This window comes from Pseudomonas sp. AU12215, assembly GCF_001675465.2.
Classification (GTDB): Bacteria; Pseudomonadota; Gammaproteobacteria; order Pseudomonadales; family Pseudomonadaceae; genus Pseudomonas; species Pseudomonas nitroreducens.
The window spans coordinates 111,073-162,321 of sequence record NZ_MACM02000164.1 but is presented as its reverse complement, the minus strand read 5'-3'; the positions used below and the strand labels follow the sequence as shown (position 1 = coordinate 162,321).

Sequence of the window (51,249 nt, the reverse complement as noted above, 5' to 3'; positions counted from 1 at the left end):
CGAGATCTCGCTGATCTCGTTGGCTCTGTTCTCTTGGCCGGGGCTGCGCATGAGCTGCAGGTAGTCGGCCATGATCAATGACGGTTTTCCGTAGCGACGAGCAGCTCGGCGCGCCTTGGCTCGAAGCTGCATCGGCGTGAGGTTGCCGGTATCGTCCATGACCAGCCGTGTTCCATACCCGTCCATGCGTGCCACGGCGCCGGTCAGTTTTTGCCAGTCCTCTTCCTCGAGTCTGCCCTTCAGCAGCCTTGAGAGATCAATACGTCCAAGAATGGCTAGCAGCCGATACACTAGGGCCTGGGCTGGCATCTCCATGCTGTACACCTGGACCGTCTGATCCGGGCGCGACTTCAGCGCAGCGTCGACGATGCTCAAGCAGAACGAGGTTTTGCCCATCGAGGGACGGGCGCCGACTATGACCAGGTCGGCAGGCTGGAGTCCCGAGGTCAGCTCATCGAGATCGTCCAGGCCAGTTGAAACCCCGGTCACCGTGACGTTGCCGTTGAAGTTCTGATCGATCTGGTCGACGACCTTGATCATTGTGTCGCGGACGTTCACGAACTCGGAGGTCGACCGGCCTTCACCCAGTGCGAACAGCTGCTGCTCGATCGACTCCTGGACCTCGTTGGCATCAGCCTGTTGGTCAGTAGCGGCGCGCGAGCACTGGTAGCCCAGGGTCATCAGCTGACGAAGGTGCGACCGGTTGCCCACGATCGCAGCGTAGTGCTGGATATTCGCAACCGACGGAGTGTTCATGGCCAGCTCAGCCAAATAGGCCAGGCCGCCTACTTCCTCATGAGCCTCCAGCGCTTCACCGATAGTGACGATGTCGAAGGGGCTGTTCTTCGAAGCAAGGTCACTGATCGCTTTGAAAATCAGTTTGTGCTCACGACGGTAGAAGTCCTCCTCCTGCAACTGATCGCCGACCAGGTCCCATGCCTCGTTGTCGAGCATCAGCCCGCCAAGGACACCCTGCTCAGCTTCAATCGAATGAGGAGGGGAGAGGTCCAGGTGGTTCATCTGGCACCCCCGTGCGCAAGCGCTGCCAGGGGATCCCGGCCGACACCACGACGCAACTGGGCCTTCTTGCCTGCCTCCCATCCAGCGTGCAACGAGCTGCGATCATGGCCCTTGGCAGGCGTCGAGCTTATGTTGGTGTGCTGGAGGTTCGGGTGGTGCAGGCTGAGATAGGCGCTGATTTCAGAGCGAGTGTCGGAGCTCATGCCCGTGGCGAATTGGTCGACCTTCTGCGCAACGGCACGTATCCAGCCTTCCGCGAACAGCTGTCCGCGGCGCCGCTTGGTCTTCAGCTGGCAACGCGATAGCTGGGCGACGTGCTCGCGGCGAGCTTTCTGCAGCTGGTTGAGCAGGCTGCTGTAGGTATACGCAGCCAGGTCAGGGCCCACACCCTTGCCCAGAAACTTGAAGCAATAGCCGTGACCGTGGCGGTAGTAAGAGAGGTAACTGCAGTCGAAGGCCTCAGCGCAGGCAAGGGCAAGCGAGTGATGCCAGTCTGCAGGAGAACGGCGGGTATGGGTCGGGACGCTGGCTTCGTCAACCAGGCTTGCGCGGATATCCTCATGCTCCAAGTTGTACTGGGACATGAGCGCGCGTGCCTGACGGAGCGCAGTTTCGACTTCATTCGGCGTGGCACCGTTGGAATTGGCCAGAGCCATCAGCTTGGCCACCTTGTCCAGGACTTTCTGCTTATCCATCAGGCCTGGCCCTCGCTCAAGGTGCTGAGAGGCTTGCGAGGCTCGTATTGCAGCTCCCACGTCGGATGGAACGGCATGGTGTGCTTGAGGCCATCCAACTGCACGTTCAGTCGGCAATCCTTGGCGCTGCGGATGGTGCCGAACTCCTTCTTCCCGCACCCGGTGTAGAGCACTCGCATCCCGCGCTTGGCCGGAACGCCGTACCACTTACGAGTTCTTTCCATTTGCCCGGCCATCACACACCTCCCGAAGCCAGCACTGCGGCGTTGGTCAGCGCGCGGAAGCTCTCAATTACGCCTTCACGCAACTCCTGCTCGGCGTGAATTGCGTTACTGCGGTTTTCGCTCCCGCCCTTCTCCGCAAACTCCTGCATTGCGTAGCGGAATTTGGTTATCAGGCTTCCGATATGTTCCAAGCCCCTCGAATAAGCCTGTCCCTGACGGCCCTCACACGCGATCAGGTCCGCTTCGCACTGAGCTGCAGGGCGGTCTGCCTGAGAGGGAACGTTGCTGCGCTCCACCCGGGTGTTCCAGGTGCGACGAGCTTCTGCAGCGTCGACCTCTACCTCGGTAGCCAGACCGCACCAGGTGCATTCCACGCGGTGGCCACATTCACTGTCAGTTTGCTCCGCCAAGCATCCGCAGCACGGGCAGCTGAGCAGTGGGCCGAACTGGAGGGAGTGCTCGGCGCGAGCATGGTCCATGGTCTTGAGGACCGCGCCCAGGGCGCTCTGGCTGCCAGCCAGCGCCGGCGAGTGCACTTCTTTGGTGGAAAGAGAAAGCTCCAGGCACCCCTTCTCGGAGACCTGGAAGTTGCTGCTGTGAAGTGAAAAGCCGACTCCGTTGATGGAGACGTTCAGGGGGAGATCGGCTGCAGTCGCATCTTGGCGCTGGATAGTCGCTAGGCGTCCCTGCAGCATTGCCAGCGTGACTGGCTTCTTGGCATCACCGTTCATGCCTGCCCCTCCTGCGAACCCGTCGAGGAAGGCGGCGGAGTGAAGCTGTTCAGCGCTTTGCGCCAAAGCTCGATTACTTCCTTCTCCTGGTTGGTCAAAGCAGCTTGGCTGACCTGGTCAGCCACCCGCTGTTTCATCGCAGCCAGGCGCTCTTCGACTTCGGAACCGTCGTCGTAGCTGAGCTCCTCCTGAATTGCGGTGATCAGTTCGGACCGTAGATAGGTGATCTGGAAGAAAAGGTCGGAGTAATTTCGTTCGCGCTTGGTGCCGAAGTGCACCCCAGAAGTGCCCAGGTCTGGCCCGTGTTTTTGGCAGAACTGAATGGGGGAGTAGAAGGTATGGAGAACGCGCGCCCGGTTGTAAATCAGCGCGGTTTTCACGATTTCCAGCAGGTCCTCATTGGCATTCGGAGCTGCTGGAAGGGGATATTGAGCAGCAACCAGTTGCTTGGCGCGCTTATCGCGAGCCTCTCGGCGCCGTTGCGCTTCCTTCTCGGTACGTTGGCGCTTTTCTTTGGCATGCACGACGTTGTTGCCGACCGAGTCGATCAGATGCGCGGCATCGAGCAGGAGCTGCCGTTGGTCTGCTGTCAGGTGCTCCCCGAGTCGCCCCAATAGGCCGGATCTCGTAGTCCAGCGTTGGCCGATCTTGCGAAGCTCACCAGAAACAGAGGTCAGCTTTGTCTGGACGCTGCGAAGGTCCTTGGCGCTGTACAGCTCGCCTAGCTTCAGCACCACTTCAGGGGTGATCCCGCTGGCATGGGTGATATCGACAGGTTTCTTGGCCATTTCAGCGGCCTCCCTTGACGATCTGGGCGACCTTCTCCTCGGTCATCGCCTCGAAGCGGTCGCGCCACTCGGGGAAAACCTCGATGGCGAGGCTGCGGATGATGCTCAGTGCTGACGGCGCCTGGCGATTGGAGGGCTGGCTGTATTCCAGTCGGTGGGCAGGAACGCCCTGGGAGGCGGCCTTTCTGAAGACGACCGCCTGGGGGACGATGGTATCCAGCACGGAGACGTCTGGGTTGCCATCGAATACTTCGCGGACAGTCTCGTGGATCTGGCGGGCGTCTGCCGTTTGGTCGAGCCCGTTGATGATGATGTTTATGTGGGGGATGTTCAGCCCCAGGCGGCTGTAGGTATGAAGCCCCGCCATCATGTGCATGGTGCCGCGATTGAATTCTCGGGCCGCCAGCATGTTCGGTGGCAGGGGGGAGAGGGCGACGTCGGAGGCAAGCACGACCATTTCCAGCATGGCCGAGCGTGCGCCCTGGGTGTCAAAGAGCACTAGGTCGTACTGGTCAGCGAAAGCTGGCATCAGATTGGCGAGTCGCAACCGTCCGTCGGGAGCCTGGAGTAGGAGGTTGTTCAGCTGGTTGTTGATGTCGTTGGAGACAATCACATCCAGATTGGGGATGTTGGTGCGAGAAACAATCCGTTCCGGATCGGTGTTATTGAAGGCTAGGAGGTCGTAAAGACCGCCAGGAGCTTCATGGGCGAGAGGGTAGTAGGAAGATCCGGAAGGTTGGACCGGATCGAGATCGATCAGGAGGGTACGCAGTCCAGCATCTGCGACAAAAGCGCCCAGGTTGGTCGAACTGGTGGTTTTGCCGGTACCGCCTTTGGTGGAAATAATACCTGCTTTTTTCATTACAAATGCCTCTAATGTGGGTTGCATTAGAGGCTGCGTGCCTAGAGCTCTGGGCATTCACGGGGCCGGAGAACCCCTTCCTAGACGCTCCTAGTCCAATTGTCTTTTAACCAATTGGTCGTAGGTTCGAATCCTACACGACCCACCATCAAATCTTGTGAAAGCCCCGTGATCGAAAGGTCACGGGGCTTTTGCCATGTGCCGGAAAAAGTCCGCCGCGCGGCACTTCTCGGCCCGCCGCGACGAGGGATGGTGGTGATAAAATCGCCGGCATAATCAGACCGTGCCTGTTGAGGTTTCCACACGATGTCCCAGATTTCCGAACGCCTTCTGGTCCAGGCCCATCTGGCGGCGAAACAGCCGCGGGTGCTGAGCGCAGAGGAAGAGGCCGACTACCGTGCGGCCATCGCTGCCGAATTGAAGGCGCAGAACGCTGTGCTTGTCGCGCACTATTACTGCGATCCGGTGATCCAGGCGCTGGCTGAAGAGACCGGCGGTTGCGTTTCCGATTCGCTGGAAATGGCCCGCTTCGGCAACCAGCACTCCGCGCAGACCGTGGTGGTGGCTGGTGTCCGCTTCATGGGCGAGACCGCGAAGATCCTCAACCCGGAAAAGCGTGTGTTGATGCCCACGCTGGAGGCGACCTGCTCGCTGGACCTGGGGTGCCCGGTGGAAGAGTTCTCGGCGTTCTGCGACAAGCATCCGGAGCGCACCGTGGTTGTCTACGCGAACACCTCGGCGGCGGTGAAGGCTCGTGCGGACTGGGTGGTGACCTCCAGCTGCGCCGTGGAGATCGTCGAGCACCTGATGGACAACGGCGAGCCGATCCTCTGGGCGCCGGACCAGCACCTGGGGCGCTACATCCAGCGCGAAACCGGTGCGGACATGCTGCTCTGGGACGGTGCCTGCATCGTTCACGAGGAGTTCAAGGCCAAGCAGCTGGAAGACCTCAAAGCGGTCTATCCGGACGCTGCGATCCTGGTGCACCCGGAGTCGCCGGAAGCGGTGGTTGAGTTGGCCGATGCGGTGGGCTCCACCAGCCAATTGATCAAGGCCGCGCAGACGATGCCGAACAAGCGCTTCATCGTCGCCACCGACCGCGGCATCTTCTACAAGATGCAGCAGCTGTGCCCGGATAAGGAGTTCATCGAGGCGCCCACCGCCGGCAACGGCGCGGCTTGCCGCAGCTGTGCGCACTGCCCGTGGATGGCCATGAACACCCTGGAGCGCACCCTGGCATGCCTGAAGGAAGGCTCGGGCGAAATTTTCGTCGACCCGGCGCTGATTCCCAAGGCGATCAAGCCGCTCAAGCGCATGCTCGACTTCACCCAGGCGGCGAAGCTGAAACTGGCGGGCAACGCCTGACTCTCTCGGCACCATGAAAAAGCCCGGCAGATGCCGGGCTTTTTCTTTGAGGCTTTTGTGGGAGCGAGCTTGCTCGCGAACCCACCACGGGAATCAGTGGCATCAAGCTGTTCGCGAGCACAGGTAAGGGCTGCGTGGTTGCTCAGCGCCCCATCATCTCTTTCAGGATGCGTTCCTGGTCGCGGAACTCCTGCTGGCGTGCATCCAGGCGCGCAGCCAGGGTGAAGTTGCCGCCGGCGCGACGCTTGGCGAAGTCCAGTTGCTCGATCGCCTGCTTGTAGTCGCCGGTGAGCGCGTAGTACTCCGCGCGGGCCTGGTATACGCCGATGGCGTTTCCGCTCAGGGTGCAGGCATCGGCCAGGCGGTTCCACACGTCCGGGTCCAGCGGGCGGCGCTGGGACAGCTTGAACAGCGTCTTCTCGGCGTCGGCGGCGCGGTTGGTCTTCATCATCAGGTCGGCGTTGGCCTGGATCAGCGGATAGCTGTCCGGGTACTGGGTTAGCATTTTCTGCACGCGCGCCTGGGCATCGGGCAACTTGTTGGCGGTGATGTCCAGGTCGGACATCGCCAGGTTGTAGCTGATGTCGTTGGGTGCCTTGGCCAGCAGTTGCTGGAGGTTGTTGCGGGCGTCGTTGAGCTGGCCGATCTTGGTCTGCGACAGCGCCAGGCCATAGCGGGCGGCATCGTTCTTCGGGTCTTCATCGAGCTGCGCGCGGAACTGTTTGCTGGCCATGCCCGGGGTGTCCTCGAACATCTGCTGGACGCGGGCGCGCATCAGCTCGTAGCGCAGCGAGTCTTCCTTGCCGCCCTTGGGGTATTGCTCGGCGCGGTTGCGGGTGTCGGCGATACGCGATTCGGTCACCGGGTGAGTCAGTAGGAATTCCGGCGGCTTGCCCTCGTAGCGGTACTGGCGCGCCAGGCGCTCGAACATGTTGGGCATGGAGCGCGGGTCGTAGCCGGCGCGGACCATGGTGGCGACGCCGACGCGGTCAGCTTCCTGCTCGTTCTGCCGGGAGAAGCGCAACTGGTTCTGGATCGCTGCGGCCTGGGTGCCGGCGATGGCAGCGATACCGGCGTCGCCGGCACCCGCTGCGGCGGCAATAATGCCGGCCAGCATGGCGGCCATCACCGGTACCTGCATGCGCTGTTGCGCCTCGATGCCACGGGCGAAGTGGCGTTGGCTCAAGTGGCCGAGTTCGTGTGCCAGTACTGCGATGTATTCGCCTTCGGTCTGGGCATAGATGAACAGGCCGCCATTGACGCCGACCACGCCGCCAGGGGCGGCAAAGGCGTTGATCTGTTTGTCGCGGATCAGGATGAAGGCCAGGCGGTGGTCCTGCAGTTCACTGGACTCCGCCAGGCGGTAAACGCTGGACTCGACGTAATCCTTGAGTTGCGGGTCGTTGAGCGTATCGACCTGGTTGCGCAGCATGCTCAGCCAGGCGCGGCCGAGCTGGAATTCCTGCTCCGGAGAGACGATGGACGAGCTGGCATCGCCCAGAGACGGCAAGTCGTCCGCCAGGGCCGGCGTGGCGAGGGCGACAGCGAGCGACAGCAGGGCAGGGCGGAGTACTTTCATGTACACGAGGCTCGTTCCGAGAAAGGCTCTACTTTAGCCGCACGCTAACGCCTATGCCTAGTTTGCAGGGCGGAAGTGCGGCGCAATTCGAAATGGGTATTTTCACTTGGTCCTCCTTTTAGGCCTTGATGCTGACGGCTTGATTAATGAACACCGTCTTGCCTGGGCCTGGTTACTTTTCCAAGGCTTTCGGTATTCTTGGGCGCCCTGACCGGAGTTCGTTTCGATGTCCGATTCCACGCCGTCCGTCCCCGCCTATGACGCGGAGCTGGACGCCAGCGGTCTCAATTGTCCGTTGCCGCTGCTCAAGGCCAAGCTCGAGCTGAACAAGCTGCCCAGCGGGGCGGTGCTCAAGGTGATAGCCACCGACGCTGGCTCCCAGCGCGACTTCCGCGTTTTTGCCGATCTTGCCGGGCACTCGCTGCTGCATGAAGAGGTCGAAGGCGGCGTCTATCGCTACTGGCTTCGCAAGAAGTAGCTCTGAAGTTTCCGGGTCACCGGGACGTTACCCTTTGTCGTTTCGTAGGCCCTTACATGCTCAAGGTTTTGCAGGACTGGATGCAGCGCTATTTCTCCGACGAGGAGGCGATAGTGCTGGCGGTCATTCTCGGGCTCGGGTTCACCGTCATCCTGGCTTTCGGCGGGATGCTCGCTCCGGTGCTGGCGGCGATGGTCATCGCCTTCCTGATCCAGGGCATGGTCGGTGTACTGGAGCGCCTGCGCGTGCCGCACCTGTTCGCGGTGTGGCTGGTGTATTCGCTGTTCCTCGGCCTGCTCGCGGTGTTCCTGCTGGTGCTGGTGCCGCTGCTGTGGAAGCAGCTCTTCACCCTGTTCAACGAGCTGCCCGGCATGCTCGGCGAGTGGCAGGCGACGCTGCTGATGCTGCCTGAGCGCTACCCGGACATGGTGACCGAGGAACAGGTGCTGCGTACCGTCGAGGCGGCGCGCAACGAGCTGGGGCAGCTTGGCCAGTGGGCGCTGACCTTCTCCCTGTCGGGCCTGCCGGTGGTGGTCAACATCATGATCTACCTGGTGCTGGTACCGATCCTGGTGTTCTTCTTCCTCAAGGATCGCCGGCGCTTCTACCACTGGTTCCGCCGCTACCTGCCGCGCGAGCGCGGGCTGATGAAGCAGGTGTGGAACGAGATGAACCAGCAGATTGCGAACTACATTCGCGGCAAGGTCATCGAGATCTTCATCACCGGCGTGGTGACCTACATCGCCTTCGCCGTGCTCGGCCTGAACTACGCGGCGCTCCTCGCTCTGCTGGTTGGTCTGTCGGTGGTAGTGCCCTACATCGGCGCAGTCGTGGTCACGGTCCCGGTCGCGATGATCGCGCTGTTCCAGTGGGGCTGGAGCGACCAGTTCATCTACCTGATGGCAGCCCACGCGATCATCCAGGCGCTGGATGGCAACGTGCTGGTGCCGCTGCTGTTCTCCGAGGCAGTGAACCTGCATCCGGTGGCGATCATCTGTGCGGTGCTGTTGTTCGGCGGGCTGTGGGGCTTCTGGGGAGTGTTCTTCGCCATTCCGCTGGCGACCCTGGTGAAGGCTGTCCTGGATGCCTGGCCGCGCCAATCGGCGGTGCAGCCGCAGGTCAGCCCGATGATGTGACGTCGGGAACGGAAAAAGGCCGCTGATCAGCGGCCTTTTTCATGGAGCTGGCTGAGTGGCTTACTGGTTCAGCGCCTGGGCGGCGGCGAGCACGGCATCCACGTGGCCGGGCACTTTCACACCGCGCCACTCCTGGCGCAGCACGCCCTTGGCGTCGATCAGGAAGGTGCTGCGGTCAACACCCATGTATTCCTTGCCGTAGAGCTTCTTCAGCTTGATCACGTCGAACAGCTGGCAGACGGCTTCGTCCTTGTCGCTGATCAGTTCGAAGGGGAAGCACTGCTTGGCCTTGAAGTTCTCGTGGGACTTGATGCCATCGCGGGAAACGCCGAACACGAGGGTGTTGGCCTTGGCGAAGTCCTCGATCTTGTCGCGGAAGCCCTGGCCTTCGGTAGTGCAGCCAGGCGTGCTGTCCTTGGGGTAGAAGTACAGGACGATCTGCTTGCCCTTGAGTTCGGACAGGCGGAATTCGACGCCGCTGGTGGCGGGGGCCTGGAAATCGGCGACGGGTTTGTTCAGTTCGACTGCCATGGGGCTCTCTCCTTACGGATGCTGCGGACGCCAGGGCTCGATCAGCGCGTCCAGGTTCAGCGCATCGGCGAAGTCGAGGAACTGATCGCGCAGCCAGCTGATCTGGGTGCCGGCTGGCAGCGTCACGGTGAGGGTGGCGTTGAGCATGCTGGTGTTGGTATGCGGCGCCTGGTAGGTGTCGCAGGTGAGGTTCTCCAGTTCGATGTTGTGATCGATGAAGAACTGGCACAGCTCGTTGAGGATGTCCGGGCGATAGACGGCGCTGACATAGGCCACGTAGGGCAGGGCCTGGGCGCGGGTAACGTGGACATTGCTGCGGGTGACGCTGAGGGTGAAACCATGGCGCTTGGCCAGGGGCGGCAGGCCGCCTTCCAGGCGGGCCAGGGCATCCCAGCTGCCGGAGATCTGCAGGATCAGCGCGCTGAACTCGCCATGGCGGGTCAGGCGGCTGCTGACCACCGAGCAACGGTTGTCGACGCAGGTGCGGCACAGCACGCTGGTCAACTCCATCGGGTTCGGGCCCAGAGCGCTGATCAGGAGGAATTGTTCACGAGGGTGAGAGGCGGACATGCAGCTTTCCTGGAGTGGCGGCCAAGCGGGCCGCATCGACAAAGAAGGAAGGGTAGCGAAAAGCGCCGATGAGGGGAATGTCTGGTCGTTCGCGGGTCGCTGCGTCACCTTGTGCGTGGCCGGTGGCGACAGTACCATTACGGCTTTCTTTTTCCGGCAGGAGCGGTTGCATGATTGCGGGCAGTATGGTGGCGCTGGTCACCCCCTTCGATGCTCAGGGTCGACTGGATTGGGACAGCCTCGCTAAGCTGGTGGACTTCCACCTGCAGGAAGGCACCAACGCCATCGTAGCGGTCGGCACCACTGGTGAATCGGCCACCCTGGACGTGAACGAACACCTGGAAGTCATCCGTCGCGTAGTCGACCAGGTCAACGGCCGCATCCCGGTCATCGCCGGCACCGGCGCCAACTCCACCCGCGAAGCCGTCGAGCTGACCGAGGCCGCCAAGTCCGGTGGCGCCGACGCTTGCCTGCTGGTGACTCCGTATTACAACAAGCCGACCCAGGAAGGCCTGTACCAGCACTTCCGCCACATCGCCGAAGCCGTGGCCATCCCGCAGATCCTCTACAACGTGCCGGGCCGCACCGCCTGCGACATGCTGCCCGAGACCGTGGAGCGCCTGTCCAAGGTGCCGAACATCATCGGCATCAAGGAAGCCACCGGCGACCTGCAGCGCGGCAAGGAAGTACTGGATCGCGTTGGCAAGGACTTCCTCGTCTACTCCGGTGACGACGCTACCGCCGTCGAGCTGATGCTGATGGGCGGCAAGGGCAACATCTCGGTGACCGCCAACGTCGCCCCGCGCGCCATGAGCGACCTCTGCGCCGCCGCCATGCGTGGCGATGCCGCCGCTGCCCGCGCCATCAACGATCGTCTGATGCCGCTGCACAAGACCCTGTTCATCGAATCCAACCCCATCCCGGTCAAGTTTGCCCTGCACGAAATGGGGCTGATTCCAGAGGGCATCCGCCTGCCTCTGACCTGGCTCAGCCCGCGTTGCCACGAACCGCTGCGTCAGGCCATGCGCCAGACCGGCGTCCTGGCTTAAGGAGCTCCCTCGCATGAAGCGACTGGCAGGACTGACTGCGCTCGCCCTGGTTATCGGCAACACCTCCGGCTGCGGCTGGTTGTGGGGCCCGGAAGGCTACTTCCGTGACCGTGGCGACGATTACTTGAACGCCCGCGAAACGGCACCGATGAAGGTGCCCGACGGCATGCAGAGCAAGCCGCTCGACCCGCTGTTGCCGATCCCGATGAACGTCGCCACCAGCACCGAGAAGGAAGGCGAGTTCGAAGTGCCACGTCCGCAACCGCTGTCCGGCGCTGGTGAAGTCAGCGATTTCAGCTTGCAGAAGAGCGGTGATTCGCGCTGGCTGGTCGCCCAGCGCCCGCCGGCGGAAGTCTGGCCGGTCGCCCACCAGTTCTTCCAGGACAATGGCTTCTCCATCGCCAACGAGCGTCCGCAGACTGGCGAGTTCAGCACCAACTGGCAACCGCTGTCGCAGCTTTCCGCGCCCCTGGCGCGTCGACTGAGCAGCCGCGTGTCGGGCGTTGAACCCGACAGCGAAGCGCGCGTTCGCGTACGCATCGAGCCGGGCGTGCAGACCAACACCAGTGAAGTCTACGTGCTGAGCGAAACCCGCCCGGCCGGCAGCACCGCCAGTGGTGACTGGCCGACCAAGCCGGCGGTGCCGAGCCTGGATGCTGCGCTGCTCGACGAGATGATCGCCAGCATGGCCACCAGTGCCGAGAAGGGCGGCTCCGTCTCCCTGCTCGCCGCCCACTCGGATTACGACACCCCCGGCGCCGTCCAGCTGAACAAGGACGGTAGCGGCAACCCGGTACTGACCGTCGACTCCGACTTCGACCGTGCCTGGGTCAGCGTAGGCCGCGCTCTGGATCGTGCCGACATCCGTGTCGACGACCTCAACCGCAGCCTGGGCGTGTACTACGTCAACATCGCCGAAGGCGCGAAGAAGAAGGACGAAGACAAGCCTGGCTTCTTCAGCCGTCTGTTCGGCGGTGGCGAGAAGACCAAGGAAGAGGAAGACGCCAAGGCCCAGCGCTACCAGGTTCGCCTGACCAGCGTGAGCAATACCGTCCAGATCACCGTCGACAAAGACATCAACACTTCCGCACCGGCTGACGTGGCGCAGGGCGTGTTGGAGAAACTCCAGGAGAGTATGCGGAATGCACTTCGCGGTCCTGGGGAGCGGAAGCCGGGGCAATTCGGCCTTGGTGAGCAGTTCTGACACCCGGATACTGATCGATTGCGGTTTCCCGCTGCGTGAAACCATCCGCCGTCTGGCGCGCCTGGGCGTAGAGCCCGGGCAGCTGGACGCGGTGCTGGTCACGCACGAGCATTCCGATCACATCAACGGCGTCGAACTGCTGGCCCGGCACCATCGAATACCCGTGTACCTCAGCGCCGGCACCTTGCAGGGAATGCGCAAGCCGGTGACGCCGGCGGGGCTGCTCAGATGCGGCGACCGCCTGCTACTGAAAGACCTGGAAGTCACTGCAGTCAGCGTCTCCCACGATGCGCGGGAGCCCCTGCAGTACGTGTTTTCCGATGGCCGGAAGCGCTTTGGCCAGCTCACCGATCTGGGGGCCGCCACGGCGCAGGTGCTGGAATGCTATCGTGGCCTCGATGCGTTGATCATCGAGGCAAATCACGATACCGACATGCTGGCCCGCGGTCCGTATCCCTACCCACTCAAAGCCCGTGTTGGCGGCCAGTGGGGACATTTGAACAACCGGCAGGCCGCCGAACTGGTGGCCCAGCTGGGCTGGGAAAGCTTGCAGCACCTCGTGCTGGCGCATCTCAGCGAAAAGAACAACTCGCCGCAGCTGGCCCGGCAATGTTTCGTCGACACCCTAGGGTGCGACCCGGACTGGCTGCAGGTAGCCGATCAGCATTCTGGACTCGACTGGCGCACCATCGCCTGAGCCCAACCCTTAAGCAAGCGGAGCCCATCATGGAAAAACGCGAAGAACTCTATCGCGGCAAGGCCAAGTCGGTTTACACCACCGATGACGCCGACCGCCTCGTCCTGCTGTTCCGCAACGACACCTCGGCGTTCGACGGCAAGCGCATCGAGCAGCTCGATCGCAAAGGCATGGTGAACAACAAGTTCAACGCCTTCATCATGCAGAAGCTTGAAGCCGCCGGCATCCCGACCCAGTTCGACGCCCTGCTGTCGGACAACGAAGTACTGGTCAAGAAGCTCGCCATGATCCCGGTCGAGTGCGTGGTGCGCAACTACGCCGCCGGCAGCCTGGTGCGCCGCCTGGGCGTGGAAGAGGGCCTGCAGCTCACCCCGCCGACCTTTGAACTGTTCCTGAAGAACGACGCCCTGGGCGACCCGTTCATCAACGAATCCCACGTCCAGGCCTTCGGCTGGGCGACCCTGGAGCAACTGGCCGAAATGAAGGCCTACTCCTTCAAGGTCAACGAAGTACTGAGCAAGCTGTTCGACGACGCCGGCCTGCTGCTGGTGGACTTCAAGCTCGAGTTCGGCCTGTTCCACGGCAAGATCGTCCTGGGCGACGAATTCAGCCCGGATGGCTGCCGCCTGTGGGACAAGGAAACCCGCAAGAAGATGGACAAGGACCGCTTCCGCCAGGGGCTGGGCGACGTCATCGAAGCCTACGAAGAAGTGGCCCACCGCCTGGGCGTGCCGCTGTAAACCGGCGAAATCACGCAAGCGCCTGATACCACGCAAAAAAATCCGAAAACAAAGCTTCGCGTTCGGACTTCAAGCTGGTATCATGCGCGCCGCACGGAGAGATGCCGGAGTGGTCGAACGGGACGGATTCGAAATCCGTTGAACCAGCAATGGTTCCTAGGGTTCAAATCCCTATCTCTCCGCCATTATTGCAATGGCTGAAGCCCCTGAAATTCCTAGAGTTTCAGGGGCTTCGTCTTTTCCGGGTCTGCCATTTAGGACAGATTTAGGACAGATTCCAGCACTTACAGGCTCCGCTGCGCCCTCCTAGGCCTGTTCTCTGAATCCCATCATCTGCGACACGATCGACGCCATGCTCTTGGTGTCCGCCGGAATCCATCGACCATAGTGCTTGCGCACCATCGTCGTGTCCGTGTGCCCGAGCTGGCGCGCTACCCATTCCACCGGAACGTAGCTCGACAGCGCCTGGCTGGCGAAGGTATGCCGGCATTGGTTCGCGCCGCGGTGCCGCACGCCCGAGCGCTTCAGGTGCTGGGTAAACCACTTGCTGACGGTCTTTGCGGTCCAAGGCAACCCACTGATGCAGTTCCGGAACAGGAGGCGCACTTCCTCCTGCTTTTCCGTCACGTTGTCCCGCTGAGTGACGGTGATCTGCATCGGCGCGGCGGCCTCGGCATCCTTGAGGATGTCGTCCAGTAGGGTCAGGGCTGGGTCGATAAGCTCGACGAAGCGGAGGCGGGCGCGCTCCTTCGGCACCTTGAACTCAGTGATCACCCGGGCGCGCCGCACCCAAACCCCGCCAGCCTCTCGGTCCACGTCGTCGACGCCCAGGGCAATGATTTCGCTCAGGCTTAGTCCGGCCCAGCAGTTGAACAACACCATGCGCACGTTGGCCATGCGCGCCGGGTCACCGGCGGTCAGCTTCTCGATCTCCTCCCGGGTGAAAGGGTCGGCCGTTTCCTGTTCGTCGTCTGCTTCGATGTTGGTGATCCGCTCGAGCGCATTGCTTTTGATGATCCCGTCTCCGAATGCATCCGCCCACACGCCCCTGACCACGGTGAAGATGTCGTTCACCGTCTTGGGCGCCAGTCCCTTTTTCAGCAGCCCTGCCTGGAACAGCTCCAGGTCGCTCTTGCTGATGTCCACGATCTTCCGCGAACCCGCCCAGCGCTCAACGTGACCAGCCTTGCTGACGTAGTTGACCACGGTGCTGCTCGCCTTCTTCGCTCGCTGGACGTCCAGCCAGCGATCAATGCCCTGTTTCACCGTTCGTCCGGCGTTGGCGCCACTGACGCCGGCCAGAGCCAGCGCCCGCTTCGATTCCGGGAAGTGGGCTGCGTAATCGAATCGGCCCTCGGCGATCTCGGTGACGATCAGCAGCCGTTTGTTACCGGCGTAACGGATGAGCGCCTTGGTCACCTTGGCGCCCGGGATCTTCTCCCGGCAGCGCTCGCCGCGGTACATGAAGTGGATTCGAACACTGCTGCCGTTGAGCTCTACCCCCTCCGGCAGCTTGTCCACGCCAGCGGGGAGCTTTGCCTTTGCCGCTGTCACAGCTTGCCCTCCAGCCACTCGTCGATTGCTTTGCAGCAGTAGACCACGCGGTTTGCCGGGTCCTTCCGCCAGTGCTTGCCCTCCAGCCATACGCCGGCCAGGCGGTATTTCTTCGCGGCATCGGTGCTGATTCCCCAGATGGGCTTCAGCAATTCCTGTCGCACCCACTTCCCAGGGGTCACCTGGTAGGTGATCTTCTCAGCAGCTCCCATGGTTCACCTCCGGCGGCGCGTACTGCAGTTCCCATGTAGGGTGGAAAGGCATCGTGTGCTTCATGCCGTCCAGCTGGATGTTCAGGCGGCAGTCGCGCGCGCTGCGTATGGTGCCGTACTCACTTTTCCCGCACCCGGTGTAGAGCACGCGCATTCCGCGCTTCGCTGGGACGCCGTACCACTTACGGGTGCGTTCCATGTTCCCTGCCATCACTCACCTCCCTGCGCCGGCTCGGCGATACGCTCAACCTCAACGACTCTGAACAGTCGCTGGCCGTCCTCCGGCCACCAGTTCAGTTCTGCTATTTCGCGGGAGCCCCAGAGCTTGGCTGCTCTTCCCGGATATTGAGTCACCCACCCGGTGTACCCGTTAGGCAGCTGCACAGCCTGGGCGGCGCGGTTCTTCGGAGTGGGGCGCTCCAGGCAAGACGACGTATTTGGGGGCGCTGGGAAGTGGACGCCGTAGACGTCTAGCACTTCCGATATCGACTGATGGACTTCACGAGGGATGGCCGCGTTTCTGTTCCTGGATATCGCTTTCAAAATGTGAGCCATTCCTACAGCGATCATCCGTGCTATATCGCGCTCTTCGGCGAGGAAGTTGGCGCTTTGCTCTAGCTCCGACGCTGGCCGGAGTTGGGCGCATTTGAAGGCTCGGCGAGCCAATTGGATAGCGAAGGCTGGATACTCAAACTGCTGGTTGGAATCACTTTCCAGCTCCCAGACCAGCCAGTCGTCGAAGTCCGACCATTGCCGAGCAGGCTCGTGTTGCGAAAGGGCGGCGCGGGCTGCCTCAATGGCTGCATCGGTGACCGAATTGCGGTGCGCGGGCAGGTAGCCCATCAGCGCCATGTAAGCCTGCTCCAGCGCGCTGCGCAGCGAATTCCGCTCTCCCTTCGTGCCATCTGCCTGCTCGGGGTGCTGCCGGAAAACGTTCGCGGCGATCAGCTCGACACCCAACTCGTGCAGGCACATCACGTTTCCAAGGGCTTCGGTCAGCGACTCGAGAGTGAAGGTGAGTCGCCGGTCGTTCCAGTTGCACTGGGCAGCAGTGTGCCCTCCCGCACCGCAGAGGGTGCAGGCTTGTTGTTCGGTCATGGCTCAGTCCTCTGCGGGATAGTGGCGGGTGCCGTGCTCGCCCTGCTGGGCGACTATGCCGGCCTGGATCAGTTGGCGGCCGAGCTGGATAGCTTGATCTGGGGCCAGTTCGGCGCCGAGTCGCGGGAGCCCATCGATCAACAGATATGGCTTCCCATTGACGCCGTGGCGGTGCTCGACGGTCAGTTGGATGGCTTGCATGGGGTTTCTCCCTGGAGCTGGCGCCAACGAATGGCGTCCTCGTAAAGGCTGACCAAGCGGGCAAGCTCGGCCCGTCGGTTCTTGGCACATTGGAATCGGAAGTCGCACGGCTCGACCTGATAGAGGCCGACCCGGTGGTCGTCGCCGCATTGGTTCAGGCAGTCGCAGCGCTCTCCGTCAGCCATCGCTGTCACCTTTCGGCGGCACAGGCCTGCAGCGCAGGCAGTCGCATTTCTCGGAGGGTTGGCCGGTGCCGCGGCAGAAGGTGGGCCGGGTCATTTCTTCCTCCAGGCGAACATCACCGGGCTGGGCGTCACCCACAGGTGCCGCATGTTGGCGACGTTCACGATGTCCTTGTCCGCCGGGAAGATCTCGACCGCATCCCGATCACCCAGACCGATCTCACGCTTGATCTGCATGAGCTCATCCCAGGTGATGTGGTCGACCCAACTGTCTCCGTTGTGGATGGTGCGGCAGACGCTCAGCCGGACCATGCTTCCGGGCTCGTTGAAGACCTGGACCAAGAACTTGTTGCTGCGCCATACCTGCTGGAGCCCCGGCAGGATCGCCGGCCACTCTTCGGGATGTACCGGAACCAGGCAGGGCGGGTACGCGGCGTTGGCCTTCTCCAGCGCGCGGCGCTGCTGACGAGAGGCGCTCATGCTGCGCTCCTTGCTGGTTCGGTGATCTGGCTGGCGGTGAACACCTGCATGCCCAGTTCACTGGCGACGTGGTACTCGAGGCGGGCGCCCTTGGACTTGTCCCAGCCGGGCAACAGCGCGATCGCCTCGCAGGTGATCAGCTTCTGCATGTCCAGGCGCAGGTAGTCGGCCCACTCGAAGCCGTCGATCATGCCGTGGTCGGCAGGGTTCTCGACGTGGTAGCCGAGATCGCGCAGGCGCCCGGCCTCGGCGTGGAAGGCCGGGTAGTTGAAGTCCTCGATCCCGGTCATGGGGCCGGCGAGGTAGATGCGGCCAACGCGCGGAACGGCAATCAGGCGGTCCATCTGCTGGCCGAATACCTCGCGGGCCAGCTCGACGCTGACGGGGACCAACACCAGGCCCAGGTCGAGGGCCTCGATGACGTCCTCGGGGTGGCGCCGACCGACGAATCGGCATTCGCGGGTGGCGGGGTCGAAGCCGGCCACGGCTGACTCTTCGTAGTTTCTGGGCATGACGGGTCCTTGCACCTGATGGCGCCGTTCTATTCGGTGGGGTAACGTTTAGCTCGCAGCCCTATGTCTTGTTTGGCAGGAGCAGAAACTTGGTAAAGGATTGGAAAATTTGGCTAACGTGTATCTGTTTATTCTGGGCTGGAGCAATTTGGGCACAGATTCCCATCGGTACGGATTTCTTTGTTACTCGGGATGTTCACGATTTTCTTGAGTGTGTTGCTGCGGTCGCAACAGTTGTCGCTGTAATTCTGGCATGGATAGGTGTCGACTCTTGGCGTAAACAAATTAGAGCCTCCACAGATCATGAGCTGGCCCGGAGAATGCTCATTGCAGTTCACAGTTTGGGGGAAAGTATTGTGGAGGCTTGGGTGTGGGTGTCGATAGCTAATACCGAGATTCAAGTGAAGGGCGAGAAATTAAATGTTAATGAGCTGAGGGCTATTTCTCAGGGCGTAGAGGGGCCGAGGAAAAGGCTTGGAGAGGCTCGGAATATAATTAAATCTATTTCTGTTGAATGCCGGGCTATTTGGGGGGAGAGGCAAGAGTCTGCAATTCGAGAGCTTCTCGAGCTGAGTGAGGTATGCAGTAATTATCTATCCTCGTATATGGCGATATGTTCGACCGATACCGACATGGTTGAGAGAAGTATTCGCTCCGTTGTTTTGCAAAGGATATGGGCTGAACTGGATGATAAAAAGCTATATAGCCACCCTAATGTGCTTTCGTATGTGGAGCGTTACGTGAGTTCGTATAGCGAAAGGTTGAAGGATAAGTTCCTTGATTAGTTGTAGATTGCGCGGCTCATACAGTTAGTTCTGAGAATACTCACGCAGGCTCTCTCTTTGGCGCCCTCGCAATGACTTCTCGGCCGCCGTCGGTGTTCATCGGGGTGACAATTCCGTCCACCTCCATCTGCTCGATGAGGCGCGCGGCGCGGTTGTAGCCGATCTTCAGCTTTCGCTGCACTGCCGAGATGGAGGCGCGGCGGGTCTCGGTGACGTAGCGAACGGCCTCGCCGTACAGCGCGTCATCGCGCACCGCCTCGGTGCTGCTGGCGGTGGGTGCTGACGCTGCAACGACCTTGCTCATCTGGTTCTTGAGCTGAGTGGGCACGCCATGGATCAGCAGGGTGTCGCGCGCCTGGTCAAACTCGACCTTGGAGCCGAGCAGGTGCGGGGCGAAGCTGATCGAGATGCCGTCCGCCTTCGCGGTGAAGCGGCGAAAGCTGCTGAGCGTGCGCTTGTCGGCGGGAATCTCCGGCGACAGGCCGTAGTCCTTGTTGCGGATGAAGTCGGCGAAGGCCTTCGGCGCCATGTCGTCAATCAGTTCGGACAGGGCGTCCAGCGCCATGGGCTCGCCGATCTTCGCCTGGCTGGTGGCGTAGTCGATCAGCGTGGTGGTCTTCTCGCGCGCCTCGGACTCGGGCAGGTCCTCGCTCTCCACGAAGTCGCTGAAGGCCTTGAGCAGGGTGCGCGTCTCGCTCGGCGAGTCGACACCCTCGGTGCAGCCGATGAAGTCGCGGAAGTGGTCCTGGCGCTTGCGCCCGCCCTTCGCCTTGAGGAACGACACGTACTGGCGCGACTTCGGATTGGTGCGCCACTCGGTGATGTTGATCCGCGCCGCCATGTGCAACTGGCTCAGGTCCAGGTGCCGACAGGGGACCACCTCCAGGTGCTCGTTTACCGCGACCGCCTCGGTGGTCTGCAGCACGGCCACGAACAGGTAGTCGGTCAGGCCCTGCTGGTAGTGGCTGATCAGCAGGTGGCCGCCGGTGCTCAGGTTCGACTCTTCCAGCAGCGCCTTCAGGTGCTCGGCCGCCAGCTCGCTGAACTCGCCGAAGTCCTTGGTGCCATCGAGGAACTCCGCCAGCCAGCCGCTGAAGGGGTAGGCGCCGGACTCGCCCTGGAACAAGCCCCAAGATTTCGAGGGCTTGGCGTTGTACGTCACGTTCAGGTCGTGGGCCAGGTTCTCCAGCGCCTGCGAGTCGGTCAGCGGATGGTGGGCGACGTGCAGTCGCGCAGGGTTGCCGTCCGGCTTCTTGTCGATGTGATGGATGATCGCGTTGCGAATGGGCACAGGGATACCTCCTGCCAGAGTGGCGGGGCTGCGTGAATTTGGATAATTTCGTGAGGTCCTCACGAGGAGATCGATATGGCAAGCGTGGAATGCAAACTTTGCGGCAAAGAGGCCGACCTTCGTTTAAGCCATCTAGTACCTAAGTTCATAGGGAAGTGGTTAAAAGATACTTCGGCTACTGGTTTTCTCAGAGACTCGCGGAATATCAATCGACGTTCGCAAGATATTCTCAAGGAGAAGTGGTTGTGCCACGACTGCGAGCAGTTATTTTCCGGGTGGGAAAAACCTTTTGCAGAGAAAATTTTTAAGCCGTATATGGACGACTCTGGAGCACGCCACAACTACGATGACTGGATGGCGAAGTTCTGTGCCTCAATGAGTTGGCGCAGCCTATCGTATATGTCGTGGGATAATGACGATGAACCTGTGATTAAGGCGCATAAGCAGGAGTGGTCTGATGCTGAATCAGCTCTGAGGAAATTCCTGCTTGGCGAGTCAAAGACTCTTGGGCACTACGAGCAACATGTAATTCCCGTTGAAGGGGTCACCGAGGTGAGTGGCGGTGCTTCAGCGCGCCTAGTTCGCTACCTGATGAGATCAATTCATGCTGATCTCATAGCGTCGAAGTCTACTCGGATGATTTACACGAAGATTCCTGGCTTTGTGATTCTCGGGTTTGTCACTGTTCCTTACGCGGCCAAGATGCGCTCCAGCAGAATTTCCCTCGGGAGTGGGTATATATCGCCTAGAAGATATTTTGCGGATGTGAAACTTTTTAATTATATAAATGAGAAGGCCGACGAGATTGGTCGCAGCTACGGCGATATGAGCGCGAAACAGCGGGAACTCATCGAGACTTTCATTAAAGAGAATCCAGAAAAGGCGCTTAACTCAGGCTCTTTCAAGGCCTTTCTACAAGATCATGAAATCTCGGGCGACAAGGCTTTCTCGAAGGCGGCACCCCAAGGCTGAGGCGGAGAACTGGCGGCCATTTAGGCCGCCATCTCTGCCTTCCTTCGCAGTTTCCAAGGATCGTTCGCCCGTGCGATTGCCGCCATGGTGCCGGGGCTGACGCTGTTGCCGCACATGTGGACCTGCTCCGACAGGTTGAACTCCCGCCCGTCGTGGCCTCGGTCGATGATGTAGCTGTCCGGGAAGCCCTGCGCGCGGTACAGCTCGCGCGGCTTGAGCATGCGAAGTCGGATATCCACGATCACGTAGGGGCTGCCGCTGATCCATACCGTCACCAGGGCAAGCCGGTCCTTGGTGGTCACGGTGCTGACCGGCTCGTCCAGGGGGCGGATGTTCTCGCCCATGCCGTGGTACTTCATCAGGAAGGCCGCAACCCAGACCGCGCCGTCCAACTGCTCGGGCGTCAGGCTGGCGCCGACCATCTCGGCGCTGACCACACCGTGATGCTGGCCGCCGGCGCTGATGGTCTGCAACGGTTCGTCAGCTCCGCGTGCGTCGCAGTTCCCCCGGAGGTGCAGTAGGTGGGCGGCTACGAGCCCGTGGTGGTCGTTTCCGGTTTGGGTGCCAAGCGGAGCGTCCATCGGCCCGCCGTGCGAACCCTTGCGCAGTGTCACCAGGTGGGCGGTGGCCAGTTGCTGCTGACTGCCCTTGTTGGTGATGGTGCTCATTGGGGTTTCCATGGCGCGGCTGTGCGTGACGTTGTAGCCGCCGTTCGCCTGCACCATGAAGGCCGAAGCGATCGCGCGGTGGTTCTCGGTTACGACCGTGCCCAGCGGCTGGTCGACCGGTACCGGCTTGGCGCCGTAGCTCGGGCCGCCGGCGCCGACCAGAACAGCGGACGCCACGCCCAGCGCATGGGCGGCTCCTGCTGGTCGAGCACATTCGCCGCCGCTGGTGATAGTCGGCATCGGCTGATCCACCGGCGCGCCGGTGGCGTCGAAGCGGAACTTCACCAGGTGCGGAACCGCCAGTGCGAACGAGCCGCCTTTCGGCCAGGCCGTGACGGTGTTCAGCGGTTTATCCACAGGATGGATCGCCTCGCGCGACCAGTTGGCGATCGGCACGATGAAGGGCTTGGCGCGCTGCAGCACCTCCTTCTCGATGCCCTTGGCGATGCGGCGCATGGTGGCTTCCGCCAGTGGACGCTTCCGGCCTCGGATAGAATTGCCCAGGTCGCTCCAGTCGATGCATTCGGCGGCGGTGCGGTAGGCCTTCATACCCTTCGCGGGTTTCGCAGCATGGGTCTTCTCCGGTGCCACGGCTTCGAAGTCGTCGGCAGTGGCCACCATGTACAGGCGCTGGCGGCTGGTCGGGTCGCCAAAGTCGCAATTGCGCTCGACCCAGTGCTCGACCTGGTAGCCCAGGCCGATCAGCATCTGGCGGAAGTGCTCCCAGCTGCGGCCCTTTGGCTGGCCGTGACGCAGGAACTTGGTACGGCGTTTGCGGCGGCGCGCGGCGCTGCCGGTGATGGCGCCGGAATCAGGCACCAGGAACTGCTCTCCGCGCGGCACCTGCTCGCCAGGCGCGGCTACCGTGCCGTCAAGCTTCACCACCCGGCCGGTCTCCTTGTCTCGCTTCGCCACCAGCGGACCCCACTGCAGGATCTGCTTCACGTTCTCCAGGCTGATCACCCAAGGGCCCTTGCTGGCGCGCCGCAGCTTGCCGGCCCACTTGATCACCACCCAGGACAGGTCGCGAATTTCCTTCTTGCGCGGTTGGCCGCCGGCCGCCTGGCTGTGGTGGCGGCAGTCCGGCGAGGCGTGCAGCCAGGCCACGGTCTTGCCGCCAGTGCTCTCCAGCGGGTCAACGCCCCAGACGTCGGTCTGGTAGTGCGCCGCGTGCGGGTGGTTGGCCATGTGCATGCTGATGGCCGCCGGGTTGTGGTTGATCGCCAGGGCGACCTGGCGGCCCAGGCCAATCTCCAGCCCGGTGCTGGCGCCGCCGCCACCGGCGAACAGGTCAACGATGATGGCGTCGTCGGATTCGTCCAGGGCCAGGCCGAACTGGGTTTTGAAGTCGAGCGGAGAGGGCTTCTTCAGCGAGCTCATGGTTTCTCCAGGTAGAGCGCCGCCGCGCCGCGAGTGCAGCGGAAGGCAGCTATGTTTAATTGCTGGTGTGATCCGAAAACCGCAGGAGGGTGTGGAAATGCTCCGTAACCGATCGAGCGAAGAAGTGCGGGTGACGATGGTGGAGATGGCTTTTCAGCACGAGGCACAAGCTGTGGTGCTGGAACGTGCTGTTCTCGAGCTGCCGCCGGGCCTGAGCGGCGAAGTGGCGGGGGTTGTCGAGCTCCTCCGTAGCCAAGCCGCCACGCTCAGAGCATTGGCCGAGCGAGTCCAAGACGGCGGTATAGCGGTGCTGCAATGAATGGCGTTGAAAAGCAACTGCTGGCAGCCCTCCGTACCACGTCGTTCAACAATGCTGCGGTGGCCGATCGCCTTTCTTACTACGCCAGGCAGGTTCCTGAGTTGGCACGCGAGCTACGGGCAATGGCGAGTCAACTGGAGAAGGACGCTGACACCCTGGAGGTCTTCGTGCAGGAGATCCACGAGGGGCGTATTGTCCGATCACCGTGATCTAGGCAAAGGGGAAAGGAGGTGCAGGGATGAGGTGCTTCCTGTGCAAAGGTCCAGTGAAGACCAGGTGGTTTCGTCAAGGCGGTCGAATCGTCGAGTGCCCTCAATGCGGGCCATACCGAATCAGGGGCAATGTGCTCGCCGCCCAGGCAACCCACTGCCTCCAGTTCGATCTCCCTGAGACCATGGCCTTCCTAGATGCCGAGCGCCATTGCGGGACGGCGTCGCCAGAGATAACACTGGAGACCGTCCACTGGCTGGAAGAGCCGGCCTCATGTCTTCCTTATCGTGTAGCCCGTCGACCACGCTGAAGAAGCAGCCGGGCCCAAATCAGGGCCTCAGTCGGCACTGCGTCATGCGTCCGTGCGATCCATCCGTTCTGCCTCTCTGCGACCAAGTCTGTCGAGCTTGCGCGCCACGAAATCTGATGGCGTGAAATCGTGGCGCGGGATGGCGAGGAGGGGAGCGGAGCCCTCAGGGCCCAGGTCATGGGCATGCATGATCAGCAGCTGGATCGCCTCGGCCCGCTCCTCGATGCCGTGCCAGCGCATGAGGTTCTCCAGCATGGCGCGGGTGCCGCGGCGTACCCGGTGGCGCAGCTCCGTCTCGTCCAGGCGCTGGCGCTTCGCAGCGGCTGCCGCAGAGCGTTCTTGCTGAGACTTGGCCATCAGCTGGACCTCCCGAGCGGGATGCCGAACTGCTTGGCGACGCTCCTGATCATGCTGTGGCTGACACCGAACAACGCCGCGCAGGCGATGCAGCCCATGCTGGCGCGAGGACGCAGTCGATTGGCCAACTCCTCGCGCCGGCGGTAGGCGCGCTCTGCATAGGCCCGGTTCTTTTTGACGACGGTGCCGCGACTACTGATCAGGACAAGCTCATCAGCTCCTCGGCTCTTGATCGGCGCCGGTGTCACCGACTCAGGCTCGGTCCGGGATGGGCGGGGCTTCGGGTGGAAGCCACCGAGCTGGTCGATCTCGCCGCCGGCATCCAGGAAGGCCGCCACGGCTTCAGCCAGGTCCGCGCGCGCATTGTTCCGCGCTGCGACCGTTGGCAGGTTGAGGGTGGTTGCGTGTTCCATCAGCCTTCCGCTCCGATGTCATCGCGCTTGCGGACGCTCAGGAACTTGGCGTAGGCCAGCGCTTCCCCGTAGGAGTGGCGGAACGCAGCGACCTTCTCGGTAGCCGTGTCGACGATGTGCCAGAAGCCGCGACCACTCGGGCACACCTGGTATGCCGGCTTCTCCACCTCGATGGTGCGCCGCTCCTGAAAGGCAGCGCGCGCGGCGGCGGACTGGATCAGCAGCTGGGCCAGCGCCGGGTGAGTGTTCAGCTGTTGCATGGAGCGGCCCTCCAGGTCAGTCCCGATAAGCGTCCGGGTAGTAGATGTCGTCGACGTCGATCTCTTCGAAGTCGATCTTCGTACCGCCGGTGTAGATGTTGAGGGCGAGGGCGTCCGCACCGTAGTGGCTGCCGAGGAAGATCATCTTCTTGGGATCATCTTTCTCGTCGACCCTGAGCGAGTAGCACTCGCCGTCCTCGGTAAACGCCATGTGGATTGCGCAGCTGTATTGGCTGTAACGACCTGCGTCCTCTTTCGGATCGGCGTAGAGGTGCCAGTAGCCGCGCTCGTTCTTCTCGATGATGAAAGTGGGGCGCTCGCTGCCTTCGCGGCTGTAGCAATTGAAGAAGTGGCGGGTCAGCTGCTCGACCAACTCGCTCAGCTTCATCCTGGTCGGCAGTGGCTTGAGCAACTGCTCCATCCGTTCGGTGATGGTTTGCTTCAGGACGTGATCCTGATGCTCCGACAGGGCGAACCTGAAGGTCTTCAGAACAAGGTCGCCGTATCGCCCGAGGTCACCAAGGTCGGTAGGCATCACCGCCGCCATGCTTTCTTTGCAGAGTTCGATGAAGGGGCTGCGATAGCCGAAGTTGTCATCGATAGCGCTCTTCACTGCCTTCTCGACGTTGGCCTGGATGATCGGCTGCAGCTTCTCGGGGGCCAGGGCTGCGGCTACGGCGTCGGCCACCAGGCCCTCGATGTTGATGTCGATGTTCATGGTGCTTCCTCGGTTGGGGTGGCTTCCTTTGGGCAGCACTCCAGCGCGCGGCTATACGCCGGTGGGCGCCGCGGAGGAGTGCTCTCGAAAGGGATCAGGTAAGGGAAGGAGGAAAGCCCAGTTAGGGCCTGGGCTTTCCGTGCTCACGTCCGCCTTATGTCGGTGAGCGTTTCGCGGCTCGCCCGGCTTGTTGCCGAACTACCAGGGCTGTCGGTTACATGGCTGCATCCTCCGCAGAGTTACCCGCGAGGATTGGCACGGGCGCCCTGGCTCAAGATGGGAAGTGATGCTTGCCGGCATCCCGCTGCCGCCTCGGTGAAGCGGCAGAAGTGTTGCTCAGCAATCGCCCCAGTTGAGCTGCTTGATGTAGTCGCCGCCTTCGCAACGTACTGCTGCTGCGTTGATCAGCTTGGGGGTTTCCAGCAGTTTCTGTGCGGCAGCAAGTCCAGCCTCGGCTCTGGCGGCAGCCACCTTGGCGTGGCCGACCTGGAAAGCTTTGCGGCGACGGTAGGAGTCCATGGCCTCTGCCATATCTGGATAGCAGAAGCGCTTCCTTGAGGCCTTGGCCACTCGCTTGGTCTGGCGCTTCACCCATTCGGGCGACATCAGCGCCGCCCGGCGGGCGTCGTGGTCGCGCATGACGAAGTAGCAGTGCTCGGTCTCTCTGGTGACGACGTAGGTGATGCAGATGATCTCCACGCCGTCCGGATCGATGGTGTCGATGAACCGGTAGTGATCCGGTCCGATCATGTTTCGGCTCATGTTCATTACTCGGTTGGTGACATCCCAAAGCGCCCTCTGGGGAAGGCGCTTCAGTGATGCATTGGTGTTGCTTCCGCGTTCGCCTACTGGGCTTCTACAACCCGCGGGTGTTTCGTCATTGCTGTCGGGGTGACCGTGTCGCCGGCATGCCGCGCGCCGCAGTCCTGAGCACCGTTACCCGCCACCTGTGCCTGGGCGATGATTTCTTTCCATACGTTTTCTGGTTCAGCCGCTGGTGGCCTGGGCAATACGGCGTACTTAGGTGGGATTCGCCCACGCCAGGTACGTCAATGCTTGGCTTGGCCAGCGGCCTTTTGCGTGCGTTGTTAAAGAGCGGTCGGCTCGGTGGCCTGATGCCGTGATACGTTGGCGTTGGATAAACAATACGAACACGTATTGATTGTGTCAATACGCGTTCGTATCGAATTTCCAAGGCGTCAGATAGTCGGAAACCCGTTGAAGGACGATTCGTTTCTGAATACTGTATGTGCGTACAGTGATGGCAAGGAGCTATGGAAATGACGAAGCAAGCGGTCTCGGCATCCAAGGGAAGCGGAATCCACGCGCTGGACCGGCTGCGCCTGCGGATCTCAGCGATGGTGGGAAGCCCGAAGGCTCAAGCGGATAGGCGCGCGGTGGTCTGGCGGCTGGACAGCGACACGGACGAAGCGTGGAGCCAGGTGATGGAGGAGTTGGCGGAGACGGATGGGCTGACCGTGACCAAGCTCGAGGACGGGACTGCCGTTCTGGAGTGGCAGCCGAGCGAGGAGGAGGGGGAGGGTGCCCAGGGAGAAGGGGAGGAACTACCGGCCGACTTCAGGGTGCAGTACCTGCACGATCAGCCGGCACCTTTTTGATTAGTGAAGATCGGATTCGGAAGGGCTGGATAAGACTCGAACAGATAGGCTTTGAAGCGCCTGCGACAGCTCATCCAATTGCTGCAGCAGCCCCTTTGCCTTATCTGCTGTAGCAGTGGCGGCCTGAAGGTCGGTGGAACGCAGCAGGGTCGATAGCTCCGCGCTAACTGCGTCAATCTTCTCGATTGTCGAGGTGACGAGATTTTCTAGGTCCATGAGCTTATGACGAAGCAGAACGAGTAAAGAAGGCAGGCAAAAAAATGGCTGCCAGACGCAAGAGGGCGGCGTGGCAGCCGGGAGCATTGTCTCGGTCAGAAGACATATTTAGTTTGGCTGAGACTGCAGCTTTCGCCAGTACAGGTAAAGAAAAACCGCCGCGGCCATGGAGTAACCGGGCGGTCAAAGGGGGATGTGTCTGGCTCAAGAGACACAATTTGAGCATAGCTGTGTCGCAGCCAATGCCCACAAAAAGAAATGCCCTGCCGAAGCAGGGCCTGCCACTGGCGTCCTTCGCGGGGATACCGTTGACGCTAGTACTATAGACCCAAAATGAAAAAGGCCGCACCCCATCGATACGGCCTTTTTGCCATGTGGCCGCTGCTCTTCCAAGCCACACAGCAATGAAAAATTTACCAAAAACGGATTCAGTTTCAAGCCCTCTCAGGCGCCTGAAGCAATCTCCCCTGCAGCCCACTTCTGCTCGAATTCGCGCCTGGCCCGCCGCTTGTGATTCTGGCACTCGACCATCTGCTCGTCGGTCCTCCAGTTATCGCACCCACGGGGAGCTTGGTTGTGACCACCCTATTCAAAGGGGACGCACGGCTGCGTATGTATAATCCGCGCCCCCATCTAGGACGCGACGATGAATAGTGTGAGCCGCAGGATTGATCAATTGCGTCGGAGAATCCCCGGCTTTGAGTGTAAGCCTGGCTGCCACGACTGCTGCGGGCCGGTCACTGCGTCTTCGGTAGAGTTGGCCCGGCTGCCAGCCAAGAGCGAGGCCGAACATGATGCGGCCCTGGCTGAGTGGAACTGTGTCCACCTTGGTCCGAATGGATGCGAGGCCTACGAGCAGCGGCCGCTCATCTGCCGATTGTTCGGCACAACGCCCAAGATGCCTTGCCCGGAGGGAAGGGGGCCTGAAGTCCCTACTGATGAATCAGTGGTCCACCAGGTCAATCAGCTGATTGCCAGCACCCGGCAGGTTCTGGTTTAGAAGGCTGGAAACGAAAAGCCCCGCGGTGCGGGGCTTAGTTCATCCGATGCCGGATCTTCTGATGAATGATCTGAGCGTCTCGTATGCTCGGTACCACATCATTTGCTGCATTCATCAGACGATGTCGGTCGGGTGATGGCAGGATGTCGATATCTGCGCACACCGCCATAGAATCGAATTTCACGTCATGCTGCTGCAGGTACTGAATCACAATCGTGGCCAGTCGCGCCTTGTCCTTGTTGTTTACGCCAAACAAGAACAGGGGGCGTCCGCCAGTACGAATGCAGTAGTCGATGGGGTAGTTCTCTGATCCAGGAAGATTCGGGATCAAATAGTTTTCTTCCAGATCATCTGACTTTACTACCTCCCGGAGCACCCGCCGGAGGTCGTCATAGAACGTCGACTCGACACGTGACCTAGTCCAGAGCGCTATGTCTTCTATCCTGGATAGGCCCTGCGCCAGGGAGAAGAGTCCCCGACTCAGTTTGTCTGCAGGGACGGTCAGCGATAATTCGCCGTCGTCGTCCTCGAGTCCGGCCTCAGTCAAGATGGTTTCATAAAGCCTCGCCCGAGGCCCGGTGAAAAGCTTTGCGAGATCGTTCTCATAGCTCAGGCGCATCATGGTGTTGCCGAGGTCAGATATCTTCCAGCCTGCCGGCACCTGCTCCAAATAGGCTGTGAAGGTATCTCCGTCACGTCCTGCCATTGGCAGGGAAACAGTGACCAGGTCGCCACGCACCCGCACGACTACCTCGCTACACAGCGCTTTGCAAAGCGTCTTCTGCAAGGTCTCTACGGCTACCATAGCGAAATCTGTTCTCCTGATACCGCACTGCCTTTAGGCGCATCGAGGCCGGAGATGTTGCAGTCCTCGAGGATGCAGACCAACGCGCCTTCATAGGTAGTATACCGGTCTGTTGTCTCCGCGTACTTTTCAGCCTTGTCGCCTAGAGCGATGTATCGTTCCGATGCCCGATGAATGTGGCATTTGAAATGGATCGGCTCGTCATCCTCAAGCGAGTTGCAGTGGATGTGGTTGCTTCCGTTATAGCGGCAGAGCGTGACGGACTGATCTGGGCCGTCGGCGACATAGATAAGACCACAAGAATAGCTTTCGGGGTCCTTGGGATTTTGCCGCAGGTAGAGCTTGAACTCGCGCTCTCCCTCCAACTCCTGAAGCTCGTAAGTAACCTGAAGAGAGCTCCTCTGCAGCCTCATCTTCAAGTTGGGATTGATGACGAGCTTGGGCAGTTTTATCAGCAGATCGATTTGTTCATCGGTGAGCGTCATTGTTCATCCCTGATTAAATGAGGCCTCACAGCCCCATGATCCTTATTCGTTTGCACCGAAGATCGCATTTAGCACAACCAGTTCAACAACCGCCAAGGCCACGCATAGAGCCACGAATCCAGGGCTAAACACCCGGTTTGACCTGCGGTCCGGCGAAGACCAGTTGAAGAGAGCGGAACAGAGGTCGCCGAGGATTTCGGGCAGACTCATCAAGGGGGCTCCTTTGCCTCGTCCTGAGGCATGCCGCTTCTGGTTACACCAGGTGCGCGTTCCAGACCAGCAGCACACGCGCATGGATGTAGGTCTCATCCATCCGGATGGCCCTATCCTTGTGCTGCTTGTTGTCCGAGATCATCTCGAAGTGCTCGGCATCCTGGACCTGCAGGCGCTTGATGTAGAGGTGGCCCTGCCAGGTGAAGATGAAGATCCCGTCGCCGTCGAACTCGCGGATGTTGATGTTCACGATCATCGGATCGGCGTGCTTGATGGTCGGCGCCATCGAGTGGCCCCAGCCGTACACCATCTTCAGGTGGTTCGGATCGTCGTAGGTGACGCCGAGCTTGCGCAGCTGTTCCTGGCTGACCTTAACGTCGCGCAGCATCTCGGGGTAGTCGGCGGGCACCTGGCCATTGCCCATGGCGCCGCGAATGTCGTAGTGCGCGATGCTGATCTCGTCGCCCACCGGGCCAGGCCGGGAGAAGTCGGCGACGATCACGTTCGAGCCGGCGGCTGCCTGCACATCTTCGGCGGCCGCCTGCAGAATCTGCTGGCGAGCAGCGGCGCCGAGGCCTTTGCCGTGCTTCTCCAGCATCTCCATAACCTTGGCTGCAGAGCTCGTCGCTGCAGTGTCTGTGCGGCTACCAAGTGGCGCGGTCCCGATCCCAGTCCATAGCCACTCGACAGAGCAGCCGAATGCCTTGGCAATGGCCTCGATGTTGTCGCGTCTGGGGCTCTTCGACTCACCCTTGATGATGCGGTGCACGGTGGGCTGATTGATGCCAGCACGGCGGGCGAGTTCTCCCTCGCTCCACTCGAGCTTCTGCATCTCGGCTTCAATCCGTTCGCCAATATTCATGGTTTCGCCAATAGAAAAACGTATTGCCCGAGTGTATTGCTCGGAGCGATACGTGTGCGTATTATCTCTAATACGAAAGTGCATTGGAGGTCTCCATGACCGTCAAGGAAATGATCGCCGCGCTGGTCGAGCAGGGGCTTTCTCAGAAAGCCATTGCCGACCTCGCGGGCACTACCCAGCCCACCATCCACAGGGCATCCAGGGGCGCGGGAGTCCGGTACGAGACCGGGAAGGAAATCGAGCGGCTCTATCGCGAACGTGTCGCCTCTGCCGCGTGATCAACGGGCAGAGCTGACTCGAAGGCCGGCATCACCGGGCCACCCCAGTCGGTACTGATGATTTCGACACGAGCCAGATCGGCCTGCCGCTGCAAGTGCCCCTGAACCGTTTCAAGGAGCACCGGCGGAAGCGAAGCAAAAAGCGCATTGAGTTGAGCCTGAATGGCCAGCACTTGGCCCTGCAGGTGATGGATAGAAGATGGCTGGCGCATGGGGCGATTCCCTCGCTGGCTCACCAACAAGGTGGCCTCTTTCGATGGGGCCAGAGTAGGACCAGGAGCGCAACGTGAACATGTCCAATCGCCGACACACTCTTACCCGCGATCAAGTGCTGCTGGCCTACGCCAACGACCAGGTGTCGCGCACCAGCCTGAAGACCGAGTACTTCGCCCAGGCGCTGAGCCGCGCTCTCCACGGCAAATGCCCGGACAAGGCGGAAGAGAAGGAAGTCCCGGACTTCGAGTCCGAACTGCTCAAGGCAGACACCACTGAATTCCTGAAGGCCGGCGGCCGCTGGCTGAAGCGTGTTCAGCGCTGGCTGGACGGCTCGACCGAGCTTCCGGCCTGGGTTGAGGAGGCGTGGGTTACCGCTCTCGAACCCGAGTGGCGCGACCGCTGCACCAACGAGCTGGCGGCGCGCTACGACCTGGTGGGCGCGCGGATGCCGCAGGTGGAGTTCTGCCCCGTGAGCGCCTTTGGGCGGTTGGTTCTCCACCTCGGCGGAGCAGTTGAGGCCTGCAGCGCGGTGCTGGCTGACGGCGTTATCGACGAGAACGACCGGAAGGACCTGCCCGGCGCGATGCATCACCTGCGCGCCGTCATGGCTCGCAGCAGCGAGTTGCTTTCGAAGATGGAAGGAGAGGCCCAGGCACTGGGCTTGGAAGTGCACCCGGCCGGACAGCCGGTGCACTGAAAAAACAAACCCCGGCGAAGTGTGGGGACACGGGCCGGGGTTCAGATCAACGGGAGGTAGTATGCAACTCCAAAGCAATGTCGACAACACTGCGCCACGTTTTCCGGTTCTGCAAAACGTGGCGCGCGCAACCATGAGCACGCTGGAAATCTCGCAGCTCACGGCCAAGGCGCACAAGAACATCATCCGCGACGTCCGCAAGATGATCGCCGTGCTGACTGCTGATGGCTCAGATTTGAGCCATGTACGTGAGGAGCGCGACAGCCGCGGCTACACCACCGCTTACCACCTGGACCGCGAACTGACGGAGACGCTGATCACCGGCTACGACGTCGCGTTGCGGCATAGGGTGATCCGCCGGCTGCACGAGTTGGAAGGCCAGGTTATCGGTCGTATTGCCATCCCGAGCACGCTGCCCGAGGCGCTGCGCCTTGCCGCTGAACTGGCGGAGCAGGTGGCCGAGCAGGCGCCAAAGCTTGCGGCCTATGAGCTGCTGCAGGGGGCGGGCGGAACGCTGAACCTCACCGAGGCTGCGGCTCACCTCGGCATCGAGCGTTATCGAGTGATCCGCTGGTTGTCCGAAAATCGCTGGATGTATCGTCCAGCGAACAGCAAGCGCTGGCTCGCATACCGGAGGCGCATCCAGCAGGGCGTTGTGGTCAACAAGGTATCGGTCATCGGTACCACCGATGAAGGGGATTCCCGCTGTGCCTCGCAGTTCCGCATCACTGCCAAGGGGATGACCATCCTGGCGACCAAGGTGACGGAGGGTGAGCTGTGAAACGCCCTGCATTCCAATTCTACCCGGCCGACTGGCGCAACAACGCCAAGCTTCGCCGTTGCTCCTGGGAGGCCCGCGGCGTCTGGCTGGAAGTCATGGGGTTGATGCACGACAGCGACAGCTACGGCGTCTTGCACTGGTCCCTGAAGGAGATCGCCCAGGCGCTCGGCGCCCCGATCAAAGCCCTGAAAGAACTGGTCGAAAAAGGTGTGATGTATGGCGTCGAGAAAGGGGCTTGCGAGCCCTTGATCTACACGCCCATCAGCGGACGCCGTGCCGGCCCTTCGGTGGAACTGCTCGCGGTGCAGGAGGGGCCGATCTGGTACTCGCCCCGCATGGTACGCGATGAGTACGTGCGCAATCACAAGGGCAACTCCTCCCGCTTTGGTGCCAACACTGAGGATGCACCTCCGCCCCCACCAAAGGGGGGCATTGGTGAAGGGCAGGGTGAAGCACCAGACCCAGCACCCAGCGCCCCGCAAGGTGACGGCTCTACAGCTTCTCCTTCTTTTTCATCTTCTACTTCGGTAGCTAACGCTACCTCCGTAGACGCGCGGCGCCGCTTCGAGATGTTCGAGGGCTGGGAGCCGGACGAGGTCAACCTGAAGACCCATCTGCGCCTGATGGCCATCGCTGCCAGCGACATCACCCCGCAGCTGCTCGCTGAGTTCGTGAGCTACTGGCTGACCCGCAGCTACGCCGACACCCATCCCGGCTGGTGCCGGGCGTTGGTGAAGCGCGCCGCCGACCTGAAAACCAAATCTGCTGGAGCTACCGCCCATGGCACTGCGCCCCGTCAAAGCCGTCCTGCCGGCGGCATCTCGCTTGCTGACAACGTCCAGAATGACGACTGGGCAGACGGACTCGACCCCCTGTGATGAAGACCAGTTCAAGGCCCTGCTGAAGGCCCGCGTGACGATGGTGTTCGCCGCCTTCCAGGTGCAGTTTCCCGATCAGTTCAGCTGGAACTACCCGGCGAGCGATGAGGCCAAGTTGAAGGCCGGCAAGCGGTCTTGGTTCCGCAACGAGCTCGGCGCGCTTCCGCAGGGGCTGTTCGACCTGGGACTCCGCCGCATGGGATTGGCCTGCAAGAAAATCCCGTCGCTGGCGGCATTCCTCGAGCTGTGCCGGCCGACGCCAGACGACCTGGGCATGCCTACCGTCGAGGCGGCCTACAACGAGGCCGTGCGCCATGCGAAGAACCCGCAGCACCGCTGGCGTCATCCGGCCGTGCACCTGGCGGCGGCAGCTACTGGCATGCACGACCTGCACTGTGCGGAGGGCTGGGCCATCGAACGCATTCGGAAATCGTTCGAATACCACTACTCGGTCCTGGTGCGGCAGGTGGGTTGCGGCGAGCCGCTGGCCATGCCGATGCAGGCCATTGCCCACGACAGCCAACGCTCCTTCGCCGAGGTGCAGCAGGAGCACTCCGAACAAGAGGCCCAGCGCCTGGTTGAGCACTACGGCCTGTCAGGCAGCGGTCTGGCGGCGCGCGATCTGCTGTTGGCAAAACTCCGAATCTCCCGAGGTGAAAAATGACTGACTTTCCCCGGCCGATGTGGATGGCCAAGCAAAGCCCTGCTGGCACCGCTATCCGGAACTGCTGGCAGCACCTCTCGGGCTACACCGCCTCGCTGACCGGCCGCCCTGGCCCGCTCCGATATGCGGTAACGCGGCCCGGAGACCGCGACCCTTTCGCTTACCTCGGCACGCCAGAAGAGATCGAACTGGTTATCGGCGTCGACCGCACTTTCAACTCGAAGCCTCTGACCGCAGAAGACTTCAAGAAGCTGGAGCTTCAGCCATGACTCCCGCCAAGCAGGAGGCCCTGATGCAGGGGCAGACCGGAATCGCCAAGAAGGTCTTCGAGTGCGTCCCGATCGCCGAGGCCTGGAGTTCGTTCCAGGTGATGACCCAGCTGCGCAACCTCACCGGCAGTACCCCGGACACCCGAATCGTTTCCGGATGCCTCACGTCGCTGGCGGATGCCGGCCTGATCAAAAAGACCGGCCGCGACGCCTACCAGCGCCTCCCGGTCGAGCAGAAGCAGAAGCCCAAGGAACAGAAGATGATCGTCCCAGCCGCCAAGCCCGCGCCGCAAGTTGAAGCCAAACCCTCCGCGTCGCCGCTGGACCTCATTGGCGAGCTGGCGAGCGACATCGCTGCCGCAGGGGAGAGCTTGAAGCGACTGGCGAAGCGCGCCGAGGAGGTCGCGCTGATGGTCGAGCAGGACCGCGAGGCCAACGCCAGTGCGATGGAAGGCTACCGCCGGCTGAAGGCGGTGCTGAAAGACCTGCAGGGAGACGGCGTGTGATGAAGCCCCTGAAGAGCAAGGCCCTGGGCGCTGCCCCGCGCCCGCTGCGCCGCAAGCCCATCGACTGGGAGGGGAAGGAGCAGGCCATGTTGATGGGCATCCTGAAGGTGAAGCATCCGGAGGCCTACCGCCTGATCTATCACATCCCCAATGGTGGCCACCGGCATCCGGTGGTGGCTGCCAAACTGACCGGCCAGGGCGTGAAACCTGGCGTCAGCGATCTCAACCTGCCGATTGCGCGCGGCGGCTGGTTCGGCCTGTTCATTGAGTTCAAGGCTACGCCGCCTCACGACTCGGCCGTGACCGAAGCGCAGACCGCGTTCCTGCTGCGGGTCGAGCAGCAGGGCTACTACGCAACCGTGTGCCGCGGCGTGGACGACGCTCTCCGCGTGATCGAGGACTACCTGCGGCAGCCGCGTACCGAAGTGGTGCGCGCATGACGACCATCGCGTCCATCGCCTTCACCGACGCCGAGATCCGCCGGCAGGCCGCCGGTACCGCGCGTGACCTGAAGGACCCTCGCCATCAGGGGCTGCGCCTGCGCTTCGGCTCGCAGCGCTCACGCGGTAGCTGGTTCCTGATCGTGCGTCGGGTCTGGCACAAGGTCGGCACGTTCCCCGAGATGAGCGCCAAGGACGTCCTGGCCGCGCTGCCGGAGCACCGCCAGCGCCTGTCGAAGAACCCCGAGGCCGTGATCGGCCAGGCTGGCTGGGTTCGCGTCGAGCAGGTGCTGGTGTGGCACCGGGACCGAGTGATGCGCGATCGAGCTCTGTCGGAGAAGCGCAAGACGCAGGTTCGCTCGGCCATCGACTGCCACCTGGTGCCGCGCCTGGGAGGGCTGCTGATCACTCAACTGAACCGGGCGCAGATCGACGAGCGCCTGATGTGGCCCCTGCAGCAGGAGTTCAGCCTGGGCTACGTCCGCCTCATTCTGCGGGTGCTGATGATGGGCTTCGCCAACGCCCTGCGCCTGCACATGCTCGACAGCAACCCCATGGCGGCGATCAAGTTCGGTGACTTCGTCCAGGCGAAGATCAAGCCCAAGGCGGCGCACCTGCACGGTATGCACGCCGAGCCGCTGCTGGCCGCACTGGCTGATCGGTTCGAGGAAGCGCCGGCCGAAGGAATGCTGGCCCTGATGATGCTCGCCCATGGCAGCCGCATCGGTGAGACCCGGCAGGCCCGGTGGCGCGACATCAGCCTGGCCGAGCGCGTCTGGCTGATCCCGGCCGCCAACACCAAGACCCGTGTTCAGCATGAGCTGCCGCTGACCGGGCAGGTGTGCGCACTGCTGCAGCGGTATCGAGAACAGCAGGTGGCGGCCGGCGGCGAGCAGCTCTACCTGTTCCCTGGCACCGGCAGCAAGCCCATGGGCGAGAAGCAGGCCAGCGCGGTGTTCGCCAAGCTGGGGGCCGGCGAGTGGACCAGCCACGACCTGCGCAAGTTGGCGCGCACCACCTGGGCCGACCTGGGCGTCGACTACCTGATCGGCGAGCTGCTGCTGAACCACTCCATGGGCTACTCCGCCAAGACCTACATCCACACCACCGCCGAGGAGCTGAAGCGGGAGGCGTTGGAGAAGTGGCACGGCTGGTTAGACGCCCGTGGCTTCGACCGGATTCACCGTCAGATATGTGCAGGATCGGCGGTTATCGAAAACGGAGCAGACGCTAGCAGCGGCGCGCCTCTCCGGGCTTCTCGGGAATTTTCACAGGAGAGGCTGAACGTAGTCGGCGGGGAGGGCGCGGAGTGAGCTCGAAGCAACGTCGGCCGGACATGACGGCGCGCATCAGGCCCCTCCCGGAGTGCACCGGGTGTGCTGGATCAGGGGTGGAGCAGGGGCTGCTCGGGAAGGTCGTCTGCCGCGTCTGTTACGGCGCCGGTATGACCGCCACAACGGGTGACCCGTTACCAGTTGAAGAGGCGCTACTGCAACTGCGCCTACGGCTGAGCCAGGCGCGCGAACAGCTTGGGCGCGGGGTGATGAGCCGCGAGCAGGCCAGCGAGTACTACATCGAGAACGATCGCGGCCCAGGCCGCTCGACTTACGCCGGGGATTGAGGGGGAGTACATGATCTATTCGGGAGCACGGAGCGCCGTCGTGGCGGTGATGGCGGCGGAGTGCATCGATAACACAGCGAAGCAGGCCTGGCAGCGGCTCTACTCGGCGACGGAGATTGTCTCCAAGGGCTCGGGGGTGAGTGCGGAGGATCGGATGGAGGCGGATTGCTGGGTGCATGCCCGCCTGCATTCGGAGCTGAAGCCGCGGTACTGGAACGTCCTGATGGCTCGCTACAGCACCCATGGTGCCCGCAAGGTGCTGGCCATCAGCGCCATCGCGCCGCTGGTGGCCTCGCACGCCCCCCAGTTGTTCATCTACAAGGCCGTGACCGCCTGGGCAATCCCGCCACTGCCGGGCGCCAAGGTGGAGCGTCGGGTGCACGATGCGGGGGTGTCCAGCCGCAGCGCCAAGGAGGCGGCGGTGAATCGAGCCATGAGCGACTTCATTCGGGGGAAGGTGGAAGGGGAGGATGAGGCCGAGTACGTCGCGCCGCAGCGTGATGAGTACGTGGTGGCGGCGCCGGGGATGATCCTGCTGCCGGACAGCTTCTACAACATGAACACCTGGGACCCGGACGCGAACCACGAGCGTACCCGCCGCCGGTGGCGGAAGGGCATCTACGACAAGCTGGACGAGATGGCCAATGAGGCGCTGGTGGCCGCTGAGGCGGTCCTGCGAGCAGAGGGGCTGCTGATCCCGATCGCCGCTTGACTCTCGTGTCCGCGTGTCCGAATATATTCCCATCCTGCCGTCCTTGCGCGTTGCGATGATTGCAGGCAAAAACCCGGCCGTCATGCCGGGTTTTTTGTTGCTCGTTTCCATGCTGGCACTATGATGGGCTCACACATCCAGGGAGTTCAGGCAGTGTCCAAGTACGAAGAAATCCAGCAGTCTTTTGCACTCTTTCAGAAGGCTCGTTTCGAATACAGAAGGGATCTCGAGAACAGCGTGGTGCGGATTCGTCACGCACTTGAAGCCTTCCTCGGCCTAGAGGAAGGAAAGAAAGATGAGTCGGGGGCACTCTACGTAGACTTCGGCTTAATGCGGGGAGACAAGTTCGAGCCGTGCCATGCTCGCGAGCTGCCAGCCGAAGGCCTCTGGATTAAGTTCAGCATCAAGGTCCTAGTCGAGCTAGCCCCTTCTCAGCATCCCAAACACCTCATCACGATCCCCGTCCAACTTCGTCGCAACGCCAGTGGTTATGTTGTGAAGCTGGTACAGCCCGGAGAGGTGCATGAAATGCAGTTTTCGCTCAATTTCGATTCCGAAGAATTGGAGCTGCTCAGCCGTGAGCTAGCGTCGATTGTTCAAAATGTCTTCGACCCTGCCATCTTCGATTGATAGTTGGAATAACAAAAAGCCCGGCCAAGTGCCGGGTTTTTTGTTGCCCAAATTTTAGGTGCGCGCTCCTGCGCCTTAGCCCGCTGCACGCGCGGGCCTTTTATTCACGTAGTGCCAGGGCGGGCCAAGCCTGGAGACACTCTTATGAGGACAAACACCATGACCGAGCCGGCCTCCACTGCAGTTGGCGGGATCGCGCTCTACAAGCTCGGCGCCTTTGGCTTCTTCGCCATCCTCGCCGCCATCCTGGTAATGGCAATGACCCTGCCCAAGACGGTGCGGGAGTTCGTTGTGTCCATGACCTGCACGGTGGTCTCGAGCGTGTGCGGCGGGGCGTTCGTGGTTCGCTGGTTCGACCTCGGCAGCTGGGTGCAGGACGACGTGGGCATGGTCGCTATCTGCGGCATCATCTTCGTCTGCGGCCTGCCCGCTTGGGTGATCGTTCGCGCCTGGTTCGCCTGGAGCGAAGCGCGCAAGGGCGTCGGCCTGCCTGAGTTGGCCCGCGAGTTCCGAGACGGCACGGGCATCTGACATGCGGGGCAGCATCAGCGCCAAGGACCTGGACGACGCTGTCGCTTCGCTGCAGGTGCTGGGCGGCGACCTGCCCAACAAGGCATTGGCGGACGCGCTCAACCACACAGCGAACCAGGCGAACAGCGCTCTGGTGGATGAGATCGACGAGGTGTTCGACAACCCGACATCGTTCACCCGCAACGCCGTCCGCGTCTTCCACGCGAAGCCCAATCGCCTGGAGGCCTCACTGTGGGTGAAGGACGAGAAGGACGGCGCCTCGAAGGGCGCTGCCCCCGAGGACTGGGTGGCGCCCCAGGTGTTCGGCGGCCCGCGGGTGGACAAGGCATCCGAGCGTAACCTTCGCTCCAAGGGCATCTTGCCCGCCGGGAAGTTCCTCGTACCCGGTGCCGGCGCCAAGCTGGACAGGTACGGCAACATGAGCCGCGGCCAGATGATCCAGATCCTGTCTGGCTTGGGTGCGCTCGAGTACAAGTCCGGCTTCAAAGGCAACGCCACCGATAGCGCCCGATCCATCCGCAAGGGACACCAGCGCGCCTACTTCGTGATGAAGCGCGGCAGCGTGCCGATCGGCATCGGTGAGCGCCGCGACGGCACCATGGTGATGGTGCTGGCCTTCGTCAGCCAGCCCCAGTACCGCGTCCGCTTCAAGTTTCATGATGTGGTCAGGGCCATAGCCGAGGACGACAGCAGACTCGAGGCGAACATCGAGCTGGCCCTGGCGAAGGCGATGCAGGCGAAGGGCGGCCGCTGACCGTGCGGCAGGGGTGGGGTTGATGCACGTCAATGGCGTGCCTCAATCGGAGCGGTCAGCCCGTGGGGAACTGGCGTGCCACATCGACCGGCCCCCCGGGGGCCCCTGGAACATCCGAAAGGCGTGAGGGTAATTCGAGCCCCGCCTTTCCACTATGTATGGCCAAAATTCAGAGGTTGGTTGTTGTGTTGTTATGAGCAAATCAGACATCACTCGGCAGCCTCACTGGCTCAACAAAAGCCGGATGGCGGCGAGCCTCGGCATCAGCACGCAAGCCTTTGATAAATGGGGCGTTGAGCCTGTCGCAAGGATTGGTCGCGAGGCCTTCTATGACGTCCGCTCGGTACTGGAAAACCGCCTCGACTTCGCGGAGCGGAAACACCAACCAGACGGTGACGTTCCGGAAGGGATCGACCCACTGGCCGAACACAAACTGACGCAGGAGCGTCTGCGTCTCACCTCGGCCCAGGCCGACGCCCAGGAGAAGAAGAACCTGGTCGCCGATAAGCACCTGGTGCCTACCGAATTTGCGGTCTTCGCCTTGGGCAAGATCGCTGCCCAGATCGGTTCAATTCTCGACACGGTGCCGTTGAAGTTGCGCCGCAAGCACCCGGACCTCGACGTGCGACACGTCGAGGCGCTGCAGCGAGAGATCGCCCTGGCGCGCAACCGCGCTTCCGAGTTGGGCGACCTACTACCGGGGATGCTGGATGAATATGTCGAGTCCTTGGCTGAATGACCTGCAGAAGCAAGTCCGCCTCGGCCTCGAATCCCTGTTCCGTGAACCCCCGCTGACTGCGGTCGAGTGGGCGGACAAGCATTTCTACCTGTCGTCCGAATCCTCCTACCAGGAAGGGAAGTGGGAGACAGCCGCGTTCCAGGTCGGAATCCTGAACGCGATGGGCAACGACCTCATCCGCGTGGTCAACCTGATCAAGTCGGCGCGGGTCGGTTACACCAAGATGCTGATGGCGAACATCGGCTACAAGCTCCAGCACAAGAAGCGCAACGTGCTGAGCTACTGCCCGACGGACCCCGACGCTGAAGAGCTGATGAAGCGGCACGTCGAGTCGTTCATCCGCGACGTGCCGGTCCTGCTCGCCCTCGCGCCCTGGTACGGGAAGAAGCACCGGGACAACACTCTCGCCGCGAAGAAGTTCAGCCACCAGAAGATGCTCTGGTGCCTGGGCGGCAAGGCCGCGCGTAACTACCGCGAGAAGTCCCCCGACGAGGTCATCTACGACGAACTGTCGAAGTTCGACGCAGACATCGAGGGGGAGGGCTCGCCAACCTTCCTCGGCGACAAGCGCCTGGAGGGGGCCACCTTCAAGAAGTCGATCCGCGGCTCCACGCCGGGAACGGCAGGCGAGTGCCAGGTCACCAAGGCCGGCGAAGAGTCGCCGCACTTCATGCGCTTCCACATCAACTGCCCGCATTGCGGTGGCGAGCAGTTCCTGAAGTGGGGCGGAAAGGATTGCGCGTTCGGCATCAAGTACGAGACCAACGCCCTCGGGGAGGCCGAGAGGGCTTGGTACACCTGCGAGCACAACGCCTGCGTGATCGAGTACCACGAGGCAGTAGTGGCGGCCAACGATGGCCGCTGGATTTGCGAGCGGACCGGGCTCTGGACGCGCGACTCCATGGATTGGTTCAAGGCCGATGGCGAACCGGCGCGCACGCCGCGTTCGGTCACCTTCCACATCTGGACCGCGTACAGCGTCTTCACCACCTGGATCGACATGGTCGGCGACTGGCTGAACGTGAAGGGCGACCGCGAGAAGCTGATCACCTTCGTCAACACCACCTTGGGCGAGACCTGGGAAGGCGACCAGGGCGAGAAGCTGGAGTGGGAGAACCTCTACGGCCGGCGCGAAATCTGGCAGCACATGCCCGCGCGCGTGGCGGCGCTGACCGGCTTCATTGACACCCAGGACGACCGCTACGAGGCGCGCATCTGGGCGTGGGCCGCGGGCGAGGAGGGCTGGCTGGTAGACCGGTGGATTCTGCAAGGCGACCCAGGTAGCGCCGAGCTGCGCCGAAAGGTCGGGCTCAAGCTCCACCAGCAGTACCAGCGCGAGGATGGTGTGAGCATGCGGGTTGCGCTGTGGGGCTGGGACTCCGGCGGTCACTACACCGACGAGGTCTACGAGGAGAGCAAGAAGCACGGCCTGTTCTGGGTCATCCCAACCAAGGGGCACAACGTTTATGGCAAGCCCATTGCGATGTTCCCCGACAACAAGAGCAAGGCCGGCGTCTACCTGACGATGATCGGCACGGACAACGCCAAGGAGCTGATCTACAGCCGCCTGAAGCTGCAGCCCGAGCCGGGCAAGGTTCTCCCGGGCGTGATGCACCTGCCGGCCAACGACGCGATCTGCGACGAGAACGAGCTGAAGCAGCTCACCGCCGAAACCAAGGTGATGAAGATCGAGAAAGGCCAGCGTGTGTATCGCTGGGATGCGAAGGGGCGCCGCAACGAGGCACTGGACTGTGCCGTCGGCGCCCTGGCGATGCTGCGCGTTGCCCAGCAGCGCTTCGGCCTGGTCCTCGATGCGCCGCCCACCACGTCCTCGGCACCTTCGGCACCGGCCACCAAACGCCGCAGCTCCGGCAGCGGCTACCTGAAACAACGTCGATAACCACGCGAGGCGGATATGACCGATGCGCAGCAACGGCTGGCGGATGTGCGCGCGGCCATCCAGGAAATCATCAATAAAGGCCAGGCGTTCACCAAAGGCGACCGCAAACTTGAGCGGGCGCGCCTTGATATCCTGCAGGCATTAGAAAGTCAGTACGAAGCTGCTGTTGAGGCCGAGGCCGCACGCGGTGGCCGCCGCCCACGGGCGTTTCGGCTCTACTCGGCAGGGAAGGGGGTGTGATGAGACAGTTTCCTCGTCGCGCCCTGGCGGGCTCCCGTCTTCCTGGTCGCATCAAGAACAGCTACGACGGTGCGGGCACTGGCCGCCGGGCCCAGAATTGGGACGCGCCGCCTGGCTCGATCAATACCCTGTCCCTGCCGGCGCTCCCCATGCTCCGGAAGCGCTCCAGGGCAGCGGTCAGCAACGACCCGTATGCCGGCGGCGCCATTGACGCCCGCGTCAGCAACCTGATCGGCACCGGCATCACGCCGATGCCCACCACGCGGGACAAGGAGCTTCGCCGCGCACTGCTCGACCTCTGGGCGGACTGGACCGACGAGTCTGACGCCGACGAGCGAACGGACTTCTACGGCCAGCAGGCGCTGGCAGCGCGCATGGTGGAGGAAAGCGGCGAGTGCTTCGTGCGTCTTCGCCCGCGCCGCCTCGAGGATGGCCTGGCCGTGCCGCTGCAGGTGCAACTGCTGCCGGCCGAGTTCGTGCCGGTCGAGAAGAACGAGACGACCCGCAACGGGAACCTGATCCGCGCTGGGATCGAGTTCAACGCCCTGGGCAAGCGCGTTGCTTACTGGATGTACCGTCGGCACCCTGGCGACAGCACGGTGACTGCTGCCGGCTACAACCAGTTGGTGCGCGTGCCGGCGAGCGAGGTGCTGCACATCTACGAACTGCGAGAGGCGGGGCAGCTGCGTGGCGTGCCTCGACTGTCGCGCGTTCTGCTGCGGCTGCGCTCGTTGGATAACTTCGATGACGCCGTGCTGTTCCGGCAGGAAGTCTCGAATCTCTTCGCCGGCTTCATTACGCGCCCTTCGCCGACGGACATGCCGCAGATCGATCCCATCAACGGTGGCCCCGCACAGTTGGACACGGACGGCTTCACCCCGATGGTGGGCTTGGAGCCGGGAACCATGCAGGAGCTACTGCCGGGCGAGAAGGTGGAGTTCTCGAAGCCGCCGGAGGCGGGCAACAACTACCCGGACTTCATGCGGCAGCAACTGCAGGCGTCCGCGGTCGGGGCCAGCGTTCCCTACGAGCTGATGACGGGTGACCTCCGGCAGGTCAACGACCGCGTCATCCGTGTGGTGCTTAACGAGTTCCGCCGCCGCTTGGAGCAGCTCCAGTTCAGCGTCTACGTCCACCAGTTCTGCCGGCCGATCCGGGCGGCCTGGCTTGACATGGCGTACCTCTCTGGCGCGATCGACTTGCCCGACTTCGCGCGCAGGCGCCGCGAATACCTGCGCACGCGCTGGGTTCCGCAGGGCTGGGCCTACATCCATCCGGTGCAGGACATCCAGGGCAAGCTCATGGAAATCAACGGTGGTGTCACGTCGCGCAGCGAGGTGGTGCTGCGCAACGGCTACGACGCCGAAACCATCGACGAAGAGAACGCAGCCGACCAGGCCCGGGCACAGAGCCTGGGGCTTTCCTACACCACGGGCGGCGAAGCGCCGCTCAAAGACGACGAGGGCGAAACCCCATGATCAGCTTTTCCAGCCTGAAGGCGCTGGCCGGCCAGCTCGGCCTGGTCATCCTCAACAAGACCCCGGCACCGCCGGCTCCCCAGGATGGCACCTGGTACCAGATCAAGGCCGCCGCCGAAGGCGCCGAGGAGGGCGCAGCCGAAGCGGCTCAGTCCATCGAGGTCTACATCTACGGCGAGATTGGCGCGTGGGGCGTCACGGCGAACCAGTTCATCCAGGACCTGAAGGCCGTCGACGACGGCACGTCGCCGGTGCTGGTCGCCTTCAACACCATCGGCGGCGACCTGTTCGAGGGCCTGGCCATCCACAACGCGCTGAGCCGGCTGGGTGAGCGCTGCACCGCGCGAGTGGATGCACTGGCCGCCAGTGCCGGTAGCGTCGCCGCTTGCGGCGCGCACCGCCTGGAGATGGCATCCAACGCCATGCTGATGATCCACAACCCGTGGACCTGGGCGACTGGCGATGCGGATGACTTCCGCAAGGTTGCCGACATGCTCGACCAGACCCTGGAGGCGATCGTCGCCTCGTACAAGCGCAAGGCCCCTGAGGTCGACGACGCCGAGCTGCGTCGGCTGATCAACGAGGAGACCTGGCTGACTGCTACCGAGGCCAAGAATCTGGGCCTGTGCGATGAGGTCATCGATGGTGTAACGGTCAAGGCCATGGTCGGCGATGGCGGCGCCCTGCGCCGCTACCACAAGGCACCGCTGGCTCTTCTGGCATCGCTGGAAGAGCCGGAGCAGCCACCGGCTGCGTTGGTGCCGCCCGCCGATGAACCACCGGCCACCCCTGTTCCCCAACCCAACGCCGCCGCCCTGGTCAGCCGCATCATCAAAGGCTGCACGGACGCTGGCATCAGCAACCTCGTGGAGGTCCTGTCCATGTCTGGAGACCTGAAAGACGAGGCGAGCGTCGACGCAGCGATCGCACGGGCCAAAGCGGTCCGTGAGCTGTGTGTCAGCGCCCGCCTGCCTGAACTCGCCGCGGACTACGTGAAATCCGGCCTCGAGCCGGAAGCCGTGCGCGCGCGCCTGTTCGACAAGCTGGCCGGCAACGGCTTCGGCGAAATCATCAACACCCCGCCGCTGGATGACCAGCCGGCATCCACCACCCAGAAGGCTGCTTCGCCCGCGAAGGTTTACGCGAACCGCAAGCAAGCTCGCACCGCCAAACCCAAGGCTTCGTAAGGAGAAGCAGATGAACAAGACCGAAGGCTTCCACGCTGGCGAGTTCCTCCTGTCGGAGGGCGCCGGTGCCATCTCGCGCGAGCAGGTCAACCTCGCGGCAACCGCTGTCGACCTGCCTGCGGGCCAACTCCTGGGCATCGTCACCGCGTCCAGCGAATACGCGCCGTACGACAACGCCGCCACCAACGGCACCGAGGTCGTCGCCGGCATTCTCTACTCGCCGAAGCCGGCCTCCACCGAGCCGCAGGCGGCGACCATCGTCGCGCGCCTCGCCGAGGTGGTGGACGTAGCGCTGACTGGCCTCGACTCTGCCGCTCGAGCCGACCTTAAGGCCCGCAACATCATCGTCCGCGCCGGCACGCCGTACTGATCCGCGCCGCTCACACACAAACCCTTCAAACCCCGCTTCGGCGGGGTTTTCCATTTCTGGAGCATGCCAATGGCTGAGATCAATATTTTCGAAGACGAAGCGTTCGGCGTCGGCGCCCTGACTGCCGCGATCAACGAAACCCCTGAAGTGCCCGGCCGCCTGGCCGCGCTTGGCCTCTTCGAAGAAGAGGGCAGCACCACCATCACCCAGCAGATCGAGAAAGACGGCGACGCCCTGCACCTGGTGCCGGCCGCTGACCGCGGCGCCCCGGGCCTGGTCGTCCAAGGCAGCAAGCGCGTGCTGATCCCCTTCAACAACGTCCACCTGCCGCAGACCTTCAGCATCATGGCTGACGAAATCCAGGGCATCCGTGCGTTCGGCGAGCAGACCGAACTGCAGGCGGTGCAGGACGTGGTGAACCGTCGCCTGGAGAAGATGCGCCGCGCGCTCGACGCCACTCACGAGCACCAGCGCATGGGCGCGGTTCTCGGCACCATCCTCGATGCCGACGGCAGCACCGTGCTGCTCGACCTGTACGACCGCTTCGGCATCAGCCCGCAGGTCGTCCAGATGGAGCTGGGCACCGCCACCACCAAGGTGCGTCTGAAGGCCGGCGAGGCGCTCGACGCGCAGGAAGATGCGCTGGGCAACATCTCCAGCAGCGGCTCGCGCGCACTGTGCGGCAAGAACTTCTGGAATGCGCTGATCACCCACAAGTCGGTCGAAGAGACCTACCTGAACACCCAGCAGGCCGCCCAGCTGCGCGGCGACGCCCGCGAGGAGTTCGAGTTCGGCGGCATCGTCTGGGAGCGCTACCGCGGCAAGGTCGGCGGTCGCTCCTTCATCCCGGACGACGAGGCACGTCTGGTTCCGCTGGGTGTGCCGGAGCTGTTCCTGAGCATCTTCGCTCCGGCCAACTACATGGAAACGGTCAACACCCTGGGTCTGCCGTACTACGCCAAGCAGGAAGCCATGCCGTTCAACAAGGGCATTGCCGGCGAGGCGCAGTCCAACCCGCTGCACATCTGCACCCGCCCGCGCGCGGTCATCAAGCTGGTGAAGTAGTGGCCGGCTTCGGCGACCTGGTCGACGAAATGGACGACACCATCCTCGAGGTTCTCGGGGATGGTGAGTTCGCCCTGGTCGACCGCAACGGCCATGTGCAGGTCGATGTGCTCCACGGCATCGTCGAAGAAGGCGTGGAGCGTGTCGTAAGTGGTGCGGTGGATCGGTTCAGGACCATCGAGGTCAGCAAGTCTCAGCTCGGCTCCTACGACCGGCGAGGTGGCTTCATGGACACCGAGGGCAATCGCTGGACGATCGATGGCATCCACCTGGATGACGGCCATCTCATCACCTTCTACGTGGTGCCCGAATGAGCCTTGAACGAAACATGCAGGCCGAGATCATCGGCAAGATCCAGGCCTTGCTGGCTGGCGTGCCGCAATTCGGCGCAGCTGTCCAGGAGGACTCGGTGGCGCGCGTGCTGGACGCGGAAGACGACGACCTGCCTGACGAGATGATCGTGCTGCAGGAAGGCGACACCGTGGAGCTCGAACGCACGCCGAGCAACTGCAAGGAACAGTGGACCATCAACCTGGTGGCTATGTCCCGCAAGCGCGATGCGCCGCAGGCCTTGCGCGCGGCGCGCCTCGCCATCAAGCGCGCGCTGAAGGGCAGCAGGGCCGGTATCGAAGTGGCGGGGCTGATTTCGGTCGCGTTTCCCGCCTCGTCGGTTCGATTGCCTGAGCCAGGGCGGCGGTGGAGCTATCGCGTCCTGCCCATCACCTTCACCTACAACCAGCCGCTGTAACTCACCCACCAGGCCGCCTTCGGGCGGCCTCCTCATTTCTGGAGGGCGTATGCCCGAGATCGTCATCACCCAGGCCTTCAACCACCGCGAGGGGTCGAAGGTCACCCATTACCCGAAGTCGGAGAAGGCCGTCGCGGTCTCTCAAGCTGTTGCCGACCACGCGCTGGCTCGCGGCTTCACTCCCAAGCCGGACGAGAAAGCACAGAAGCCCGCCCCCAAACCTGCTGCGCCGGTCCCGGCAGCCTCCACTGAACCCAGCGCAGGCAAGTAAGCCGCGCGGCCTCCTACCAGGAGATCCCAATGCTCAAGACGATTGATCGCTCCTTCATCGGTGAGGGTCAGGTATTTGCCCGGCTCTACGGTTCCCAGGATGCGCTATTGCCGTTCGGTAACTGCGATGCCTTCAGCGTCAGCTATGCCACTGATCGCAAGGCACTGCCCGACTTCCAGGGCGGCGGTGGTAACCGCAACGTGCGTACCCGTCCCACCGACGTGACCGGTTCCATCGGCATGTACGACATCACTTCCGACAACCTGGCTCGCATCACCCGTGGCTCCATCAAGGTGGCCCCGACTGCGGCAATCACCGACGAGCTCCACACCTCGGCGGGCGTGGTGTTCGAGTTGATCCCCTTCAAGTATCTGCCGGACATGTCGAAAACCGTCACCGTCAAAACGGCCGCCGACGCCGAGTTGGTCGCTGGCACCGACTACCTGCTCACGCCCCACGGCATTCAGGTGCTGACCGATAGCGGCATCGACGCCACGGGCGTGAAGGTCAGCTACACGCCGCGCAAGAGTTCGGTGGTGCACATGCTCAATGCTTCCGAGCGTGAATACGAAATGCTCATCGCCGGCCTCAACGACGCCCAATCCGGTGAGGCGTACGCGCTGCGCATCCGCCGTGCCAAGTTCGGCATGCTCCAGGAGCTGGCTGTGCTCGGCCAGGACTACCTGAAGCTGACCGGCCCCATCGAGCTGCTGTCCGACCCGACCGTGGTCGCCGACGATATCTCGAAGTTCTGCCAGATGGACCTGGCAGACTGATCTGCTTGGCCAAGGATGGCCATTCCGTAGGTTGCTAATGTAGATTCCCTCCATCGTTAGGGGAGGGAACCTATGCAATGTCCAGCATGTGATCATGAAGCGCCTCAAGCTGATTTCGGTGAGCAGCTCCGCTGTCCTGCCTGTGGTGCCTACTACGCCAAGGTATTGGCGATAAAACAGCGGCGAGAGGCTGAGCAGCGAGAGCGAGCTGCACCGGCCCCCGCCCCGGTAGGCGCCAATCCCGTTGCTAAACAGGGCGCGGTTATTGGCGGGTGGGTTTGCCTCGCGCTGGGCACAGCGCTCATGTTCTGGACCCTGTTTTCTTTCCTGCTCTACCTCCCCTTGTTCATTGCGGCATTTGCCCTGGGGATCGTCGCAATAGCGCAACGGCGTCTGGCAAATGGCATTCCCATCTTGTTGTTATCGGTGGCAGTGCCAGTTGTTATCGGATTCACCTTGGGGGCTTTCCGTACTGCGGAAGCTCTGAAGGCTGTGAATGAGCCTGCCGCCGCCGTCCAGCCGAAGCTTCCAAGCACCGGCAAGAGCAGCGTCCCATCGGACGAACAGAACTACATCGACCAGAAGCTCGAGCTCTATGGCTTCAAGGCAGCGCGATATTCGTCCGTCCTCGACGGCAAGGTTCCTGGCGTTGAATTCAAGATCCGTAACCGCGGCGGCCGTTCCCTTGATCGCGTAAAGGTGGTGGTCTACTTCAAGGACGCGCAGGGAGTAACGATTGCTGAAGAGAGTTTCACGCCAGTGCTGGTCTCCGAATACAACTTCAGCGGGGATAGCAAACCGCTGAAGCCTGGCTACATATGGCAACTTGATCAGGGGCAGTTCTACACAGCTAAGTCAGTTCCTTCCGAATGGAAAGAAGGAGCTGCCGAAGCGAAGATCACCCAAGTGCAGTTCTCCAAGGAAGCGCCGTAGGCCCCATCGGCCCGACGTCGCAGATATTCATTCAAGCCCGCCAATCGGCGGGCTTTTTTTTGCCCGGAGATTTTCATGGCAAACCCAATCCAGCGCCTGATCCAGTTCGTGCTGCGAGGAAAGGACGATCTCTCCGAGCCGGCCAACAAGGCCACAGAGGCCATGGAGGCGCTGCGTGCGAAAACTGGCGAGCTGAACCAGGCCCTGGATTCGGCGAAGGTTGCACGCGGTTTGATCGCTGGCCTGTCCAACACCGTGCAGGCAATCGCGCAGACCGAAAAGTCTGTAGTACGGGCGGAGACTACCGTTCAAGCATTGCGTGAGGCTTTGGACAAGAATCCAGGCAGTAAGGGGCTTGAGACGTCTCTGAAGGCAGCAGAGCGCGAGGCTGCAAGCCTTCGCCGAAATCTGGATGCACTGACGACCAAGCATGCTGAGCAGGAGCGTGCAGCCAAGGAGGCGGGCGTTGATACCAGCAAGCTGGCAGACGAGGAGAGACGCCTCGCGGCTGAGGTGTCGCGAACAAAAGAGAAGGTCAGCCAGGCCACGCAGGAGCTGCGCGAACTTGAGCGGCAGCAGCGGAGAACGTCCGACTCAGCGAGCGGGATGGGCCAGACCGTCCAGAACATCAAGACCGGAGTGACCGAGGCGACGCTCAACTTCGGCAAATGGTTGGTCTCCATCTACCTGGTCGACAAGGCGCTCCAAGGGCTTGCGGCTGGCTTCGGTCTGATCAAGGACGGCATTGGAGCAGTGATCGCTGATGGCAGCGATGGCGAGGCGGCCATGGCCCAGCTTGAGGCCTCGCTGAAATCCACCGGCAATGCCGCGGGGCTCACCAGTGAGAAGCTGCTGGCAATGGCAGAGGAGCTCCGTGATGCCTCAATGCTTTCTACCGAGGAGATTGTCTCCGCGGAGACGCGGCTGCTGTCGTACACCGACATCCTGGCGAAGGAGTTTCCCGATGCTCTGCAGGTCACCATCGACCAGGCTGAGCGATTGGGGATCAGCGTCGAGCAGTCTGCCGAGACTGTAGGTAAGGCATTGCAGTCACCCTCGGATGCAATGGCTGCACTTGGTCGCCAAGGCTTCAAACTAGAGGCCGGTCAGAAGGAGCTGATGCAGCAGCTGGAGGCGACGGGGCGGAAGGCGGAGGCTCAGCGCATCATCCTCGACATGATGTCCGAGGCATATGGTGGTGCTGCCGCAGCGGCCAAATACAAGACATTCCAGGGGTTGTGGAAAAGCATCACTGACCAGTTCGGCGACTTTGCCGGAATGGTCGGCGAGAGCGGCGCTTTCGACTACATCAAGCGCAAGCTGGAGGAGGTTCGCGACTCAATCATCCGGATGCGCGAAGACGGCAGTCTCGATCGGCTGGCTAAAGGTTTGGCAAATGCTTTTGTCCAGGGAGCCGATTGGGCTGGAAAGTTCATCGCGAAACTCGGCGAAGTAGATTTTCAGAAGCTGACGGCTGACTCGGCCGCCTGGCTCAACGAGTTTGGAACCAAACTCGATGAGTCGGCGAAGAAGGTTGAGATTTTCGCAGCGCCATTCAAGACCTTCTGGTACGGGTTGACCGGGGGGCTAAGCCAGGTGGTGGCTTCGTTTGCTGCAGTTGGTTTCCAGATTGCAACGCTCGCAGAGGACCTAGGCAAGAAGCTGCCGGAGAGCTTGGGCGGAGAGGGCCTAGCGAAGAAGGCCAAGGCCAGCCAGGAGGTACTCAAGGGCATCTACGAGGGGATGGCAGGGTATGCCGAGGAGTCTGGTAAGA

68 protein-coding genes, 1 tRNA gene and 2 pseudogenes (2 of these 71 cut by a window edge) are annotated in these 51,249 nt (G+C 62.2%); 41 read left to right on the top strand and 30 right to left on the bottom strand.

Translation table 11 applies throughout. The features are described from left to right. The 6 genes in view from dnaB to A9513_RS26350 are tightly spaced (at most 11 nt apart) and all read right to left on the bottom strand, a layout consistent with a single transcriptional unit that may run on beyond the window. On the bottom strand, nucleotides 1–1,020 hold the 5' portion of the coding sequence (dnaB, locus tag A9513_RS26375) for a replicative DNA helicase (RefSeq protein WP_043273996.1). Its footprint begins 327 nt before the window's first position; the window shows 1,020 of its 1,347 coding nt (coding positions 1–1,020); its start codon is at nucleotides 1,018–1,020; its stop codon lies off the left edge, out of view. Continuing rightward, nucleotides 1,017–1,715, bottom strand: coding sequence for a DUF2786 domain-containing protein (locus tag A9513_RS26370; protein ID WP_043273998.1), 699 nt, complete (start codon nucleotides 1,713–1,715; stop codon nucleotides 1,017–1,019). Before A9513_RS26370 ends, dnaB begins: the two co-directional genes overlap by 4 nt. Next, nucleotides 1,715–1,939 carry a hypothetical protein gene (locus tag A9513_RS26365; protein ID WP_236175872.1) on the bottom strand — a complete coding sequence of 75 codons (225 nt, stop codon included), beginning with the start codon at nucleotides 1,937–1,939 and terminating at the stop codon, nucleotides 1,715–1,717. Before A9513_RS26365 ends, A9513_RS26370 begins: the two co-directional genes overlap by 1 nt. A gap of 11 nt (nucleotides 1,940–1,950) precedes the next feature. Then, a complete protein-coding gene (locus A9513_RS26360; protein WP_043274001.1) occupies nucleotides 1,951–2,670 on the bottom strand; it encodes a hypothetical protein in 720 nt (239 codons plus the stop codon). Continuing rightward, a complete protein-coding gene (locus A9513_RS26355) occupies nucleotides 2,667–3,458 on the bottom strand; it encodes a hypothetical protein (RefSeq protein WP_051879440.1) in 792 nt (263 codons plus the stop codon). The genes A9513_RS26360 and A9513_RS26355 overlap by 4 nt, the downstream gene beginning before the upstream one ends. 1 nt (nucleotide 3,459) lies before the next feature. Beyond that, nucleotides 3,460–4,320 (bottom strand): ParA family protein, encoded by an 861-nt coding sequence (locus A9513_RS26350; protein ID WP_043274003.1) that lies wholly within the window; start codon nucleotides 4,318–4,320, stop codon nucleotides 3,460–3,462. Between the two features lie 306 nt (nucleotides 4,321–4,626). On the opposite strand from A9513_RS26350, the gene nadA reads away from it, so the two are divergent. Beyond that, nucleotides 4,627–5,685, top strand: coding sequence for a quinolinate synthase NadA (gene nadA, locus A9513_RS26345; protein ID WP_024763373.1), 1,059 nt, complete (start codon nucleotides 4,627–4,629; stop codon nucleotides 5,683–5,685). A gap of 142 nt (nucleotides 5,686–5,827) precedes the next feature. Here nadA and A9513_RS26340 read toward each other — a convergent pair whose 3' ends face one another. Further along, nucleotides 5,828–7,264 (bottom strand): M48 family metalloprotease, encoded by a 1,437-nt coding sequence (locus tag A9513_RS26340; RefSeq protein WP_065086043.1) that lies wholly within the window; start codon nucleotides 7,262–7,264, stop codon nucleotides 5,828–5,830. A 226-nt stretch (nucleotides 7,265–7,490) separates the two neighbouring features. On the opposite strand from A9513_RS26340, the gene A9513_RS26335 reads away from it, so the two are divergent. Next, nucleotides 7,491–7,742, top strand: coding sequence for a sulfurtransferase TusA family protein (locus A9513_RS26335; protein WP_065086042.1), 252 nt, complete (start codon nucleotides 7,491–7,493; stop codon nucleotides 7,740–7,742). 56 nt (nucleotides 7,743–7,798) lie between these two features. Continuing rightward, nucleotides 7,799–8,878 (top strand): AI-2E family transporter, encoded by a 1,080-nt coding sequence (locus A9513_RS26330; RefSeq protein ID WP_065086041.1) that lies wholly within the window; start codon nucleotides 7,799–7,801, stop codon nucleotides 8,876–8,878. Nucleotides 8,879–8,938: 60 nt separating this feature from the next. Here A9513_RS26330 and A9513_RS26325 read toward each other — a convergent pair whose 3' ends face one another. Together A9513_RS26325 and A9513_RS26320 are read right to left on the bottom strand one after the other, a co-directional pair. Beyond that, nucleotides 8,939–9,409: a peroxiredoxin gene (locus A9513_RS26325; RefSeq protein WP_024763377.1), complete on the bottom strand. Its 471-nt coding sequence runs from the start codon at nucleotides 9,407–9,409 to the stop codon at nucleotides 8,939–8,941. Nucleotides 9,410–9,421: 12 nt separating this feature from the next. Continuing rightward, nucleotides 9,422–9,979: a glycine cleavage system protein R gene (locus A9513_RS26320; RefSeq protein ID WP_024763378.1), complete on the bottom strand. Its 558-nt coding sequence runs from the start codon at nucleotides 9,977–9,979 to the stop codon at nucleotides 9,422–9,424. A 170-nt stretch (nucleotides 9,980–10,149) separates the two neighbouring features. On the opposite strand from A9513_RS26320, the gene dapA reads away from it, so the two are divergent. From dapA to A9513_RS26295, 5 genes are all read left to right on the top strand, one after another. Continuing rightward, nucleotides 10,150–11,028 carry a 4-hydroxy-tetrahydrodipicolinate synthase gene (gene dapA / locus A9513_RS26315; protein WP_024763379.1) on the top strand — a complete coding sequence of 293 codons (879 nt, stop codon included), beginning with the start codon at nucleotides 10,150–10,152 and terminating at the stop codon, nucleotides 11,026–11,028. 13 nt (nucleotides 11,029–11,041) lie between these two features. Beyond that, nucleotides 11,042–12,232, top strand: coding sequence for an outer membrane protein assembly factor BamC (gene bamC / locus A9513_RS26310; protein WP_024763380.1), 1,191 nt, complete (start codon nucleotides 11,042–11,044; stop codon nucleotides 12,230–12,232). Next, entirely contained in the window at nucleotides 12,171–12,929 is a 759-nt protein-coding gene (locus A9513_RS26305; protein ID WP_038803298.1) for an MBL fold metallo-hydrolase, read from the top strand. Before bamC ends, A9513_RS26305 begins: the two co-directional genes overlap by 62 nt. Nucleotides 12,930–12,958: 29 nt before the next feature. Then, nucleotides 12,959–13,669 (top strand): phosphoribosylaminoimidazolesuccinocarboxamide synthase, encoded by a 711-nt coding sequence (purC, locus tag A9513_RS26300; protein ID WP_038803299.1) that lies wholly within the window; start codon nucleotides 12,959–12,961, stop codon nucleotides 13,667–13,669. Between the two features lie 95 nt (nucleotides 13,670–13,764). Beyond that, nucleotides 13,765–13,854 (top strand) — tRNA-Ser (locus A9513_RS26295). A gap of 121 nt (nucleotides 13,855–13,975) precedes the next feature. Here the strand turns inward: A9513_RS26295 and A9513_RS26290 are convergent. From A9513_RS26290 to A9513_RS26260, 7 genes are all read right to left on the bottom strand, one after another. Beyond that, entirely contained in the window at nucleotides 13,976–15,190 is a 1,215-nt protein-coding gene (locus tag A9513_RS26290) for an Arm DNA-binding domain-containing protein (RefSeq protein WP_255302899.1), read from the bottom strand. A 29-nt stretch (nucleotides 15,191–15,219) separates the two neighbouring features. Then, nucleotides 15,220–15,435 (bottom strand): excisionase family protein, encoded by a 216-nt coding sequence (gene xisR / locus A9513_RS26285; RefSeq protein ID WP_065086039.1) that lies wholly within the window; start codon nucleotides 15,433–15,435, stop codon nucleotides 15,220–15,222. Next, nucleotides 15,422–15,634 carry a hypothetical protein gene (locus A9513_RS26280; RefSeq protein ID WP_255302898.1) on the bottom strand — a complete coding sequence of 71 codons (213 nt, stop codon included), beginning with the start codon at nucleotides 15,632–15,634 and terminating at the stop codon, nucleotides 15,422–15,424. Before A9513_RS26280 ends, xisR begins: the two co-directional genes overlap by 14 nt. An 11-nt stretch (nucleotides 15,635–15,645) precedes the next feature. Then, entirely contained in the window at nucleotides 15,646–16,533 is an 888-nt protein-coding gene (locus A9513_RS26275) for a hypothetical protein (protein WP_065086037.1), read from the bottom strand. A gap of 3 nt (nucleotides 16,534–16,536) precedes the next feature. Further along, nucleotides 16,537–16,734: a hypothetical protein gene (locus A9513_RS26270; RefSeq protein WP_065086036.1), complete on the bottom strand. Its 198-nt coding sequence runs from the start codon at nucleotides 16,732–16,734 to the stop codon at nucleotides 16,537–16,539. A gap of 275 nt (nucleotides 16,735–17,009) precedes the next feature. After that, entirely contained in the window at nucleotides 17,010–17,396 is a 387-nt protein-coding gene (locus A9513_RS26265; RefSeq protein WP_065086035.1) for a hypothetical protein, read from the bottom strand. Continuing rightward, nucleotides 17,393–17,908 (bottom strand): DUF4406 domain-containing protein, encoded by a 516-nt coding sequence (locus A9513_RS26260; protein WP_255302897.1) that lies wholly within the window; start codon nucleotides 17,906–17,908, stop codon nucleotides 17,393–17,395. Before A9513_RS26260 ends, A9513_RS26265 begins: the two co-directional genes overlap by 4 nt. An 89-nt stretch (nucleotides 17,909–17,997) precedes the next feature. Between A9513_RS26260 and A9513_RS26255 the strand changes: the two genes are divergently transcribed. Beyond that, nucleotides 17,998–18,693 carry a hypothetical protein gene (locus A9513_RS26255; protein WP_141678531.1) on the top strand — a complete coding sequence of 232 codons (696 nt, stop codon included), beginning with the start codon at nucleotides 17,998–18,000 and terminating at the stop codon, nucleotides 18,691–18,693. 40 nt (nucleotides 18,694–18,733) lie between these two features. Here the strand turns inward: A9513_RS26255 and A9513_RS36225 are convergent. Both A9513_RS36225 and yejK read right to left on the bottom strand, forming a co-directional pair. Then, nucleotides 18,734–18,940, bottom strand: a pseudogene (locus A9513_RS36225) (DNA translocase FtsK); the annotation flags it as partial. A gap of 48 nt (nucleotides 18,941–18,988) precedes the next feature. Then, nucleotides 18,989–19,984: pseudogene (gene yejK, locus A9513_RS26250) on the bottom strand (nucleoid-associated protein YejK); the annotation flags it as partial. Nucleotides 19,985–20,059: 75 nt separating this feature from the next. Here yejK and A9513_RS26245 point away from each other — a divergent pair. Then, the gene (locus A9513_RS26245; protein WP_065086033.1) at nucleotides 20,060–20,956 is read left to right on the top strand and encodes a hypothetical protein; all 897 of its coding nucleotides are present in this window, start codon (nucleotides 20,060–20,062) and stop codon (nucleotides 20,954–20,956) included. 20 nt (nucleotides 20,957–20,976) lie between these two features. Here the strand turns inward: A9513_RS26245 and A9513_RS26240 are convergent, their stop codons facing one another. Next, a complete protein-coding gene (locus tag A9513_RS26240; protein WP_065086032.1) occupies nucleotides 20,977–23,004 on the bottom strand; it encodes a DNA cytosine methyltransferase in 2,028 nt (675 codons plus the stop codon). A 97-nt stretch (nucleotides 23,005–23,101) separates the two neighbouring features. Here A9513_RS26240 and A9513_RS26235 point away from each other — a divergent pair, with 97 nt between their 5' ends. Both A9513_RS26235 and A9513_RS26230 read left to right on the top strand, forming a co-directional pair. Further along, nucleotides 23,102–23,323 carry a hypothetical protein gene (locus tag A9513_RS26235; protein WP_065086031.1) on the top strand — a complete coding sequence of 74 codons (222 nt, stop codon included), beginning with the start codon at nucleotides 23,102–23,104 and terminating at the stop codon, nucleotides 23,321–23,323. Then, nucleotides 23,320–23,532 carry a hypothetical protein gene (locus A9513_RS26230; protein ID WP_065086030.1) on the top strand — a complete coding sequence of 71 codons (213 nt, stop codon included), beginning with the start codon at nucleotides 23,320–23,322 and terminating at the stop codon, nucleotides 23,530–23,532. The genes A9513_RS26235 and A9513_RS26230 overlap by 4 nt, the downstream gene beginning before the upstream one ends. A 353-nt stretch (nucleotides 23,533–23,885) precedes the next feature. Here the strand turns inward: A9513_RS26230 and A9513_RS26225 are convergent, their stop codons facing one another. The 5 genes from A9513_RS26225 to A9513_RS26205 all read right to left on the bottom strand — a co-directional run bounded on the left by A9513_RS26225 (nucleotide 23,886) and on the right by A9513_RS26205 (nucleotide 26,353). Beyond that, a complete protein-coding gene (locus tag A9513_RS26225) occupies nucleotides 23,886–24,200 on the bottom strand; it encodes a hypothetical protein (RefSeq protein ID WP_065086029.1) in 315 nt (104 codons plus the stop codon). After that, the gene (locus tag A9513_RS26220) at nucleotides 24,200–24,613 is read right to left on the bottom strand and encodes a hypothetical protein (protein ID WP_065086028.1); all 414 of its coding nucleotides are present in this window, start codon (nucleotides 24,611–24,613) and stop codon (nucleotides 24,200–24,202) included. Before A9513_RS26220 ends, A9513_RS26225 begins: the two co-directional genes overlap by 1 nt. Continuing rightward, nucleotides 24,613–24,873 carry a hypothetical protein gene (locus A9513_RS26215; RefSeq protein ID WP_065086027.1) on the bottom strand — a complete coding sequence of 87 codons (261 nt, stop codon included), beginning with the start codon at nucleotides 24,871–24,873 and terminating at the stop codon, nucleotides 24,613–24,615. Before A9513_RS26215 ends, A9513_RS26220 begins: the two co-directional genes overlap by 1 nt. A gap of 16 nt (nucleotides 24,874–24,889) precedes the next feature. Then, nucleotides 24,890–25,591, bottom strand: coding sequence for a hypothetical protein (locus A9513_RS26210; RefSeq protein WP_065086026.1), 702 nt, complete (start codon nucleotides 25,589–25,591; stop codon nucleotides 24,890–24,892). 336 nt (nucleotides 25,592–25,927) lie between these two features. Then, nucleotides 25,928–26,353 (bottom strand): hypothetical protein, encoded by a 426-nt coding sequence (locus A9513_RS26205; RefSeq protein ID WP_176707293.1) that lies wholly within the window; start codon nucleotides 26,351–26,353, stop codon nucleotides 25,928–25,930. 518 nt (nucleotides 26,354–26,871) lie between these two features. On the opposite strand from A9513_RS26205, the gene A9513_RS26200 reads away from it, so the two are divergent. Beyond that, nucleotides 26,872–27,210 carry a DUF1654 domain-containing protein gene (locus tag A9513_RS26200; RefSeq protein ID WP_065086024.1) on the top strand — a complete coding sequence of 113 codons (339 nt, stop codon included), beginning with the start codon at nucleotides 26,872–26,874 and terminating at the stop codon, nucleotides 27,208–27,210. Here the strand turns inward: A9513_RS26200 and A9513_RS26195 are convergent, their stop codons facing one another. Continuing rightward, nucleotides 27,211–27,426 carry a hypothetical protein gene (locus tag A9513_RS26195; RefSeq protein ID WP_065086023.1) on the bottom strand — a complete coding sequence of 72 codons (216 nt, stop codon included), beginning with the start codon at nucleotides 27,424–27,426 and terminating at the stop codon, nucleotides 27,211–27,213. A gap of 646 nt (nucleotides 27,427–28,072) precedes the next feature. Here A9513_RS26195 and A9513_RS35240 point away from each other — a divergent pair. Beyond that, nucleotides 28,073–28,426: a YkgJ family cysteine cluster protein gene (locus tag A9513_RS35240; protein ID WP_083196226.1), complete on the top strand. Its 354-nt coding sequence runs from the start codon at nucleotides 28,073–28,075 to the stop codon at nucleotides 28,424–28,426. A gap of 34 nt (nucleotides 28,427–28,460) precedes the next feature. Here the strand turns inward: A9513_RS35240 and A9513_RS26190 are convergent, their stop codons facing one another. From A9513_RS26190 to A9513_RS26180, 4 genes are read right to left on the bottom strand one after another with little or no spacing between them, the layout of a single operon-like run. Further along, complete coding sequence (locus A9513_RS26190) at nucleotides 28,461–29,231, bottom strand: DUF1828 domain-containing protein (RefSeq protein WP_065086022.1); 771 nt, start codon at nucleotides 29,229–29,231, stop codon at nucleotides 28,461–28,463. Further along, the gene (locus A9513_RS26185) at nucleotides 29,225–29,716 is read right to left on the bottom strand and encodes a hypothetical protein (RefSeq protein ID WP_065086021.1); all 492 of its coding nucleotides are present in this window, start codon (nucleotides 29,714–29,716) and stop codon (nucleotides 29,225–29,227) included. The genes A9513_RS26190 and A9513_RS26185 overlap by 7 nt, the downstream gene beginning before the upstream one ends. A 42-nt stretch (nucleotides 29,717–29,758) precedes the next feature. After that, nucleotides 29,759–29,926: a hypothetical protein gene (locus A9513_RS36220; protein WP_176707292.1), complete on the bottom strand. Its 168-nt coding sequence runs from the start codon at nucleotides 29,924–29,926 to the stop codon at nucleotides 29,759–29,761. 43 nt (nucleotides 29,927–29,969) lie between these two features. Next, on the bottom strand, nucleotides 29,970–30,875 hold the full coding sequence (locus tag A9513_RS26180) for an XRE family transcriptional regulator (protein ID WP_255302896.1): 906 nt from the start codon (nucleotides 30,873–30,875) through the stop codon (nucleotides 29,970–29,972). 11 nt (nucleotides 30,876–30,886) lie between these two features. Here A9513_RS26180 and A9513_RS26175 point away from each other — a divergent pair, with 11 nt between their 5' ends. Beyond that, nucleotides 30,887–31,069, top strand: a complete 183-nt coding sequence (locus tag A9513_RS26175; RefSeq protein WP_065086019.1) for a hypothetical protein — start codon at nucleotides 30,887–30,889, stop codon at nucleotides 31,067–31,069. Here A9513_RS26175 and A9513_RS26170 read toward each other — a convergent pair. Then, nucleotides 31,039–31,281, bottom strand: a complete 243-nt coding sequence (locus A9513_RS26170; RefSeq protein ID WP_065086018.1) for a hypothetical protein — start codon at nucleotides 31,279–31,281, stop codon at nucleotides 31,039–31,041. The two genes, A9513_RS26175 and A9513_RS26170, sit on opposite strands and share 31 nt — an antisense overlap. A gap of 80 nt (nucleotides 31,282–31,361) precedes the next feature. Here A9513_RS26170 and A9513_RS26165 point away from each other — a divergent pair, with 80 nt between their 5' ends. From A9513_RS26165 to A9513_RS26040, 26 genes are all read left to right on the top strand, one after another. Then, nucleotides 31,362–31,982 carry a hypothetical protein gene (locus tag A9513_RS26165; protein WP_065086048.1) on the top strand — a complete coding sequence of 207 codons (621 nt, stop codon included), beginning with the start codon at nucleotides 31,362–31,364 and terminating at the stop codon, nucleotides 31,980–31,982. Between the two features lie 61 nt (nucleotides 31,983–32,043). Further along, nucleotides 32,044–32,763, top strand: a complete 720-nt coding sequence (locus A9513_RS26160) for a phage antirepressor KilAC domain-containing protein (RefSeq protein WP_083196225.1) — start codon at nucleotides 32,044–32,046, stop codon at nucleotides 32,761–32,763. Further along, on the top strand, nucleotides 32,760–33,641 hold the full coding sequence (locus A9513_RS26155) for a DnaT-like ssDNA-binding domain-containing protein (RefSeq protein ID WP_065086017.1): 882 nt from the start codon (nucleotides 32,760–32,762) through the stop codon (nucleotides 33,639–33,641). The genes A9513_RS26160 and A9513_RS26155 overlap by 4 nt, the downstream gene beginning before the upstream one ends. Beyond that, nucleotides 33,544–34,305, top strand: coding sequence for a replication protein P (locus tag A9513_RS26150; protein ID WP_141678530.1), 762 nt, complete (start codon nucleotides 33,544–33,546; stop codon nucleotides 34,303–34,305). The genes A9513_RS26155 and A9513_RS26150 overlap by 98 nt, the downstream gene beginning before the upstream one ends. Continuing rightward, nucleotides 34,302–34,574, top strand: coding sequence for a hypothetical protein (locus A9513_RS26145; protein ID WP_065086015.1), 273 nt, complete (start codon nucleotides 34,302–34,304; stop codon nucleotides 34,572–34,574). Before A9513_RS26150 ends, A9513_RS26145 begins: the two co-directional genes overlap by 4 nt. Before the next feature lie 23 nt (nucleotides 34,575–34,597). Beyond that, on the top strand, nucleotides 34,598–35,080 hold the full coding sequence (locus A9513_RS26140) for a hypothetical protein (protein ID WP_176707291.1): 483 nt from the start codon (nucleotides 34,598–34,600) through the stop codon (nucleotides 35,078–35,080). Continuing rightward, nucleotides 35,080–35,520 carry a VRR-NUC domain-containing protein gene (locus A9513_RS26135; RefSeq protein WP_065086013.1) on the top strand — a complete coding sequence of 147 codons (441 nt, stop codon included), beginning with the start codon at nucleotides 35,080–35,082 and terminating at the stop codon, nucleotides 35,518–35,520. Before A9513_RS26140 ends, A9513_RS26135 begins: the two co-directional genes overlap by 1 nt. Then, a complete protein-coding gene (locus A9513_RS26130; RefSeq protein ID WP_065086012.1) occupies nucleotides 35,517–36,833 on the top strand; it encodes a site-specific integrase in 1,317 nt (438 codons plus the stop codon). The genes A9513_RS26135 and A9513_RS26130 overlap by 4 nt, the downstream gene beginning before the upstream one ends. A gap of 131 nt (nucleotides 36,834–36,964) precedes the next feature. After that, on the top strand, nucleotides 36,965–37,141 hold the full coding sequence (locus A9513_RS36215; RefSeq protein ID WP_176707290.1) for a hypothetical protein: 177 nt from the start codon (nucleotides 36,965–36,967) through the stop codon (nucleotides 37,139–37,141). Between the two features lie 10 nt (nucleotides 37,142–37,151). After that, nucleotides 37,152–37,853 carry a hypothetical protein gene (locus tag A9513_RS26120; protein WP_065086010.1) on the top strand — a complete coding sequence of 234 codons (702 nt, stop codon included), beginning with the start codon at nucleotides 37,152–37,154 and terminating at the stop codon, nucleotides 37,851–37,853. 153 nt (nucleotides 37,854–38,006) lie between these two features. Continuing rightward, nucleotides 38,007–38,483, top strand: coding sequence for a hypothetical protein (locus A9513_RS26115; protein ID WP_065086009.1), 477 nt, complete (start codon nucleotides 38,007–38,009; stop codon nucleotides 38,481–38,483). Nucleotides 38,484–38,627: 144 nt separating this feature from the next. Further along, nucleotides 38,628–39,014 (top strand): hypothetical protein, encoded by a 387-nt coding sequence (locus tag A9513_RS26110; protein WP_176707289.1) that lies wholly within the window; start codon nucleotides 38,628–38,630, stop codon nucleotides 39,012–39,014. Nucleotide 39,015: 1 nt separating this feature from the next. Continuing rightward, on the top strand, nucleotides 39,016–39,768 hold the full coding sequence (locus tag A9513_RS26105; protein ID WP_065086007.1) for a hypothetical protein: 753 nt from the start codon (nucleotides 39,016–39,018) through the stop codon (nucleotides 39,766–39,768). Between the two features lie 193 nt (nucleotides 39,769–39,961). Then, nucleotides 39,962–40,507 carry a terminase small subunit gene (locus A9513_RS26100; protein WP_065086006.1) on the top strand — a complete coding sequence of 182 codons (546 nt, stop codon included), beginning with the start codon at nucleotides 39,962–39,964 and terminating at the stop codon, nucleotides 40,505–40,507. Continuing rightward, nucleotides 40,479–42,407, top strand: a complete 1,929-nt coding sequence (locus A9513_RS26095) for a phage terminase large subunit family protein (RefSeq protein ID WP_065086005.1) — start codon at nucleotides 40,479–40,481, stop codon at nucleotides 42,405–42,407. The genes A9513_RS26100 and A9513_RS26095 overlap by 29 nt, the downstream gene beginning before the upstream one ends. Nucleotides 42,408–42,422: 15 nt before the next feature. Further along, nucleotides 42,423–42,647, top strand: a complete 225-nt coding sequence (locus A9513_RS26090) for a hypothetical protein (RefSeq protein WP_065086004.1) — start codon at nucleotides 42,423–42,425, stop codon at nucleotides 42,645–42,647. After that, complete coding sequence (locus A9513_RS26085) at nucleotides 42,647–44,125, top strand: phage portal protein (RefSeq protein WP_065086003.1); 1,479 nt, start codon at nucleotides 42,647–42,649, stop codon at nucleotides 44,123–44,125. Before A9513_RS26090 ends, A9513_RS26085 begins: the two co-directional genes overlap by 1 nt. Then, nucleotides 44,122–45,312 carry a head maturation protease, ClpP-related gene (locus A9513_RS26080; RefSeq protein WP_065086002.1) on the top strand — a complete coding sequence of 397 codons (1,191 nt, stop codon included), beginning with the start codon at nucleotides 44,122–44,124 and terminating at the stop codon, nucleotides 45,310–45,312. The genes A9513_RS26085 and A9513_RS26080 overlap by 4 nt, the downstream gene beginning before the upstream one ends. A gap of 10 nt (nucleotides 45,313–45,322) precedes the next feature. Then, on the top strand, nucleotides 45,323–45,682 hold the full coding sequence (locus A9513_RS26075; protein WP_065086001.1) for a head decoration protein: 360 nt from the start codon (nucleotides 45,323–45,325) through the stop codon (nucleotides 45,680–45,682). Between the two features lie 69 nt (nucleotides 45,683–45,751). Then, nucleotides 45,752–46,747: a major capsid protein gene (locus A9513_RS26070; protein ID WP_065086000.1), complete on the top strand. Its 996-nt coding sequence runs from the start codon at nucleotides 45,752–45,754 to the stop codon at nucleotides 46,745–46,747. Nucleotides 46,748–46,776: 29 nt separating this feature from the next. Then, nucleotides 46,777–47,061 carry a hypothetical protein gene (locus A9513_RS26065; protein WP_083196231.1) on the top strand — a complete coding sequence of 95 codons (285 nt, stop codon included), beginning with the start codon at nucleotides 46,777–46,779 and terminating at the stop codon, nucleotides 47,059–47,061. 14 nt (nucleotides 47,062–47,075) lie between these two features. After that, nucleotides 47,076–47,495 (top strand): hypothetical protein, encoded by a 420-nt coding sequence (locus A9513_RS26060; protein WP_176707288.1) that lies wholly within the window; start codon nucleotides 47,076–47,078, stop codon nucleotides 47,493–47,495. Between the two features lie 49 nt (nucleotides 47,496–47,544). Continuing rightward, nucleotides 47,545–47,766 (top strand): hypothetical protein, encoded by a 222-nt coding sequence (locus A9513_RS26055; protein WP_065085997.1) that lies wholly within the window; start codon nucleotides 47,545–47,547, stop codon nucleotides 47,764–47,766. Between the two features lie 29 nt (nucleotides 47,767–47,795). Continuing rightward, nucleotides 47,796–48,542 (top strand): hypothetical protein, encoded by a 747-nt coding sequence (locus A9513_RS26050; RefSeq protein WP_065085996.1) that lies wholly within the window; start codon nucleotides 47,796–47,798, stop codon nucleotides 48,540–48,542. Nucleotides 48,543–48,845: 303 nt separating this feature from the next. After that, nucleotides 48,846–49,475 (top strand): hypothetical protein, encoded by a 630-nt coding sequence (locus tag A9513_RS26045; protein WP_065085995.1) that lies wholly within the window; start codon nucleotides 48,846–48,848, stop codon nucleotides 49,473–49,475. 75 nt (nucleotides 49,476–49,550) lie between these two features. Next, nucleotides 49,551–51,249: the 5' portion of a phage tail length tape measure family protein gene (locus A9513_RS26040; protein ID WP_065085994.1), read on the top strand. The gene runs 1,559 nt beyond the window's last position; the window shows 1,699 of its 3,258 coding nt (coding positions 1–1,699); its start codon is at nucleotides 49,551–49,553; its stop codon lies beyond the right edge, outside the window.

Coding starts and splice junctions, on each gene's coding strand:
- nadA (WP_024763373.1), top strand. CDS start 4,627: ATGTCCCAGATTTCCGAACGCCTTCTGGTCCAGGCCCATCTGGCGGCG.
- A9513_RS26330 (WP_065086041.1), top strand. CDS start 7,799: ATGCTCAAGGTTTTGCAGGACTGGATGCAGCGCTATTTCTCCGACGAG.
- A9513_RS26350 (WP_043274003.1), bottom strand. CDS start 4,320: ATGAAAAAAGCAGGTATTATTTCCACCAAAGGCGGTACCGGCAAAACC.
- A9513_RS26065 (WP_083196231.1), top strand. CDS start 46,777: ATGGACGACACCATCCTCGAGGTTCTCGGGGATGGTGAGTTCGCCCTG.
- A9513_RS26140 (WP_176707291.1), top strand. CDS start 34,598: ATGCAGGGGCAGACCGGAATCGCCAAGAAGGTCTTCGAGTGCGTCCCG.
- A9513_RS26085 (WP_065086003.1), top strand. CDS start 42,647: ATGAGACAGTTTCCTCGTCGCGCCCTGGCGGGCTCCCGTCTTCCTGGT.
- A9513_RS26370 (WP_043273998.1), bottom strand. CDS start 1,715: ATGGATAAGCAGAAAGTCCTGGACAAGGTGGCCAAGCTGATGGCTCTG.
- A9513_RS35240 (WP_083196226.1), top strand. CDS start 28,073: ATGAATAGTGTGAGCCGCAGGATTGATCAATTGCGTCGGAGAATCCCC.
- A9513_RS26110 (WP_176707289.1), top strand. CDS start 38,628: ATGAGGACAAACACCATGACCGAGCCGGCCTCCACTGCAGTTGGCGGG.
- A9513_RS26060 (WP_176707288.1), top strand. CDS start 47,076: ATGCAGGCCGAGATCATCGGCAAGATCCAGGCCTTGCTGGCTGGCGTG.
- A9513_RS26050 (WP_065085996.1), top strand. CDS start 47,796: ATGCTCAAGACGATTGATCGCTCCTTCATCGGTGAGGGTCAGGTATTT.
- A9513_RS26185 (WP_065086021.1), bottom strand. CDS start 29,716: ATGACGCTCACCGATGAACAAATCGATCTGCTGATAAAACTGCCCAAG.
- A9513_RS36215 (WP_176707290.1), top strand. CDS start 36,965: ATGACCGCCACAACGGGTGACCCGTTACCAGTTGAAGAGGCGCTACTG.
- A9513_RS26265 (WP_065086035.1), bottom strand. CDS start 17,396: ATGAGCGCCTCTCGTCAGCAGCGCCGCGCGCTGGAGAAGGCCAACGCC.
- A9513_RS26355 (WP_051879440.1), bottom strand. CDS start 3,458: ATGGCCAAGAAACCTGTCGATATCACCCATGCCAGCGGGATCACCCCT.
- A9513_RS26150 (WP_141678530.1), top strand. CDS start 33,544: ATGGCACTGCGCCCCGTCAAAGCCGTCCTGCCGGCGGCATCTCGCTTG.
- A9513_RS26100 (WP_065086006.1), top strand. CDS start 39,962: ATGAGCAAATCAGACATCACTCGGCAGCCTCACTGGCTCAACAAAAGC.
- A9513_RS26340 (WP_065086043.1), bottom strand. CDS start 7,264: ATGAAAGTACTCCGCCCTGCCCTGCTGTCGCTCGCTGTCGCCCTCGCC.
- A9513_RS26320 (WP_024763378.1), bottom strand. CDS start 9,979: ATGTCCGCCTCTCACCCTCGTGAACAATTCCTCCTGATCAGCGCTCTG.
- A9513_RS26130 (WP_065086012.1), top strand. CDS start 35,517: ATGACGACCATCGCGTCCATCGCCTTCACCGACGCCGAGATCCGCCGG.
- A9513_RS26275 (WP_065086037.1), bottom strand. CDS start 16,533: ATGACCGAACAACAAGCCTGCACCCTCTGCGGTGCGGGAGGGCACACT.
- bamC (WP_024763380.1), top strand. CDS start 11,042: ATGAAGCGACTGGCAGGACTGACTGCGCTCGCCCTGGTTATCGGCAAC.
- A9513_RS26210 (WP_065086026.1), bottom strand. CDS start 25,591: ATGAACATCGACATCAACATCGAGGGCCTGGTGGCCGACGCCGTAGCC.
- A9513_RS26225 (WP_065086029.1), bottom strand. CDS start 24,200: ATGGCCAAGTCTCAGCAAGAACGCTCTGCGGCAGCCGCTGCGAAGCGC.
- A9513_RS26095 (WP_065086005.1), top strand. CDS start 40,479: ATGAATATGTCGAGTCCTTGGCTGAATGACCTGCAGAAGCAAGTCCGC.
- A9513_RS26070 (WP_065086000.1), top strand. CDS start 45,752: ATGGCTGAGATCAATATTTTCGAAGACGAAGCGTTCGGCGTCGGCGCC.
- A9513_RS26180 (WP_255302896.1), bottom strand. CDS start 30,875: ATGCACTTTCGTATTAGAGATAATACGCACACGTATCGCTCCGAGCAA.
- A9513_RS26205 (WP_176707293.1), bottom strand. CDS start 26,353: ATGAGCCGAAACATGATCGGACCGGATCACTACCGGTTCATCGACACC.
- A9513_RS26245 (WP_065086033.1), top strand. CDS start 20,060: ATGGCAAGCGTGGAATGCAAACTTTGCGGCAAAGAGGCCGACCTTCGT.
- A9513_RS26190 (WP_065086022.1), bottom strand. CDS start 29,231: ATGGTAGCCGTAGAGACCTTGCAGAAGACGCTTTGCAAAGCGCTGTGT.
- A9513_RS26165 (WP_065086048.1), top strand. CDS start 31,362: ATGTCCAATCGCCGACACACTCTTACCCGCGATCAAGTGCTGCTGGCC.
- A9513_RS26075 (WP_065086001.1), top strand. CDS start 45,323: ATGAACAAGACCGAAGGCTTCCACGCTGGCGAGTTCCTCCTGTCGGAG.
- A9513_RS26055 (WP_065085997.1), top strand. CDS start 47,545: ATGCCCGAGATCGTCATCACCCAGGCCTTCAACCACCGCGAGGGGTCG.
- A9513_RS26260 (WP_255302897.1), bottom strand. CDS start 17,908: ATGCCCAGAAACTACGAAGAGTCAGCCGTGGCCGGCTTCGACCCCGCC.
- A9513_RS26235 (WP_065086031.1), top strand. CDS start 23,102: ATGCTCCGTAACCGATCGAGCGAAGAAGTGCGGGTGACGATGGTGGAG.
- A9513_RS26080 (WP_065086002.1), top strand. CDS start 44,122: ATGATCAGCTTTTCCAGCCTGAAGGCGCTGGCCGGCCAGCTCGGCCTG.
- A9513_RS26105 (WP_065086007.1), top strand. CDS start 39,016: ATGCGGGGCAGCATCAGCGCCAAGGACCTGGACGACGCTGTCGCTTCG.
- A9513_RS26335 (WP_065086042.1), top strand. CDS start 7,491: ATGTCCGATTCCACGCCGTCCGTCCCCGCCTATGACGCGGAGCTGGAC.
- A9513_RS26280 (WP_255302898.1), bottom strand. CDS start 15,634: ATGGAACGCACCCGTAAGTGGTACGGCGTCCCAGCGAAGCGCGGAATG.
- xisR (WP_065086039.1), bottom strand. CDS start 15,435: ATGGGAGCTGCTGAGAAGATCACCTACCAGGTGACCCCTGGGAAGTGG.
- A9513_RS26305 (WP_038803298.1), top strand. CDS start 12,171: ATGCACTTCGCGGTCCTGGGGAGCGGAAGCCGGGGCAATTCGGCCTTG.
- A9513_RS26160 (WP_083196225.1), top strand. CDS start 32,044: ATGCAACTCCAAAGCAATGTCGACAACACTGCGCCACGTTTTCCGGTT.
- A9513_RS26215 (WP_065086027.1), bottom strand. CDS start 24,873: ATGCAACAGCTGAACACTCACCCGGCGCTGGCCCAGCTGCTGATCCAG.
- purC (WP_038803299.1), top strand. CDS start 12,959: ATGGAAAAACGCGAAGAACTCTATCGCGGCAAGGCCAAGTCGGTTTAC.
- A9513_RS26360 (WP_043274001.1), bottom strand. CDS start 2,670: ATGAACGGTGATGCCAAGAAGCCAGTCACGCTGGCAATGCTGCAGGGA.
- A9513_RS26200 (WP_065086024.1), top strand. CDS start 26,872: ATGACGAAGCAAGCGGTCTCGGCATCCAAGGGAAGCGGAATCCACGCG.
- A9513_RS26195 (WP_065086023.1), bottom strand. CDS start 27,426: ATGGACCTAGAAAATCTCGTCACCTCGACAATCGAGAAGATTGACGCA.
- A9513_RS26135 (WP_065086013.1), top strand. CDS start 35,080: ATGAAGCCCCTGAAGAGCAAGGCCCTGGGCGCTGCCCCGCGCCCGCTG.
- A9513_RS26220 (WP_065086028.1), bottom strand. CDS start 24,613: ATGGAACACGCAACCACCCTCAACCTGCCAACGGTCGCAGCGCGGAAC.
- A9513_RS26170 (WP_065086018.1), bottom strand. CDS start 31,281: ATGCGCCAGCCATCTTCTATCCATCACCTGCAGGGCCAAGTGCTGGCC.
- A9513_RS26045 (WP_065085995.1), top strand. CDS start 48,846: ATGTTCTGGACCCTGTTTTCTTTCCTGCTCTACCTCCCCTTGTTCATT.
- A9513_RS26325 (WP_024763377.1), bottom strand. CDS start 9,409: ATGGCAGTCGAACTGAACAAACCCGTCGCCGATTTCCAGGCCCCCGCC.
- A9513_RS26175 (WP_065086019.1), top strand. CDS start 30,887: ATGACCGTCAAGGAAATGATCGCCGCGCTGGTCGAGCAGGGGCTTTCT.
- A9513_RS26090 (WP_065086004.1), top strand. CDS start 42,423: ATGACCGATGCGCAGCAACGGCTGGCGGATGTGCGCGCGGCCATCCAG.
- A9513_RS26365 (WP_236175872.1), bottom strand. CDS start 1,939: ATGGAAAGAACTCGTAAGTGGTACGGCGTTCCGGCCAAGCGCGGGATG.
- A9513_RS36220 (WP_176707292.1), bottom strand. CDS start 29,926: ATGAGTCTGCCCGAAATCCTCGGCGACCTCTGTTCCGCTCTCTTCAAC.
- A9513_RS26230 (WP_065086030.1), top strand. CDS start 23,320: ATGAATGGCGTTGAAAAGCAACTGCTGGCAGCCCTCCGTACCACGTCG.
- dapA (WP_024763379.1), top strand. CDS start 10,150: ATGATTGCGGGCAGTATGGTGGCGCTGGTCACCCCCTTCGATGCTCAG.
- A9513_RS26145 (WP_065086015.1), top strand. CDS start 34,302: ATGACTGACTTTCCCCGGCCGATGTGGATGGCCAAGCAAAGCCCTGCT.
- A9513_RS26120 (WP_065086010.1), top strand. CDS start 37,152: ATGATCTATTCGGGAGCACGGAGCGCCGTCGTGGCGGTGATGGCGGCG.
- A9513_RS26270 (WP_065086036.1), bottom strand. CDS start 16,734: ATGCAAGCCATCCAACTGACCGTCGAGCACCGCCACGGCGTCAATGGG.
- A9513_RS26240 (WP_065086032.1), bottom strand. CDS start 23,004: ATGAGCTCGCTGAAGAAGCCCTCTCCGCTCGACTTCAAAACCCAGTTC.